Here is a 57671-nt window from a genome sequence, read left to right on the forward strand (position 1 = left end):
TAGCCCAATGAACTTCTTCACTTCCACCTGCAAAAACAACATCTTGTTTTCCCATTTGAATTAATTCCATTGAATTACCAATACAGTGGCCACTTGTTGCGCAAGCAGAACTCATTGTGTAGTTGGTTCCTTTAATTTTAAATGGAACAGCAAGCGTTGCAGAAGCTGTACTTGCCATTGTTCTTGGAACAATGAACGGTCCCATCAATTTTGGAGTTTTAGCCCTCGTTTTATCCGCAGCCAAAATAACATTTTCAATTGATGGACCACCAGAACCCATAACTATTCCAGTTTTAAAATTGCTAACTTCAGTTTCTTCTAATCCAGAATCCTCAATAGCTTCTTTCATCGCAATATAATTATAAGCTGAACCTGAACCCATAAATCTAATTGTTTTTCGATCGATATAATCTTCTAATTTTATATTTGGTTTGCCATGAACATGGCTTTTAAGATTATGTTCTTTATATTCCTCAGCATAAGTAATTCCTGATTTTGAATTAATTAATGATTGATGAACTTCCTCTTGGTTGTTTCCCAAACAAGAGACAATTCCTAATCCTGTAATTACTACTCTTCTCATTATTTAAATAACCCCACTTTCAAACTTTCTGCTGAATATATTTTTTTGTCATCAGCAAGTACAATTCCATTGGCAAGACCAACAGTTGTTCCACCTGGCGACATAATTTTTTTCATATCTATTTCGTACCTTACATTTTTAACATTTTGTAAAACTTCACCAGTAAATTTTACAGTACCAACTCCTAGAGCTCTACCTTTGCCAGGATTTCCTAACCAGCCCAGAAAAAATCCAACTAGTTGCCACATAGCATCTAAACCTAGACACCCAGGCATGACTGGATCCTCTTTAAAATGACAGTCAAAAAACCATAGATCGTTTTTTATATCTAATTCAGCCTTTAAAGAGCCTTTATTGAAAGCTCCATTATTCTCGTTGATTTCAGTTATTCTATCAAACATCAACATTGGAGGAAGTGGTAATTTTGCATTACCTGGTCCAAAAAGATCACCATTTCCACAACTTATTAGATCGTCATATGAGTAGGAATTTTTTTTCATATTTTTTGAGAAACCTTATTACTTGATTTAATGCCAATATAATATAATAAAACAGTATATTTTTATTGATACATTAGAATAATTATAAAATACAATGGTAAAAAACTGTAATTTTGTTGAAAAATTAAGAGATTTAGGACTTAGACCCACTAAACAAAGGGTTAAAATGTGTGAAGTTCTATTTAATAGAGAAAAAACTTTTCATTTTACAATCAATGATCTCGTAAAAATGATTTCTGAGGAGATGAATGAAAAAATTTCTTTAGCAACAGTTTACAACACTGTTCATGCATTTCAGAAAAAAGGTTATTTAAAAGAAATTTCGATTAACAGCGATAAAAGTTATTTTGATACAAATACATCTGTTCATCATCATTTTTATGATGAAGATACTCATCAGCTAATAGATTGTGATAAAAATGATATAGACCCAGTAAATATTAAAAAAAATATTACAGGAAAAAAAATAAATTCAGTTGAAGTTTTGGTTAAAGTTGCGAGTGATAATCAAACTCAAAAATAATTCAATTAAATCAATTATATATAATCTAGATTATAATAATTCTAAACTATTGACATTAAAGTTTTAGACACTATATGGTCTATAAAGTTAAATTAAGGAGAAAAAAATGTCTTTAAAAGGAAGTAAAACAGAAGAGAACTTAAAAGCAGCATTCGCTGGTGAGAGTCAAGCAAATAGAAGATATCTTTATTTTGCACAAAAAGCTGACATCGAAGGTTATAATGATGTAGCTACAGTATTTAGATCAACAGCAGAAGGTGAAACTGGTCACGCACATGGTCACTTAGAATACCTTGAACAAGTTGGAGATCCAGCTACTGGGAAACCAATCGGTGAAACTAAAGCAAATTTAGCTTCTGCAATTGAGGGAGAAACGCATGAATATACTGACATGTACCCAGGTATGGCTAAAACTGCAAGAGAAGAAGGTTTTGAGGAAATTGCAGATTGGTTTGAGACTTTAGCAAAAGCTGAAAAATCTCATGCTGGTAAATTTCAGAAAACTTTAGAGTCAATTGCCTAAATAATATTCATTAGTGGGCGTTTACCGCCCACTAAATTTAACAAAATTTCTAAAATCAAAAAAAATGAAAGAGCAACTTTTACAATTAATAAAAGATTGGTTTAATGAACCAGTGGTATTAGTTTCTTTATCATTAATTATAATTTCTAATATAATCGTATGAGCAAAGAAGGAAGTCTAGACGCCCCAATTCGTCACCCTATTGATTTTGAGCATCGAGATTTTTTAAATACTGAAAAATTAGATGCAGAAATGCGAAGAGTGTTTGATATTTGCCATGGATGTCGAAGATGTTTTAATCTTTGTGATTCCTTTCCAAAATTGTTCGATATGATTGATGAGTCTGAAAATGAAGACGTAGAAAGTTTAAAAAGTGAGCAATTTGCTCCGGTTGTTGATGCCTGTACTCTTTGCGACATGTGTTTTATGACCAAATGTCCTTATGTACCTCCTCATGATTTTGATCTTGATTTCCCTCATTTAATGTTGAGGTACAGAACGGCACAGAAAAAATTAGGTAAATTACCAAGTGTTCCAATGCAATTAGCCCAAATAGATAGAAACGCAAAAATTGGGGTTTTATTTTCTAAAATAATTAATTGGGCATCAGATATAAAAAATAAGTTGTTCAGAAAAATATTAGAGGTAGTTGCTGGTATCGATAAAAGGGTTCAACTTCCAAAATACAATTCAGAAACTTTTTCTAATTTTTTTAGGAAAAATAATGACAAAATAAACTACGAGACAAAAACTAATGATAGAAAAGTTGTAATTTATTCTACCTGTTTTGTTAACTTTAATAAAAAAAATACGGGTGTTGCAGCTTTAAAAGTTCTAAAGAAAAATGGTGTAGAAGTTCAAGAAGCCTATCCTGGATGTTGTGGAATGCCATTCTTAGAGCAAGCTGATCTTCCTAAAGTTGTGGAACAGGCTAAAAAAGTTTCTAAAGATTTAGTTGAATGGATTAACAAAGGTTACAAAGTTGTTACATTAACTGCTAGTTGTGGTTTAATGTTAAAATTTGAATGGCCATTGCTTTTACCTAATGATGATAAAATAAAAAAATTATCTGCAAACGTTATGGATATTGATGAGTATGTTGTTGATATTGCAAACAATGAGGGATTAGCAGATGGATTACAAGAAATAGATGGTGGAGTGACAGTGCACCATGCGTGTCACGCAAGAGCACAAAACATGGGTATCAAAGCGAGAGATATGCTTAAACTTATCCCTAATGTTAAAATTGATGTTGTAGAGAAATGCGCTGGGCATGGTGGAACTTTTGGTGTGATGAAAGAAACACATGATCTGGCCAACAAAGTAGGAAGACCAACTGCAAGACAAATTAAAACAAAAAATAACAAGTACATGGCTTCTGATTGTCCTTTAGCAGGTAAGCACTTGAAGCAGCTTGAAGTGGATACTAACATCTCCAATGATGAGGCACTACATCCTATCGAATTGATGGCAAAAAGTTATAAATTATGATTATGCCAAGAGAAAAAAGAGAAATACAAAAAGAAGACATAATGCCATTGGATGTCTACACAAAAAATAGAAGAGAACTAAGAAAAAATATTGTTGATTTTAAAAAAAATAGAAGAATTGCATTAGGTCCTTATGCAACTTTTTATTTTGAAAGTTACGAGACAATGTTAGCTCAAGTTCAAGAAATGTTATATATTGAAAAAGGTGGAGATGAACAACTTAAAGATGAGTTGTCAGCATACAATCCTCTAATACCAAATGGTAAAGAATTAACAGCTACTTTAATGTTTGAAATAGACAATCCTATTTCACGTGCAGCTTTCCTAGGAAAAGTGGGTGGAATAGAAGAAACTGTGTTTATGAAAATTAATGGAGAAAAAATAAAAGCTATACCAGAGGAAGATGTTGATAGAACATCAGCTGAAGGTAAAGCTTCTTCAGTTCAATTTATTCATTTTAATTTTTCAGATGACCAAATAGCTAAATTTAAATCTGAAGAAATTGAAGTTGAAATAGGAATAGATCATAAAGAATATTCCCATACTACCAAGCTGTCTTTAGAGAATAAAAAGTCACTTGCTGCTGATTTTAGTTAATTAAATCCCCAGATATTATCTGTTTTAACCCAACCTTGAAATTTTCCAGATGTTATCTGACACCATTCTTGTTCACACTTTTCTAATATTAATAACCTACCTTCCTTAATAAGAGCAATTGGTTTTGCAAAAGATGTAGGGTTTTTAAATAAAATTTTATCTTTTGTTGCTATTGCAGAATTATTTTTTTTTAATTGAGATATATGTATCCACCCACCATTATTTTTAAGGTCTATAATTCTTCTAAAGTTTTCTTTTTTATCTATTTGTTTTAAAGGAAGGTTAATTTTTTTGTAAACATATTTTACATCTGAATCAAAACTTGGACCGTACCTAACGTTTACTTTATTTTTTTTTAAAGAAACAAATATTTCATCAGCTGAACTTATTGAAATTGATAAGATAAAAATTAATATTATTCTTATAATTAATTGCATAGACAGTTTTTTCTTTTTTTAATTTTTGCTTTTCTAAAATTTAAATTTAATAAATCAATAATTAAAATATATTTATTTAAACTTTGGCCTATATTTAAAATATTTTTTAAAATTTCATTAGCTTGCATTGTGCCAACTATTCCCGCTACAGTTCCCAGGATTCCTTCATATTCACAATTGAGTATTTCATCTGATATTTTTTCCTCTTGATAAAAACATCGAAGGCATGGTTCTTTTTTATTTTTGAAATTAAATGTAAAGATATGACCATCAAATTTACTTATAGCACCAGTTACCAAAAACTTTTTATACTTTAAACTTAAATCATTAATTAGAAATTTACTTTCAAAATTATCAGTTCCATCAACAATATAATCGTAATCTTTAATAATTTTTTGAAAATTAGATTTATTTAATTTGTAATTAAAAATTTTTATATTTGTTAAAGAATTAATGTTGTTTAATTTTTTTTTAGCTATTTTGACTTTTAGTTGATTTAAATCTTTCTGATTGAATAAACTCTGCCTATGAATATTTGAAAGACTTATTCGATCATGATCCACAATTCCTAATGAGCCAACCCCTGACCTAGTCAAGAATTCTGCTACTGGGCACCCTAGACCACCCATACCTATTATTAACACTTTTGCATTTGTAATTTTATTTTGACCTAAAATACCAATATTTTTTAATATGATCTGTCTTGAAAAACGTTCAATTTGTTTTTTGTTTAATTTTTTGCTCATTTTCCTGTTGAGCCAAATCCGCCTTCGCCTCTAATTGTTTCTGGAAGCTCATCTGTTTCTTCAAAATTCATTTTTATCACTGGTGCAAGAACCATTTGAGCTATTCTGTCTTTATTGTTTATTAAAAAATCTTCTTTTCCGTGATTGTAAAGTATTACTTTTATCTCACCCCTGTAATCACTATCTATTGTTCCTGGTGTATTTAAAACACTAATACTATTTTTTGCTGCTAAACCTGATCTAGGTCGTATTTGAATTTCAAATTCATTTGAAAAAGCAACGGCAATTCCAGTTGGAACTAAACAAGAATTTTGGGATTTAAGTATAATAGGTTCTTTTATAAATGCCATAAGATCCATTCCCGAAGCCCCTTCTGTTTTGTAGGCAGGTAGCTCTATTGAAGGATCTAATTTTTTAACAAGGATTTTTGCCATTAATTTAATTGATCAATTATTCTATCAACTATTTCTTCAGAAATTTCAGATTTTCTTTTGTATGGTAGGACTTCACTTTTTAAAGATTTATTTTTGTAGTGGATTACAACTTCATTATAATCAGAGTTAAATCCAATATTTTTTTTAGAAACATCATTAGCAATTATCCAATCACAATTCTTTTTATTTAATTTTTCTTCTGCATTTTTTAAAACTTCGTTTGTTTCTGCTGCAAAACCAATCACAATTTCAGGTCTCATAGAATTATGATTTGATATGTAATTTAAAATATCAATATTTTTTTCTAAATTTAAATTTAATGTTTCCTCTTTTTTTATTTTTGTTTGAGATTTTTTTTTCACTTTAAAGTCTGATACTGCTGCTGAAAAAATTGCTACATCTACAGGTAAATTCTCTTGTGTAGCAGCAAACATTTCATCCGCTGTTTCAACTTTAATGAGTTTAATATCTTTTTCTACTTCTAGATTAGTTGGTCCTGAAATCAGTGTTGTATCAAAACCTTTTTTCGATAGACATTTAGCTAGTTCATATCCTTGTTTGCCACTTGATTTATTTGTTATAAAACGCACAGGGTCGATATACTCATTTGTTGGACCCGCAGTAACTAAAGCTTTAAATTTTTTAATTTGACTTTGTTTTAAAAAAAATTGGTTTAACTCATCCGCAATTTTTAATGGTTCCGACATCTTTCCTTCTCCGTATTCCCCGCATGCCATATCTCCTATTTCTGGACCAATAAACTTATAACCAAAATCTTTTAATTTTTTTAAATTAGTTTTTGTAGATTTATGTTCCCACATTCTAACATTCATAGCTGGTGCTAAATAAATTTGTTTATTTGAAGCAAGTATTACGGTAGAAGCCAAATCATTCGTAGTACCTTGTGCTAATTTTGAAATTGTATTTGCTGTAGTTGGTGCAACGATAACTACGTCTGCCCATCTAGAAAGTGAAATGTGATCCATTTCAGTTTCGTTTTCTAAGCTAAACAAATCACTATAAACTTTACCTTGAGATAATGATGCTACCGATAATGGAGTTACAAATTCTTTAGCACTAGAAGTAAGTATAGTTTTTATTTCTGCACCATTTTTTTTTAATAATCTAATCGTTTCAAGACTTTTATAAGCTGAAATACCAGCACAAATAATAAAAAGAATTTTTTTGTTATTAAGATTTTTCATTTGCAGAATTAAAATACTATAAGACCAAAAATTACAAGAAGTAATAAACCAATAATAGATTGGTTTCTAAATGCTATCATTTCAGATTTTTTATCGTTTAAAGCTGTATAAGAATTGGAGTTTTGAGGAATTTGTCCGCTAGCTAAAAATGTTAGAGCTTGATTTGCTTTGTCCATGATTTCAGGTAACTCAGGTAATCTTTTAATTACTTCTGTACTATTTTTAAGTGTTTCGTTAAAATTATTTATAGGATCTTTTGTTTCCCTTAACCAATTTTCAAGAACTGGTTTAGAAGTTGTCCAAATATTAGTGTTAGGATTTAATTTTCTTGCAACACCCTCAACTACAACCATTGTTTTTTGTAACATCAACAATTGAGGTTGAGTTTGCATATTGAATTTTTCTGTAACATCAAAAAGCTGTTTTAATAATTTTCCACCTGAAATATCTTTAACCTCTTGACCAAATATTGGCTCTCCTATTGACCTTAATGCTTGTGCAAGATCATCTATTGGCACATTTTTGGGGACTAATCCTGCTACCAAGTGAACCTCAGCAACTTTTTTATAATCTCTTTGTATAAATCCAAATAAAATTTCAGCTAAAAAACGTTTACTCATTTTGTCTAATCTACCCATTATGCCAAAATCTATTGGAGCTATTTGACCATTCTCATCAATAAATATATTTCCTTGGTGCATATCAGCATGAAAAAAACCATCCCTTACAGCATGTCTTAAAAAATGCTGGATAATATCCTCAGCAATTTTATTAGTATTTAAATTTCTTTTTTTCAGCTCTTCTGTTTCACGAATAGATACCCCATCTATCCAATCTAATGTCATTACATTCTCACTAGTAAAGTTCCAATAAATTTCAGGAACTTTGAATCCAGCATCATTTTTTGTATTTTCTGCATATTCATTTGCGGCTGCTGCCTCAAACCTTAAATCCATTTCTAGGTTGGTTATTTCTTTCAACAAAAAAACAACTTCCACAAGTTTTAATCTTTTAGTTTTTTTTAAAAATGACTCAATGATAAATGCAAATAGCATCATCGCATCAATTTCTTCATTAAATATTTTTTTTATGTCTGGTCTTATAATTTTTATTGCTACATCTTTAATTGTACCATTGTCATTTATTTTAGCTTTATGAACTTGTGCTATTGATGCAGCAGCAACTGGCTCACTTAAATCAATAATAGAATTGTAAGCATCATTGCCTAAATCATTTTTAATTATTTCTTTTGCCTGATTAATAGAGAATGGTGGTACACGATCTTGTAATTTTTCCAGCTTTGTAGAGAGCTCTTCTCCTATAATATCAGGTCTAGTAGCTAAAAATTGACCTAATTTTATAAAAGTTGTACCCATCGACTCTAATGATTTTGAAAGTCTTTCACCATCATCTAGCGCATGATGACTCAATTCTTTTTTTTCAAAAGATATTGCTAATAGCTGAAATAAAATTGTAATCGCGACCGGCGGTTTTTTAAATTTAGAGGCAATATCTAAAATATCAGATTTTGCAATTTTTCTTCCTAATTTAAATAAAGTAATTAATTTTCTTAGCATTATATTTTCCAACCACTATGGATAGAAACTATACCACCTGAAAAGTTCCTATAATTACATTTCGTAAAATTATGCTTTTTCATTAAGTCAATTAATTCTTCCTGATTAATAAATTCTTCAATACTTTTTACTAGATATTCATATGGTTTTTTATCGCCAACAATAAATTGACCAATATGAGGAATTATTTTTGAATAGTTTTTATAAACAAAATCTAGGTTAGAGTTTTGAATTTTTGAAAATTCTAAACATAAAAATCTTCCACCTGGTTTTAATACCCTATAAGCTTCGGATAGAGCTTTATCTAAATTCTTTGTATTTCTAAGACCAAAACTTATTGTGTAATAATCAAATTCGTTGTCTTGAAGTGGAAGCTTCTCAGCAGCTGCATTGATCCATTTTATATTTTTATAATTAGATAATTTTTGTTTGCCTTGATTAATCATACCTTTATTTGGGTCTACACAAGTGACCTCTGACATTTGATTTGTACTATTCAAAAATAATTTACCAATATCTCCAGTTCCACAAGCAACATCTATTAACTTTCTATTTGGAGATGGTTTCATTATATTGATTAGACTTTTTTTCCAAAATCTATGAATCCCCAGTGACATGAAATCATTCATCAAGTCGTATTTACTATAAACTTGATCGAAAACACCTTCCACAAGGCCTTTTTTATTTTGAAGATATTGTTGCATAAAAAAATATATATTGAATATAGTGAGAAATGCCAGAATTACCAGAAGTAGAAATTGTTAGACAATCTTTAGACAAAAAAATTAAACAAAAAAGTATTAAAAAAGTAATTATTAGAAATAAAAATCTTAGGTTTCCACTTCCAAAAAATTTTAGCTCTTTTTTAATGAATAAAAAAATTATTAAAGTAGATAGATTTTCCAAGTATTTAATATTGAATTTTAAAAGTGGAGAGTTTTGTTTGATACATTTGGGTATGTCTGGAACCATACACATCATTGATAGTAAAAAAAAATTAAAATTTACTAATGCTAGTTTTTATCATTCTCCTATATTACCAAAAAAACATAATCATATTGAATTAATATTTAATTCTTTGAAAGTAATTTATAATGACCCAAGAAGATTTGGTTTTTTTGAGTTAGTAGAAAATAGTGAAAAATTAGAAAATAGATTTAAATATTTGGGACCAGAACCATTCAATTTAAATTTTAATTTGAATTATGTTTTTAATTACTTCAAAGGAAAGAATAAAAATATTAAAACATTTTTATTAGATCAAAAATTTGTTTCTGGAATTGGGAATATTTATGCAAGTGAAATTTTATTTCTAAGTAAGATTTATCCATTTAAAAAAGCAAATTTGTTAACTAGAGATGAATGTAAAAAAATTATTTACTATTCAAAAAAAATTTTATTAAGAGCAATTAAAAAAGGTGGTTCAAGTATTAGAGATTTTAAGGATACCTTGGGATCTTCTGGAAACTATCAAAAAGAATTTAAAGTATATCAGCAAGAAGGATTAAGATGTAAAACTATAGGATGTACCGATACTATACAGAAAAAAATTGTATCAAATAGATCTACTTTTTTTTGTAATTCCTGCCAAAATTAGCCAAATATTTAGTTGACCGTTTTCAGTTCTCAAGCTATACCCCTGCGCATGGCAAATACAAAATCAGCTATTAAACGTATAAGACGTATTTCTAAGCAAACAGCAGTTAATAAAGCTAGAAAAAGTAGATTTAGAAATGCATTAAAGAAAATGAACGCTTTAATTGATACTAAAAAGAAAGATGAAGCGTTAAAATTCTTACCTAAATTAAACTCTGAGTTGATGAAAATTGCAAAGACTGGTGTAATTAAAAAACAAAATGCATCAAGAAACGTTTCAAGAATAACTAAAAAGATTGCAGCAATTTAAAAACCTTAAGTTGTTTCGAAGATAAATTTCACACACACATTATATAAGATCTAAATATTTTCAAATTACCATATTTAGATTTAGTAAATCTTTGATCTTACACAATACAATCAATGTTTGATTCAATCTGTATTTGATTCAATCAAAAATTTTATTTTTAAGAAAATTTAAAACTAATTTAAAAATTTGTGTCCATAAAAAAAAATGATTGTGACAATAAATTCTACAATTGCAGATTTAATTTTTTTTTAATTTTAAATTTAATACTTGTTGCAAAATTTTTTAAATCGTTCTAACTGAGATCTTCCCTTAAGTTATGAATAAATCTTTTACAAATAAAAATATTAATAATTTTGCTTCAGAAGAGATTGATTGGCAACAAATTCAATCTGAAATGAAGAATAAATTAGGTTTGGAAATTTATGAAAGTTGGTTAAAAAAAATATCATTTCTTGAGGAGCATAATAATTATTTACTTTTATCTGTTCCAACTAGATTTATCAGAGACTGGATTACTTCGAGGTATTTAGACCAAATTCTGAAAATAATTAAATTGTATAAAAAGGATATAATTAGAATTGAATTTAAAATTATTGATCAAAAAGTTGATGAGGATTTAAAAGACACAACAAATATTGAAAATACTCAAAATGAAAATGTTTCATTTATAAAAGACTCGTACCTTCAGTATAACCGAATAGATCCAAACAAACGATTTGATAACTTTATAACTGGATCAAGCAATAAACTTGCATATGAAGCTTCTTTAAAGGTTACAGAAACTATCTCACATTATAATCCACTCTATATTTATGGTGGTGTAGGAATGGGGAAAACTCACTTATTAAATTCTATTGGTTTTGAGATGAAGAAAAAAAATAAAGTGATGTTCATTTCAGCTGAACGTTTCATGTATCAGTTTGTAAAATCAATTAAATCAAATGATATGGTTAAGTTTAAAGAATATTTTAGAAATACTGATATTTTATTAATAGATGACATCCAGTTTATTAGCGGCAAAGAAGCAATGCAGGAAGAATTTTTTCATACATTCAATGCTTTGTTAGATAAAGGATCACAAATTATAGTATCAGCTGATAGAGCACCTAATAAATTAATGCGTATTCAAGAGAGAATTAAATCCAGATTTTCAGGTGGATTGGTTGTTGACATTCAAAAACCTGATTTAGAATTACGAAAAAAAATAGTTCAAAAAAAAACAGAAGAATTAAACAATTTATATTCAGATCAGCTTCAAGTATCAAAAGATATACAAGATTTTATCAGTAATGAGATCTCAGGAAGTGTTAGAGAATTAGTTGGAGCAGTTAATAGAATAGTATCCTTTTCAAGAATTTATAACAAAGTTCCAAATCTACCTGAAACTAAAGTGGTATTAAAAGATCTTTTAAATATCTCAGAAAATAAAGTAACAATTGACTTAATACAGACTATTGTGTGTAAGTTTTTTAAGATAAGCAAAAATGAAATGCTTTCTTCAAGAAGATCAAGATATCTTGTAAGACCTAGACAGACAGCAATTTACTTAACTAAAATTTTAACTTCAAAATCATTACCAGAAATAGGTAGAGAATTCTCGAATAGAGATCACACAACAATTATCCATTCTGTTAAAACAATTGAGAAAATCAAAGAAAAAGATCCAGAAATGGTAGATAATATCAATAAACTTAAAAATCAGATATTATACAATAACAAAGAAAATGAAATTTAACGTCAACCAACAAGACCTTCAGCAAGCACTAAATTATTGTCAGGGTGTAATTGAAAAGAGAAGCACGTTACCAATTTTATCTAATATATTATTAGATGCTAGTAATTCTAAATTAACAATTACTGCTACAGATCTTGATTTAATTTTTATACACCAGCTAAATAATGTTGAAATTCTTGAAGAAGGAAAAACAACAACAACCTCATCAATTATGTATGACATAATCAGAAAATTAACATCAGGAAAAAAAATTAACCTTACTCTTACCGATGTAAGTAAATTACAAGTAGAATCGGAAAAATCTATTTTTAATTTGAATTGTATTAGTGCTACCGAGTTCCCATTAACTGATGAAAATTTTAATGAAAATGAATTTATTATAAAATCAAAACAATTATTGAAGCTTCTAAATAAATGTAAGTTTTCTGTTTCAAATGATGAAACTCGACATTATTTAAGTGGTATTTATTTTCACCAAACCGAAGTTGAAGATAAAAATTATTTAACAGCTGTTGCTACTGACAGTCATAGAATGTCGATTTCAAAAATCAGGCTAGATGAAAAAATTGAATTTGACCCTATTATACTTCCTAAAAAAACAATTTTTCAACTTTGTTCACTGTTAGATAGTTATGATGGTGATGTAAAAGTATCAAATCTAAAGTCAAAAATTAAGTTTGAACTGAATAATAGTATTTTAATTTCAAAACTTATCGACGGAAAATTTCCGAATTATATTCAAGTAATACCTAAAAATAATCAAAAAAAATTAGAAATTGATTTAAAACTTTTCTTAAACTCAGTTGATAGAGTAGCTTCTGTATCTCTGGATAAAAAAGATGGTGTAAAATTTAATTTATCAAATGATACTCTAGATCTTTCGGTAAATAATACTAATAGTGGAGACGGAAAAGAAACATTAAATGTTAAATTTGATCATGACTTAGAAATAAGTTTTAACTCCAGATATTTGATTGATGTAGCTTCACAATTAGATGGTGATAGAGTCGAAATCTTTTTTAATGATACGGGTTCACCAGCTTTAATAAAAGATCCAGGCGATTTTGATAGTATCTACGTTGTGATGCCAATGAAGGGTTAATTTATTAAATCTAATTCTTGATAGATATTTTTTTCTAGAGTTTTTAAAAATTCATTTTTTTCTAGGCCAGCTGAAATAGGTTTTAATATTGATATAGTAATTGTTCTATTACTATTTTTTCCACCTTTTTTTGGCCATACGTAACCAGAGTTTATGGCTACTGGTAAACAATTTATTTTTAATTCTTCATATATCCTTGAGGCTCCTTTTTTAAATGGAGTTCTATCATCAGGTAATACCCTGGTACCTTGAGGAAAAATAATTAATGGACGATTTGATTGTGATATTGTTTTTGAAATATCATTAAAAAAACCCAAATTATCTTTAGTTGTTTTATTTCTATTTATTGAAATTGATCCTATTTTTTTTAAATACCAACCAAATATTGGAATTTGGAGAAGCTCTTTTTTTAAAATAAAAACTGGTGAATTAAAAATAGTTTGCAAATAAAAAGTTTCAAACATTGATTGATGAGATGCAGCAATAAAAAATTTATCCTCTTTGATTATATTTTCTTCACCTTTGATAAGGATTTTTACTGAAAGGATAAACCTTAAGCAAACACCAGTCCAATAGCCCATTAATTTGCCACCAATTAAAACTATTTTTCTTGGTAGGAAAAAAGAAGGTAAAAAAATTATAGAAATAAAAATAATTCCAGTAAAAAAAATTATTGAAAATAAAATGTTTCTTATCATTGTCTCAAAAGCTAAATTAAATCTTTATGCTTTTGTCTTTTTCTAATTATTTTTATTTTGTTGTTTTTAATTAATATTTCTAATGGTTTTGTTCTTAAGTTATAATTTGAACTTAGTGACATTCCGTAAGCACCAACATCACATATCGCAACGAAGTCCTTTTCTTGAAGTTCCTGAAAGTTTTTAATAGTTACAAACTTGTCTGTAGTTTCACATATAGGTCCTACAAATTCATAAGTTTTTTTGGAAACTTTTCCAGATTTAATAACAGGTAAAGTTTTGTGAATTGCACCATATAATGCTGGTCTCATTAAATCATTCATTGCTGCATCTAATATAATGAATTTTTTACTTTCACTGTCTTTTATATAAATTACTTTTGTAATCAATGTTCCAGAATTTCCTATTATAGATCTTCCTGGTTCAAATATAATTTTACATTTTTTATTTTTTAAAAATTTTTTAATAGCTAAATTATATTTTTTATAATTAAGTTTTTTATTTTTATCTGCATAAGAAATTCCCATACCACCACCTAAATCGATGTATTCAAATTCATGAGATGTTTTCTTTAAAATATTATCGACTACTTTAAGCATCTTTTCATAAGGCTTATGATCTAAAATTTGGCTTCCAATATGAACACTTAAGCAATTAAGATCTATATTTTTTGAACTTTTGCAATATTCAATTATTTCATAAAATGTTTTTTCATTTACACCAAACTTATTCTCTTTTTTACCAGTCGAAATTTGGCTTAATGTTTTTGCATCAGTATTAGGATTTAATCTTAAACCAATTTTCACAATTTTATTTTTTTGTCTAGCCACTCTATTTATTTCTACTACTTCACTTTTCGATTCTGCGTTTATTAGTAAAATTTTTTTATCTATTGCGTATCTTATTTCATTTGTAGTTTTACCAACTCCTGAAAAGACAATTTTATTTGGACTAACACCTGCTTTAAGAGCCATCATCATTTCACCAACAGATACTACATCAGCTCCAAAACCAAATTTTGATATCTCATTTATTAAATTTACATTGGTATTTGATTTAACTGCAAAACATATCAGTGGTGATATTGATTTAAAATTTTTTTTAAAATTTAAAATATTTTCTTTTAACCTTGAGTAAGAATAGCAATATGTTGGAGTACCATATTTTTTTGCAATTTTTAAAAAGTTTACTTTATCAATAGATAATTTTTTATTTATGTATTTCATTACACTCTATTTTTAGAGAATAGATTTAAATAAACTTGTTTTTTGTCCTCTTTGTATACAGGGTCACCTTTCTTGCCACATGAAAATAACAGTAGCAACATAACTAACGTAAATGTGATTTTTTTTATCATTTTAATTTTTTATATTTAGTTATCATTTTTTTTATATTTTCAAAAGAAGTTCCCCCAAATGATTTTTTTGAATTTATAGAGTTTTTTAAATTGAAAATTTCTAAAACCTTTTCTGTCAATTTTGGCTCAATTTTTTTAAGTTCATTTAAACTTAATTCGTTTAAATTTTTCTTTCTTTTTTCAGCCATGTTAACAATAGCAGCTGTTTTTTGATATGCCTTTCTAAATGACATGTTGTGTTCTCTAACTAAATAATCAGCTAGATCTGTTGCTGTAATATGGCCTATATTTGCAAGTTCAAGCATCTTCTTTTTATTTGCACTACAATTTTTTAAAACTTCATCAAATATTTTTAAGCAATTTATTAAAGTATCATTAGAATTAAAAACCAATTCCTTATCATCCTGTAAATCTTTAAAATAAGAAAGTGGCAAGCCTTTTAGTATCGTTAACATAGAAAAAAAATTTCCGTAAGAAGTACCGGTTTTTCCTCTTAGATATTCTAAGAGATCAGGATTCTTTTTTTGAGGCATAATCGAAGAGCCTGTAACAACTTTATCTGACAAGTTGATTAAGTTAAATCCATCTGAATTCCATATAATTAATTCCTCTGCAATTCTAGAAATATGCATTGAACAAACTGAAACAGCATAAAGAAAATCCAGCACAAAGTCTCTATCTGAAACTGTATCTATTGAATTATTAGTTGGTCCTTTAAATCCAAGTTTTTTAGATGTAAAATTTCTATCTATATTAAACGAAGTGCCTGATAGAGCTGCTACACCTAATGGACTTTCACTTAAACTATTTAAATTGTTTAAAAATCTTTTTTTATCTCTAGTAAACATTTCCACATAAGCCATTAAATAATGGCCAAATGATATAGCTTGAGCATTTTTAAGATGAGTAAAACCTGGCATGATAGTCTCTATATTTTTTTCAGCCAGTTTAATTGTGCTTTTGATTACTTTATCTATATTATTATTAATATCTTTTGTTGCAGTTTTAATCCAAATTTTAAAATCAGTTATTACCTGATCATTTCTTGATCGAGCTGTATGAATGTATCCAGCTTCATCACCAATTATTTGAAATAATCTTTTCTCTATATTCATATGGATGTCTTCATATTTTTTATTAAATTCAAATTTATTGTAAGTTATTTCTTTATAAATTTTATTTAGACCATAAATAATTTTATTTTTTATTTTAAAGGAAATTATCTTTTGTCTAAAAAGCATTTCAACGTGCGCAATGGATCCTTGGATATCTTCTTTGTAAAGTCTTTTATCTATATCGATAGAATTACCAACTTTTTGAAATAGGTTTGATGCCTTTTTTTGTATTCGCGTGTTCCATATTGCTTGGTTGTTTTTATTTTTTGCCATGATAATTAGTTATACCTAATTAATATGAGAATTTTAGCATTATTTATTTTTTTAATTACAACAGCAGAAGCTAGTGATTTACCGAACATTAAAAATATTGTTATTCATAAAGTTCCAAAAACGTATGAAAATGTATTTTTTTTAAATAAGAAAAATGAAAAAATTAAAATTAATGATTTCAAAGGAAAATTGTTAGTTTTAAATTTTTGGGCTACTTGGTGTCCTCCGTGCAAAGAAGAGATGCCTTCATTAGACAATATGCAAGCAAATTCATTACTTAATAATTTAAAAGTTTTTCCTATTAATATTGGTAAAGAAAAACTAAATAAAGTTGAAGAATTTTTTATAAAATTAGAATTAAAAAATTTGGAACCTTTTTTTGATCCAGAAGTAACTTTAGCTAAAACATTTTCTCTAAGAGGAGTTCCAACATCAATATTTATAAATAAAGAAGGTGAGGAATTTGCAAGGGTTCTTGGTGATATAGACTTTAATGACAAAGATTTTTTAAAGTGGATTGAGAAATATAATTAGTTTTTAAAAAAATATGCGAAAGCTACTAAAACAAGTATAGCCACAAATTGCAGTAGAACTCTAAGCTGCATTAGTTTATTTGAATATTTTTTACTTGTTTCTCCACCTTTAAATAAAGTTCCAATACCCAAAACTAAAACTATTCCAACAGCTATTAAAAGAGCGATAGATAAAATTTTAACTAATATTCCAGAAAACATATTATTATTGTAGTGTGTTTTTAAAAATAAAAAACATAATAAATCATCTATGACATTTTGCCTTAATTCAATCATCATCAAGCCAGAAGAAGGAATAGAAATTAAGAATGCGATAATTTTACTTCATGGGTATGGTGGAGATGGAAAAGACATAAGTATGTTAACTTTAAATTGGAAAAGACATCTGCCAAACACTATTTTTATTTGTCCTAATGGACATGAAAAGTGTGCAATTAATCCATCAGGATATCAATGGTTTGATTTAACCAAAGAAGATCCATCTTATATTCTTGAAGAGTCAATTAAAGCTGAAAATGTTATTAAAAAATTTATTGAGGAAGTTAAAACTGAATACAACTTATCAAATCAACAAATTTGTTTATCAGGCTTTAGCCAGGGCTGCATGATGTCTTTGAATGTTGGTCTTACCTCAAATGAAAAATTTTTATGTGTCGTAGGATTTTCAGGGAAAATAATAGATCAAATTAATTTGAAAGATAGAATCAAAAATAGCACAGATACATTACTCATACATGGTGATGTCGACCAAATTGTTCCATCAACACATTTACTTGAAGCTAAAGATTTTTTAATTCGAAATAATATTCCTGTTGAAACGTTATTAATAAAAAATTGTGACCATCACATTCCTATCGAGGCATCAAGTACAGCATTAAATTATATTTTAAAAAAAATTTAATATCTGATCATATTGATTATAATGCTAAACTAAGTTAATGTTTTAATGTGAACTTTATTGAACAAGATGTGTCATTAGAAAAATGTCCTGCATTAGTTCTTAATGCTGATTACAGACCCCTAAGCTATTACCCTCTATCATTATGGTCATGGCAAGACACTGTGAAATCAGTTTTTCTTGATAGAGTTATAATTGTAAGTCATTACGATAGAACTATCAGAAGCCCTTCATTTAATATGAAGCTACCAAGTGTTATAGCTTTAAAAGACTATATTGTTCCTCAAACGAAACCAAGTTTTACTAGATTTAACGTTTTTTTAAGAGATAAATTCTCTTGTCAATACTGTGGAAGTAATGAGGAACTTACTTTTGATCATTTGCTTCCAAGATCTAAAGGTGGAGAAACAAATTGGGACAATGTTGTTACAGCTTGTTCAGCTTGTAATGTAAAAAAAGGTGGAAAATTATTAAAACATTCAGGAATGAAATTAAATCAATATCCATTCAGACCTTCAACAGAAGATTTACATAAAAATGGCAAGAACTTTCCTCCTAACTTTTTACATAAAAGTTGGATGGATTATTTGTATTGGGATGTTGAATTAGAAACTTAAATTTTTTCAGAAATATTAATTGCAATTTTAGAACCAGTTTTAATTATTTTATCTAAAATACTATAAGGTCCTTTTTTAGTTGCACCTTTTTCATAAGCGATATCTTTATGATTAAGCTCATCTTCTCTAAATTTTGTAATTTTGTTTTTGAGAAATTTTTCATCTTCATCTAATTGATTAATTTGATTTAAGTAGTGTTCATCAATTACTTCCTCTACAGATGCTGTGCATAGCATGGCTGCTTTTTTCCCTAACAAAGTAGAACCAAATCCCAAACCAACACCTAGCAAATCCCACAGTGGTAAAAGTTTTGTAGGAGCAATGTTTCTTTTTTTAATTTCATTTTCAAAGAATTCACTATGTTCCTTTTCATGAATTTTCATATCTTCTATGATTTTTTTCAAATTTTCATCTTTGACAAATGTATTTAAAGCTAACAATTGACCTTCATATATTTTAACTGCTCCACGCTCACCAGCATGATCTACCCTTATAAATTCTTCAATTTTTTTTTTACTCACTTTTGGCATAGTTTAAATAAATTTTTAATGCATTGATTGTAATTAGTATAGAAATTACAATATTGTAAGTTGTAAGTGATAATCCAAAAATTTTAAATGTTACATCTTTGCAGCTCACTTTTTGTTCCTGCAATTGTTTTAAAATTTCTTCTTTGGATGTTGCCTCAGAGCCATTTTTTAGGTCACAAACTAGAGATTCCTCGATAAATCCTTGTTCAATACCAAAATGATAAACTGATAAGATAGTAGCCGTTAAAAAAACAATTACTAATAAAACCAAAAATATTTTTTCAAACTGAGAAAATTTATAATTCAAGAGTATAATTACTATTGCAATTACATATGGAATTCTCTCTAAGATACAAAGATTGCATGGTTGATGACCCAAAATATATTCAATAAAGAACGCTGAAAATAAAGCAACGAAACTGACAAATAAAATCAGGTTAAGAAACAATGATTTATTTTTAAGCATTAAATTTAAAAATTAAAAATATAATTCCTAATACTATAACTATTAAAATTCCAATTATAGTGAACCATTTTGAACCATGCTTCTCCATGAATTCAGTAAATAAGTCACCAAATTTATAAGATAAATAAGCAACAATAAAAAATCTAAGACTTCTCGAGATTAAACTTACAACAATAAATACAGGTAAACTAAAACCAACAACACCGCTAGCAATAGTGAATGCTTTATAGGGAAGTGGAGTAAATCCTGCTAGAAAAAGAATACTTAGCCAGGCAAAAAAACCTGATCCTTGAGACAAACTTGTCTTCAAATTTTCTACTTTATTTTCATAACCATAAAATTCAATTACATGAATAGCTAAATCATAGAACAAATAACCTAGTAAATATCCAAAAATTCCACCTAAAACTGAAAATAAAGATGCGATTAAAAATATTTTAAAATATTCTTTTTTTTTAGCAATCACCATAGGAATAATCATTACATCTGGAGGTATAGGAAAAAACGAACTTTCAGTGAAGGAAACAATTCCTAAGTACAAATTTGAACTTTTGTGAGCAGCTAAATTTAAACACTTTTTATAAAGACTTTGGAACATTTTTTGGTTTTAATATAATTTTAGTTCTTATACTATTTAATTATAATTTAATTTAATGGGCGAATGGCGGAACTGGTAGACGCGCACGACTCAAAATCGTGTTTCGCAAGAAGTGAGAGTTCGATTCTCTCTTCGCCCACCAAAGTTTATGAATATAAAAAACTATAATAATCTTTTAGAACTATTTTATAATCAGTATACAAAAGAAAAAGCAGATCAAATTTTTCTAAAATCATTAAAAAATCCAAACGATAAATTTTCTTGGAGAGATACTTAATTTGAATATTTTAAAATTAAGCGACGAGCTTAAATCTTTAATTCAAAAAAAAGATAGATGTTTATTAATTTCAGAAAATAGACCTGAATGGATGATATCTGATTTAGCGATAATGTTAGCAGGTGGAATTACCGTGCCAGCTTATACCACTTATACCGAAAGAGATTATGAATATTTAATTGATGATTGTAATCCATCAGTAATAATTGTCTCAGATCAAGTTCAATATAATAAAATTAAAAATATAATTTCTACAAAGCCATTTATAAAAAAGGCTATCACCTTTGATCAAATTGACAGTCAATCAGATACTATATGTATTAAAGATATTTTTCTAAAGAACGATTGTGAAGAGATCGATTTTTTAAAATTAGAAATTTCAAGAAAAGATGTAGCTTGTATTATTTATACATCAGGAACCCAAGGTAACCCCAAGGGAGTAATGCTTAGTCATGGGGGGATTTTAAATAATTGTGAAGGTTCTATTTCACTTTTGAAAGAGATAATATCTTACAAACCTAAATTCTTAACTTGGTTACCATTATCTCATTCTTATGAACACACCGTTCAGTTTGTCCAAATAGCAATAGGTGCCGAAGTTTACTACGCAGAAAGTATAGATAAGTTAATTAAAAATATGGGGGAGTGTAGTCCAGATATTATGACAGCTGTTCCAAGATTTTATCAGAATCTGTATCAAAAAATTAATTCAACTTTTAATAAAGCTACTGGTTTTAAAAAATCTCTAATAAACAAAATGCTATATCTAGGAGAAAAAGTACTAACAAATCAAAAACTTACTTTTTTTGAAAAAGTGCAAAATACAATTTGTGAAAAAATAGTTAGAAAAAAAATAAAAGCTCAGTTTGGAGGTTCTTTAAAAGCATTCATTTCTGGAGGAGGTGCGCTAGATAAAGAAGTGGGTGTTTTTTTAAATTCGATAGGTTTACCGACTTTGCAAGGATATGGGTTAACTGAAACTTCTCCAGTTGTAAGTTGTAACCCAATAAAAGATATAAGGATAGATACAGTAGGTCCTGCTTTTAGTGGTAATGAGGTGAAAATTGCTGATGATGGTGAAATTCTGGTTAAAGGTGAAAATGTTATGTTAGGTTATTGGAATAAAAAGGAAGAGACTGAAAAAGTTTTAAAGGATGGCTGGTTATATACTGGAGATATAGGACATTTTGAAAATGGATACTTAAAAATTACTGATAGAAAAAAAGATATTTTAATTACACCAGGTGGTGACAATATTTCACCTGTAAAAATTGAAAATGACTTACTGAAGATTGAATATGTAGAGCAAGCATTAGTTTATGGAGATAACAAACCATATTTAATAGCTATTTTAGTTTTAAATAATAATGAAAGCAATGTGTCAGATGAAAACATTTCAAAAGAAATAGAAACAATAAATAAAAACTTATCTAAGATAGAAAAAATTAAAAAGTTTTTTGTAATTAAAGATCAATTTACAATTGAAAATGGATTAATGACACCAACTTTAAAGTTAAAAAGATATAAAATTATTGAAAAGTATAAAAGTGAAATAGAAAAACTTTATTAAATTTCTTTAAATTAAGAGTTTATTTACCGCATAAACATTAACTAAATTAATAAAAAAATTTTTTATAAAAAATAAAAAATAAAAAATATTTTTTTTAAAATTCGCTTTTAATTAATGATTTGACATAAGTTGTATAAAAAAATAAAAATAAGTTAACAGCGAATCAATTTGATTCGTTAAACTAAAAAGGGAGCTAAAGATGCCTAAGAAAAGAAAAAAAGCGGCAAAGAAAACTAAGAAAAAAGCTAAGAAAAAAGCTAAGAAAAAAGCTAAAAAGGCTAAGAAAAGAAGAAAATAATAACTTAGTATTCTTTACAAAAAACGCTTCTCATAACTTTTTGTGTGAGAGGCGTTTTTTTTTATTCGTCTAAAGGTTCGTCAGTTTCAGAAATAGGCTCTTCGACAGGTAAATCAGCAGTTGGAGTTTTAGGAGTAGCGCTAATAGCTTGTGCTTGTCCACCAACATTTCTCTTTAATGCTTTATCTAATTTTTTTTGAGTGTCTTCTGGTGATAAATTTAAAATTATCTGAAATTCTGATTGCATTCTTTCATAAGCTTTTTCAAAAAGTTGTCTTTCACTATAAGATTGATCAACCATAAGATCATCACCTTTATTTAGATCTCTTACAACTTCAGCTAATTCATAAATTTTACCTGATGAAATTTTTGCCTCATATTCTTGTGCTCTTCTACTCCACATTGATCTTTTGATTTTTGGCTTACTTTTTAATATAGAAATACATTTGTTTACTTGATTAATTGTTGCTAAAGGCCTTAGGTGAGACTGTTTGTTAACGGGTACCATACCATTAGCTTTATCTTTTTCAAATTTGATAACGTATGTTTCAACATCAATACCACCGATATTTATTTTTTTAAATTCTGTAATTTGACCAACGCCATGTTTTGGATAAACAACATAATCTTTAATTTTAAATTCTCTTTTTTCAGTTTCTTGTTTTTTAACTTTTTTTATCTCAGGTTTAACCTCATTAGTTTTTGATATTCTTAAATTATCAACTTTCGGTTCATCTGGCGTTTCAGTAGTTTTTGAAACTTTTTTTATTTTAGGAGATTTATTTGGAATTTTTTTTAATACTTTTTTAGCTTTTTTTACTACTACTTTTTTGACTTTTTTAGTTTTAGTTTTTACAACTTTTTTAACTTTAGTTACTTTTTTCTTTTTAACTTTTTTTGTCATTTTTTTATCTGATTTACTTTTAAAGATTTTCTTTAAAATACTTTTCGTACTTATTTTGCTCATTTTTAAATTTTTCGTGATCCGCTGGGGGATCTTTTTTCTCACTTATGTTTGGCCAGATTTCTGAATATTTTTTATTGATCTCTAACCATTTTTCGCTTCCAGGTTCTGTATCTGCTTTTATAGCATCAACGGGGCACTCTGGCTCACAAACGCCACAATCTATACACTCATCCGGTTTAATTACAAGCATATTTTTACCTTCATAAAAACAATCAACCGGACAAACGTCTACACAATCAGTAAGCTTACACTTAATACAATTGTCGTTTACAATATAAGTCACTCTTTACTTTCCTCTTTTAATCTATGCTTAATATCCCCCATAGTTTTACTGTCAATGTATAAAAGTCCCGCTAATCTTCTCATAAGATTTGTTTCATACATATCCGCATCTTCATTAGAATAAATAATTGACCAAAGAGCTTCCACTATTTTAATTTTATCTTTTTCAGGTAAATTTTTAATTTCTCTTGTGAAGTCTAAAATTTGGTTTGAATTTTCCTCAATAATTTTTGCATCTTGTATAGTTTTTGTGATTTTTTCACTTTCAAGGCCCAACTCTAGAAGTGTTTTTTTAATTATTTCCTCCTCTTTGTCAGTATAATTTTCATCTATTTTTGCAGCATGGATTAATAAAGCACAAACTTTTACTATAAAATTATTCTCTTCTTTTTTATCTGTCTTTTTAAAAAACATAAAATTAACCTAGCTTGAGATTTTTAAGAACTTTAAATGGATTTTCATTTGAAACTTTTTTGTTCTGTATTTTTTTAAATTTTTTAACAGGATTATATTTAAAAAACATGTCTTGTTCTTTCTCATAAGTTTTATAACCCATTTTTTGTAATAATTTTTTAAAGTTCTCTTTGCTGCACCCTAAAAGATTTAACATTTCAGGTATCATTTTTATTTCATTATTTTCTTTTGAAGTAGCATTAATAATTTGTACAAAGAGTCTTTCAAGAATATCTATTCTTACAAAAAGATTATCAAATTTTTCAAATCCACAGAGAAGCATAAAGTTTTTATTTTGAGAATCTTTATCTTCTAAAAAATTCAATCCAAAAGTTGGTGGTTTTAAATTATAGAATTTTTGATGAAAATTTTTCCACAATAAGGTTCTTAAAGATACAGCATCTGGTTTTATAAGCTGATAAAGGAATACATGGTATCTTCCAAATTTTACACCCAATTCTCTAAGTACTTTTCTATCTATTTGTTCAAGATTTTTTAAATAATCAGAAACTTGTTCTCTTTTTAAAACACCATTATTTTCATAAAGCTGATAAGCTAAAGCTTTAATCGAAGACTTATCTTCTTTAATGTTTTTTAAATCTATTAAACTTTTCAAGACATCGCTTATTTTAGAGTTTAACCATTTTTGAATAAAATCATTTAGTTTTTGTTTTGGATTTTGTTCAATAATGTCATCAACAACTAAAGTAAAATTAGGACTTAAATAATCATTTCCTGGTAACAGTCTAGCAATTGGAAATTCATTCCAATATATTTTAAAATCCTCTTTTAAATCTATTAATCCTGTATCTACAATTGACTGAATTCTTTTATCAAACTCAGGTCCAATTGATTGTCTAGCAGCTTTTTTTAATGACTTGATATCAGTTTCAAGAGAGCCTTTTTTTAAATCTAATTCTAATTTCAAACCTTTGATTTTACCAATAAACTGATCATCTATTTTAACGTCATTGTTCTGTAATATTTCAGTTTTGAATTCCATGTCTTGTTTTAAACCTCTTGCAAGTATACTTGCTCTTTTGTCGATAAAAGTCTTGGTAAGTTCTTCATGAAGTCTGTCAGAAAGTCTATCTTCTAAATGTTTTGTTTTTTCTATCCAATAATTTTGATTTTCTACCCAATTATTTTTATTTGAAACATAAGACCAAGTTCTTACATTTGCAATTCTATTTGATAAAGAATCTACATTTCCCTCTAATTTATCAAGTTTCATGAGCTGTAATCTCATGTAATCTTCTGAAATTAGACCTTTTTCACTGTTTAAAAATTTAAAAACATTTCTGATCACTTCATAATGATTGCCGTAGGTTTTTTTAACAAAATCAGGTATCTGACAACATTCCCATAATAATTTGAGAGTTCTTTCGTTAAATTCTAGATTATTTTTTTCATCTTTTATAAAATATTTTAGCGCTCTTTCATCCTCACATTCGTGAACTTTTCTTAACCATTCCATCTGGGGTCTTTCTTCAAGACTTTTAATCAGTGAATTTGGGTTATTGAAATTAAGATCAGAATTTCTCCAGAATAAAGTTCTTATTTCTTCAAATTTATGTCCTTCAATTAATTCCACTTCTTCAGGTGAAATTTCTTTACAATCACCAGTTATTCCAAAACCACCATCATTCAAATATCTTCCAGCTCTTCCAGCTATTTGACCTATTTCAGATAAATTTAATTTTCTTAATTTTTTTCCATCAAATTTTTTAAGATTTGAAAAATATACATAATCTAGATCCATATTTATTCCCATTCCAATAGCGTCAGTGGCTACTAAAAAATCGACATCTCCAGATTGGTAAAGTTCTACTTGAGCATTTCTCGTTTTAGGACTTAATGAACCCATAACTATAGCTGCCCCACCCTTTTGTCTTCTTATTAATTCTGCTATTGCATAAACTTCCTCCGCTGAAAAAGCTATGATTGCAGTTTTTCTATTTATTCTTGATATCTTTTTATGTCCGGCATAAGTGAGTTTTGATAATCTATCTCTATTAATAAATTCTAAATCCTCATTTAATTTAGATATGATGTTTTTAATAGTACTAGAACCCATTAGCATTGTAAGTTTTTCACCTCTTAAATTTAATAATCTATCTGTGAATATGTGACCTCTTTCATGATCTGCACACATTTGAATTTCATCTATGCCCACAAATTCTAAATGTTTTTCAATAGGCATTGATTCTACTGTGCATAAATAATATTTTGCGTTTGTAGGAATTATTTTTTCTTCACCAGTAATTAAAGCAACTTTGTCTATACTAATTTTTTTTATTACTTTATCGTAAACCTCTCTTGCTAATAATCTTAATGGGAACCCAATCATTCCGCTGTCAAAAGATAGCATTGTGTCAATTGCAAGATGAGTTTTACCTGTGTTTGTTGGACCAAGAACAGCTGTAATTTTATTTTTAGGCATTTCTATCTTTGGTGTATAATTTTTTTTACCTACCAGATATTGTTAGTGCTAAAGAACAAAAATAGACTAAAACATGACCGAATCGGAGGGTAAAAAGTTCTCATTTTTATATTAATATTAATGAGAATATCATAATTGAGATTAATTCTATAATAGTAATTTAAAAAAATAAAAATGACCAATAAACTTTGGGAAGCATCTTTTAAAGAGAAAAAAAATTCAAATCTTTATGCTTTTGAGAAATTTATTTCAAAAAAAATCAAAAAAAAATTTAATTTAAATTACAAAACTTTTTTAAATTGGACTATTAAAAATTCTCCTGAGTTTTGGAATTATTTTTGGGAATTTTCAAAAATTAAAGGATTGAAAAGTAAAAAAAAAATTAAAAAATCTAAAATATTTTATAAAAATTTATTCTTACCAGGTAGTAAGTTAAATTTTGGTGAGAATTTATTGTCAAAAAATAATGATGATAAGGCGATTACTTTTATAAGCGAAAATGGCTTTAGAGAAGAAAAATCTTGGAGAGAATTAAATTTAAGTACAGGCAAAATTGTAAAGTTTTTAAAGGAAATTAAAATTAAAAAAGGAGATAGAGTTGCAGCTTATATGCCTAATACTATCGAGACAGTTGAGGCGTTTATAGCAGCGAGCACTATAGGAAGCATTTGGTCATCATGCAGTCCTGATTTTGGTATTAAAGGTGTTGTTGAGAGATTTTCTCAAATTAATCCAAAAGTTTTGTTCATTACAGACCAGTATTTTTACAATGGGAAAAAAATTAATGTATTAGAGAGATTGTCTGAAATTTTAAAATCTATTCCGTCAATTAAAAATGTTGTGATTGTTAATTATCCTGGAAAAAAATATGTCACTAATAAAAGTAAATATAAGAAAATAAATTTAATTAAATGGCGTGAGATTATTCATAATCAATTTGAAAAAATAAATTTTAAAAAGTATGATTTCGAAAGTGAGTTGACTATTTTATATTCAAGTGGAACAACTGGAAAACCAAAATGTATTTGCCACAGAACTGGTGGAGTTCTTCTTCAACATAAGAAAGAACACCAATTACATTGCGATATAAAAGAAAATGATAACGTGTTTTATTTTACTACTTGTGGTTGGATGATGTGGAATTGGTTAGTAAGCTCGTTAGCTTCAAAGGCATCAATAGTACTTTTTGATGGTTCTCCAATGTATAAATCAAGTGATTTACTTTTAAAAATAGCACAAAGAGAAAAAATTACTCTGTTTGGAATTAGTGCTAAATATGTTGATGCTCTAAGAAAATTAGAACCTAATCTTAAATTTAAATATAAACTTCAAAAACTAAAAACAATATGTTCAACAGGTTCTCCTTTATCAAGTGAAGGTTTTAAATATGTTTACAAAAATATTAAAAAGAAAGTTCATCTCTCATCTATTTCGGGTGGTACAGATATTGTATCGTGTTTTGTTTTAGGAAATGTATATCAGCCAGTAAATATTGGTGAAATACAAAATTCTGGCTTAGGTTTAGATGTTGATGTCTTTAATGATAGTGGCAAATCTTTAAAAAATTCTAAAGGTGAACTTGTTTGTAAAAATCCATTTCCATCAATGCCTCTTAAATTTTGGAATGATAAAAATGACGTAAAATATAAAAAAGCTTACTTCAATAGATATAAAAATATTTGGCATCATGGTGATTATGCTGAAAAAAGAAATACCGATGGTTTTATTATACATGGAAGATCTGACACTACCCTTAATCCAGGAGGTGTAAGACTTGGTACTGCTGAAATATATTCTGAGGTTGAAAAGTTTAAAGAAATTAAAGAAGCACTAGTAGTTGGTCAATCTTGGGATAATGATATAAGAATAATTCTTTTTGTTGTAATGAGTAATGAATACATACTTAATGATTCTTTACTTAATAGAATAAAAACTCAAATAAGAATAAATGCATCACCAAGACATGTCCCTAGTAAAGTAATTGTTGTAAAAGATATTCCAAGAACCAAAAGTGGTAAAATTGTTGAGCTTGCAGTTAAAAGCACTATAGAAGGAAGTGTTGTTAAAAATAAAGAAGCTTTAGCAAACCCAGAAGTTTTAAAACAATACAAAAATTTGAAACAGTTAAGTTATTAAATGTTAAAAAATATAGTTAAAGATTTAAAACCATCTTCTACGCTAGCAATTAATGAAGCTTCAAAAAAACTTGAAGATGAAGGAAAAAAAATATTTAAATTTGGTTTTGGACAATCACCCTTTAAAGTTCCACAAGACTTAGTAGAAGAGCTTAAAAATAATGCGTATCAAAACAAATATTTGCCCATGCAAGGTCTTTCAGAGCTAAGACAGTCTGTTGCAAAATACACATCAAAGAAAAAAAATTATGAATATAATTCTGAAAATGTCATCATAGGACCAGGCTCTAAAGAGTTGATGTTTTTACTTCATGTAATATTCGATGGTGAAATTATATTACCTGCACCAAGTTGGGTTTCTTACGCGCCACAAGCAATATTAGGAAGAAACAAAGTTCAAATTTTACAAACAAAAAGAGAAAATAATTGGTTCCCTACAGCTCAAGAAATAGAGGAAGTAATATTAAAAGATAAAAATAAAAATTATTTATTATTTTTAAATTCCCCCAATAATCCTTCAGGACAAGTTTGTGAAAATTTGGAAGAGATTTCTAATGTTGCAAATAAACATAATCTTATAATTTTATCTGATGAGATATATTCAGAACTGACTTTTACAAAAAATTATAAGTCTATTTCAAATTTTTGTCCTGAAAAAACAATTATCAGTACCGGCCTAAGTAAATGGTGTGGAGCTGGTGGTTGGAGATTGGGATATTTTATTGTTCCAGAGAGCTTAAATGACATAAAAAATATGATTAATGTTTTAGCCAGTGAAACCTTTTCAGCAGTAAGTGCGCCTATCCAATATGCTGCAATAAAAGCATATGAAAACAATCATAGTAAATACATTAATAAATCTAGAAACATTTTAAAGGCTGTTGGCAATTATGTTTATCAAAATTTAAAATCAAACAAAATTTTAATTAATGAACCCCAAGGAGGTTTCTATTTAATGCCTGAATTTTTAAATTCTAAATTTAAAACTTCATCAGAAATGTGTGAAAATATTTTAAAAGAAACAGGTGTTGCATTATTACCTGGATCAGATTTTGGATTTAATGAAAGTAAAATGCTTGCAAGATTAAGCTTTACTGATTTTGATGGAGAAAAATTCATGAATAGTATTAAGGTAGATCAATCTATTGATTTTAATATAATCGAAAAGTTGGCACCAAAGGTTGTAGAAGGTGTTGATAATTTAAAAAAATGGTCAGAAAATCTTTAAAATCAGCCTATACATCTATTATAATTTTTTGGTAAGATTAATTTATAAAAAATAACGACATACAATTATAGAGAGGGAAAAATAATGAAAAAAATAATAACATCCCTATCAAGTGCTTTACTGATTTTATTTGCATCACTGTCCTTAACTACAGTTGCTAAATCAGCTGAGTTCTTCACGATAGGAACTGGTGGACCTACTGGAGTATATTTCCAAACAGGTAACGCTATATGTAAAATGCTTCATAAATCAGCAATTAGTGCTGAGCACGGTAGAAAAAAGGGCACAGCTAAAGCGTATAGATGTACTGCTCCATCGACAGGTGGTTCAAACTACAATATTGGGCAAATAGCAGCTGGAGAATTTCAATTTGGTGTAGCTCAATCTGACTGGCAATATCACGCAGTGAATGGTTCAAGCAAATGGGAAGGAAAACAATTTAGTGATTTGAGAGCTGTGTTTTCAGTTCACAACGAACCTTTTCAAATTTGGGCTAGAAAAAAAGCAAGAATTAAAGATTTTGCAGACCTAGAAGGTAAAGTAGTAAACATTGGTAACCCTGGTTCAGGTCAGAGAGGAACTATGGAAGAACTAATGAAAGCTATGGGTGTTGATAATAGTTTCTTTAAATCAACGACAGAGTTAACTTCTTCAGAGCAAGTGAAAGCTTTATGTGATGGTAAAATTGATGCATTTGGTTATTCGGTTGGATTTCCAAATGGTGCAATGGAACAAGCAGCAACTTGTGCCGCTAAAGCATCTCCAATCAATTTGACTGGACCAGAAGTTCAAGGCTTAATTGATGGTGCTGATTATTATGCGCAGGCTGTAATTCCTAAAGGCACTTATACAAAACAGAAAAAAGATGCTACTACATTTGGTGTTAAAGCAACTGTGGTAACTTCGGCTGATGTTTCTGAAGAATTAGTGTACTTAGTTACAAAAGCAGTTTTTGAAAACTTCGATGATTTCAAAAAACAACATCCAGCATTTGGATTTTTGGAAAAGAAAAACATGATTAAAGATGGTTTATCTGCTCCACTACATCCTGGTGCAATTAAGTATTATAAAGAAACTGGATTAATGTAATCTAAGTTTTTTACTTTTTAAAAGGCCTGGTAATTTTTACCGGGCCTTTTTTTTATGGTATGAATATTTCTTATGAGTGATTCAATTAGCGCCAATATAAAAAATAAAATAAGCGAGGATTTATCACCAACTAGAAACATTACCGGATTTCATTTAAAGGTAGTATCTGCAATAGCTATCATTTGGTCCTTATTTCAACTTTGGTACGCGTCGCCATTTCCATTTATGTTGAATTTTGGAATGTTCAAAGGTTTGCCTGCTAGAGCAATACATTTAGGATTTGCATTAACTTTAGCATTTTTAATTTACCCGGTAGCAAAAGGAAAAAAAATTTCATTTTTTGACATTATTATAAGTTTTGTAGGTGCTTTTTCTTGTCTCTATATTTATTTTTTTTATGATCAACTAGTAGAGAGGGGTGGTGTCCTTTTAAGTTTGGAAATCACTGATACATTTAATTTTCCAGTAGAATTAATTTTAGGAGGATGTGGTATTTTAATTCTTTTAGAGGCCACAAGAAGAGCAATTGGATTACCTTTGGTAATCATTGCAACTTGTTTTTTATTATTTTCATATTTTGGAAGGTATGCACCAGAAATAATATCTCATGGAGGCTTGTCTTTAAATAGATTGGTAGGATTTCAATGGTTAGATCAAGAGGCAATATTTGGAATCCCTATTGGGGTTTCCGTAGATTTTATTTTTCTGTTCGTTTTATTTGGTGCCTTACTTGAAACGGCAGGTGGTGGTAAATATTTTTTAGATTTAGCTTTTGCGATGGTTGGTAAAATGAGAGGTGGACCAGCCAAAGCCGCAATTCTAGGTTCAGGAATGACTGGCTTAATTTCAGGATCATCAATTGCTAATACCGTAACTACTGGAACATTTACTATTCCAATAATGAAAAAAACAGGTTTCTCTAAAGAAAAGGCAGGTGCAATTGAGGTTTCATCATCTGTAAATGGACAAATAATGCCGCCTGTGATGGGTGCCGCAGCATTTGTAATGGCAAGTTTTATTGGGGTTACTTATTTTGAAATAGTTAAACATGCTTTTTTACCTGCAATTATTTCCTATATTGCTCTATTTTATATATCTCACCTAGAAGCTTTAAAATTAAATCTTAAAGGAATGGACGATGCGGACGTTCCAAATTTGAAAAAGACATTTTTATCTGGAATTCACTTTTTAATTCCTATTTTTGTTTTAATTTATACTCTTGTTTATTTAAGGTTTACTGCCTCGTATTCAATTTTTTATGCAACAATTACTTTAATTTTAGTCAATCTAATCAACTTAATAATTAAAAATAATTATTCTAAAGACTCTTTTAAAGAATGGTTTAATCAAACAATCGTTGGTTTTGAAAAAGGAGCATTAAATATGGTTGCAGTTGGCATTGCAATTGCTACAGCTGGTATCATAGTAGGTGCAGTTGGCTCAACAGGCTTAAGTACAAACTTAATTATTGTTATTGAATCTATTGCTAAAGATAATGTCACAATACTATTATTTTTAACTATAATTTTGTGTTTATTATTAGGAATGGGTTTACCAACTACAGCAAACTATGTTGTGGTTGCATCTTTGATGGCAACTGTTTTAGTTGATGTTGGAAATGCATCTGGGTTTATTTTTCCACTGATAGCAGTTCATTTATTTGTTTTTTACTTTGGACTGATGGCAGATGTAACACCGCCAGTAGGACTAGCTTCTTATGCAGCTGCGGGAATATCAGGAGGAGATCCATTAAGAACTGGAGTTCAAGCTTTCTGGTATAGTTTAAGAACAGGAATATTGCCGATAGTCTTTTTATTTAATCATGAACTTTTACTTATTGGTATTGAAAATATCTGGCATGGACTAGTTGTTATTATAACTTCATTAATTGGAATTTTAGTTTTTACATCAGCGACACAAGGATGGTTTGTAAATAAGCTTAAATGGTACGAAATTATTATTTTTTTAATCATTTCTATTTCTTTGTTGTCTCCAGATTTTGTTTTAAATAAATTTTATCCAAAATATAATTACGAAGAAATTAGTAAAATAAATTCATTAAAATTAGATTCAGAAAAAGAAATTCAAATTAAAATAACGAGACCTAGTTTATACGGAGAAAGATATAAGCTTTTTGTAATATCAAAAAATACATTTGAGGATCATTTTACTCTAGAGGATTATGGGATTACTTTATTAGAGCAGGATGAAAAAATAATAGTTGATAATTTAAAATGGAATGGAGAAGCAAAAAAAAATGGTTTTGAAATGGGAGATTATATCAGTGAATTCAAAATTGAAAATTCTGATAGACCATCGAAAAATATAGTTTATCCAATTGCTTTAATTTTATTAGTTATTTGTGGATATTTTAATATCAGAAGAAAGGAATGAATTAACCACCTGGACCCAAGTTTGAAGGTTTAACTTTTAAAATTTTCCAAACTCCAGTTGCTGATGTTATAATTTTATTGTTACATATAAGCTCACAAAATAAAAATATTAATGTATTTGTTTTTTTTAATATTTTTGTGTGCCCAATAATTTCATCACCAACTTTTGAGGCACCAATAAATTTAATATCTAACGAAATAGTTACACATGGAGCATTATCAGCAGATCTGTGAGCTGCGGTTCCAGCACCAGCATCTATTAATGCTGATAGATAGCCTCCATGAGTTATTCCTGCAGCATTTAAGTGATTTTCATTTATAGTAGATTTAAATTCATATTCAGTTTCAGAGATGTTTCTAAACAAAACACCTCCATTATGTTTCATGAACCCTGGGGTTAGACTTATTTGTTCAAACTCATTACTCATAAAATTTACAATACAATTGTTAATAGCAATAATAACAATGTAATAATTATAAAAAAGTAAATTACTGATTTTTGTAAAGAAGCTTTTAATAGCCAATCAATCATTTTTTTCCTTTTTGGTGGACCGCCCAGAACTCGAATCTGGAATCTCCCGGTTCGTAGCCGAGCGCCTTATCCAATTTGGCCAGCGGTCCAAAATTAATTTTATTAAAGATACTGTATTTTATGGTTTTATTAACAAATTTTGTTCAATTAAAACACAGCTTTGCATAAAAAGATTAATTAATGTGATAAAATAACATAAAAATATATTTTATTTGAGTGTATAAGCCTTTTAAATAATGAGCGAAAAACTACTTGTTCCTGACATCGGTGATTTTGAGAATGTTGAGGTAATAGAATTACTTGTAAAGCCAGGAGACACGATCAAGGAAAATGATCCAATAGTCACAATTGAAAGTGATAAATCTAGTGTTGAAATTCCATCAACTATTTCAGGAAAAATTGATACTATTAATGTCAAAGTAGGTGATAAAGTTTCAAAAGGTGATTTACTTTTAAGTTTAAGCAATTCAACCAAAAGTCTCCCAGAGAGTGATCTTCCTAAAGATACAGAAAATATTATTAAACAAGCTGAAGAAGCTATGGCTGTAAATAAAGAGGAGCTGGTGAATGTTCCAGAGCCAGCTAAAGAAAAAAAACAATCTATAATTCAAGTTACAAATGGATTAGATACAGATCCTTTAGAAACTCAAGATTGGCTAGAGTCTTTATCTGCAGTAATTTCAAAAGATGGAAATCAAAGAGCTCATTTTTTAATTAAGGAATTAATTAACAAAGCCTATCGTGAAGGAGCAAATATTCCTTACACCCAAAATACTCCGTATATAAATACCATTCCTCCTGAGGCTGAAATAAAATCAAATGGAGACCAAAATATTGAGAGAAGAATAAGATCTCTGATCAGATGGAATGCAGCTGCAATGGTAGTAAGAGCTAACAAAAAATTTCCAGAATTAGGTGGACACATAGGAACCTTTGCATCTGCTGCAACTTTATATGATGTTGGAATCAATCATTTTTGGAGAGCAAAAAACAATAAATTTGGAGGTGATCTAGTATATTTCCAAGGACACAGTGCACCTGGAATGTATGCTAGAGCATTTTTAGAGGGTAGATTAACTGAGAAACAATTAGATAGTTTTAGACAGGAAGTAAAACCTGGAGGATTATCTTCATACCCTCACCCTTGGCTAATGCCAAATTTTTGGCAATTTCCCACTGTTTCGATGGGGTTAGGACCAATGCTTGCAATTTATCAAGCAAGATACATGAAATATTTAATCAATAGAGGATTGATTAAAGATGAGGGACGAAAGGTCTGGGCTTTTTTAGGAGATGGTGAAATGGATGAACCAGAGTCCATGGGTGCAATTGGATTAGCAGCTAGAGAAAAATTGGATAATTTAATTTTTGTAATTAATTGTAATCTTCAAAGACTTGATGGACCTGTAAGAGGAAATGGAAAAATTATACAAGAACTTGAAGGTAGCTTCAGAGGCGCTGGATGGAATGTAATAAAAGTTATTTGGGGTTCATATTGGGACTCATTATTAGCTAATGACAAAACTGGTCAATTAGTAAAAATTATGAATGAAACTGTAGATGGTGAATACCAAGCTATGAAAGCAAGAGATGGTGCATATGTACGAGAAAAGTTTTTTGGAAAAAATCCAGATACTTTGGAGATGGTTTCATCTATGTCAGATAAAGATATTTGGAGATTAAATCGAGGAGGGCACGATCCCCATAAGGTATACGCAGCTTATGATAAAGCAATTAAAAACGAAGGAAGTCCAACAGTTATTATTGCAAAAACAATCAAGGGATATGGAATGGGAAAAACAGGTGAAAGTGTAAACACTACTCACCAAACTAAAAAATTAGATGTGGATGATCTTATGTATTATAGAGATCGCTTTGATGTTCCTCTAACTGATGAACAAGTTAGAAACATAGAATACTTTAGGCCTGATGAGAAATCTCCAGAGATTAGATACATAAAGGAGAGAAGACTTAAATTGGGAGGTTATTTGCCAGAGAGATCAACCTTTGCAAAATCTATTAAAGCACCATCAAAAGATATTTTTGATTTTATGAAAGTTTCAACTGGTGAAAAAGAAATGTCTACCACAATGGCGCTGGTAAGAATGTTAACAAATTTGTTAAGAGATAAAAATATTTCACCTAGATTAGTTCCAATTATCCCAGATGAAGCAAGAACATTTGGTATGGAAGGATTTTTTCAAAAAATTGGAATATACGCTCATGAAGGACAGAAATATGAGCCCGAAGATGCCGCACAACTAAGTTCTTATAGAGAAGACAAAAGTGGACAGGTACTTGAAGAAGGAATTAATGAGGCAGGAGCGATGTCTTCTTGGATAGCAGCTGCAACTGCTTACACAAATCATGATATTGAAATGATTCCGATATACATTTTTTATTCTATGTTTGGATTTCAAAGAATTGGAGATTTAGCTTGGGCTGCTGGTGATAGCCAGGCTAGAGGTTTTTTAGTTGGTGCAACAGCCGGAAGAACAACATTAGCAGGTGAAGGATTACAACATCAAGATGGACATAGTCATTTGATTGCATCAACAATTCCTAATTGTATAACTTATGATCCTACATTTCATTATGAATTAGCAACTATTTTTAGAGATGGTCTAAGAAGAATGCATGAGAAGAAAGAAAATGTTTTTTATTATATTACAACTATGAACGAAAATTATTCACATCCTGAAATGCCTAAGGATAAAAATTGTGAAGAGGGAATTCTTAAAGGAATGTATAAGATAAAGGAATTTAACAAATATAAAAAAACAAAACTTCAACTTTTAGGCTCAGGAACGATATTAAGAGAGATGATGTCAGCAGCTGAAATTTTACAAAACGACTATCAAATTGATAGTGAAATATGGAGTGTTACAAGTTTTAATGAGTTAAGAAAAGATGGGATGGAAGTTGAAAGATACAACCTTCTAAATCCGGACAAAACTCCTAAAAAATCATATGTAGAGCAATGTCTTGGAAGTACTGAAGGACCAATTATGGCAGCATCTGATTATATGAGAATGAACTCTGATCAAATAAGACCTTACACAAACAATAAGAGCTTTTATTCGCTAGGCGCAGATGGTTTTGGAAGAAGTGATACTAGAAAAAATTTAAGAAAATTCTTTGAGGTAGATAAAGAACATTTAGTAGCTTATGGATTAAGCATTTTAGCAAAAGAACAATTGATAGCTTCAAAATATGCAAAAGATGCTATGAAAAAATACAAAATTGATGGCGATAAACCTATGCCAACAAAATTATAATGTCAGATATTGAAATTAAGGTACCAAATATTGGAGATTTCAAAGATGTTGAGGTTATTGAGGTATTAGTAAAAAAAGGCCAATCAATTAAAAAAAATGACCCCTTAATTACAATAGAAAGTGATAAGTCTAGCGTAGAAATACCATCTAGTTTTGAGGGTAAAATTTCTAACTTAAATATAAAAGTTGGAGATAAAGTATCTGAAGGAGATTTAATTTTAACTTTAGAAAAGTCATCACAGATAAATCAAAAAGTTGAACAGAAGCCAATAATAGAAAAAGATTTTAAAAAAATTGAAGTAATAGAACCTGAAGTTCAACAAGAAACTAAAGTTTTAAATAATGTATCTAACATTTCATCAGCAAGCCCAAAAGCTAGAAAATTTGCTAGAGAACTCGGTATAGATATAAATAAAGTTTTAGGAAGTGAGAGAGATGGAAGAGTTGTTGAAGAAGATATCAAAAAATTTGTAGCATTAAGATCAAACAATAAAGCTGAAGTTGTTGAGGAAAAAAAATCAAACAAAATTAAAAATGAATTTGAGCATTCAGATTTTGGTGAAATAGAGACCAAAGATATACCAAGAGTAAAAAAATTATCATCAAAGTATTTAACAAATTCATGGACCACCATACCTCATGTTACAAATCATGATGAGGCTGATATTACAGAAATGGAAAGCTTCAGAAATTCTTTGACTGATATTTATACGGGAGAAAAAATTAAAATTACTCCTTTAGCATTTATTGTAAAAGCTTTAGTTGCTTCGTTAAAAAAATTTCCAAGTTTTAATTCTTCAATTGATGAAATTGAAACAGGTAAAATGACAATGAAAAAATATTACCATATAGGTATAGCTGTAGACACTCCAAATGGACTAATGGTTCCAAAAATTAGAAATGCTAATAATAAAAAAATTTCTCATATTAGTAGAGAGTTGAGAGAGGTAAGCGAGCTTTGTAGAAATTTAAAAATAGACAAAAAAGAATTGTTTGGTGGTTCGATGACCATTACTAGTTTGGGGGGAATAGGTGGATCATTTTTTACACCAATAATAAATTATCCTGAAGTAGCAATTTTAGGATTAGGAAGATCAGAGAAAAAACAAATTTATATAAATGGAAAGTTTCAAACTAGAACAATGCTACCGTTATCTTTGTCTTATGATCATAGAATTATTGATGGTGCTGAGGCAGCAAGATTTAACAATGATCTTAAAGAAAACTTAGGCAAAAATTTTGCTTATAAGCTAGCTGTATAATCTAAAATGTCCAAACCCATTTCCCTATTTAGTGCCTTGTTATGTACTTTTATATGGGGCACAACTTTTATTGCTCAAGATACTGGCATGGACAATATTGGTCCTTTCACATTTAATGCTGTTAGATTTTTTGTTGGTTTTTTAGCTATTACCCCACTTGTAATTTTATTTGAATTAAAAAATTTTAAACCAGAATTAAAAACAGATAAAAAAACATTTGTAATTTATGTGTCTTTAATAGGATTATCCTTATTTTTAGGTTCTGCATTACAACAGGTTGCTTTGCTCTATACAGATGTTGCAAATGCAGCCTTTTTTACGATTTTTTATGTACCTATGGTGCCTATCATAATTTATTTGTTTGGAAAAAAATCAATTCATTGGAGTGTATGGCCTTCAGTAATTTTATGTTTAATTGGAGGATATTTATTAACAAATTTTTACGATGTAACTGTTAGGTTGGGAGATACTTTGGTTGTACTAGGAGCTTTATTTTGGAGCACACATATTATATTTACTGGAATTATTATTTCTAAATACAATCTTCCACTGACAATTGGAGCAATTCAAACTTTAATCGTAGCTATTTTATCTTTTTTCATTGGAATTCTTTATGAAGAATTTGTTTGGAACAACATTCTAATGGAAATATATTCTATACTATATGCTGGAATATTATCTGGAGGATTTGCATTTGTATTACAGATTTATGCACAAAAAAATATCACACCTGCACCAGCAGCAATTATTTTCTCCCTTGAGGGTGTATTTGCAACTGTAGCTGCATGGTTTATTTTAAATCAAGTATTAGATATAAATAATATACTTGGATGTTTTTTCATTTTGTGTGGAGTTTTATTATCACAATTACTCCCACTTATAAAAAGAAAAAAAATTTAATAAATTAAACTAAACAATACTAAAGCAATTATTATTCTATAAATTACAAATGCATTCATAGAAAATTTATTTATAAATATTAAAAAATATTTAACTGTTAAAAAAGAAAAAATAAAAGAAGATATAATTGCAATTATTACCAAATAATTAAATTCTGTTGGTTGATTAAAAATATCTTTTAAACTAAGTACACTTGCAGCAACTAATGCTGGGATAGATAGTAAAAAAGATATTTTACTCGAATCCACTCTATTAAACTTTAAAATCCTTGCAGCTGTTATTGTAACGCCTGCTCTGCTTACTCCAGGTATCAATGATAAAATTTGCATTACCCCTATAAATAGAATTGATTGAATATTTAAATTTGTAGAAATTTTTTTATCAAAACGACTTTTGTCAGAAATGTATAAAACAATTGCAAATATTAAAGTTGTCCATGCAATAGTTTCAATGTTTCGTAAACTATAAATTAGTCCTGTAGTGTATAAAATATATCCAAAGATTATTAATGGAATAGACCCAATAATAATTAAACTTATTAGTCTTTTATTTTTATTAATGTTTAATAACTCTTCTTTAAAATAATACACTATTGCAACAAGAGATCCTAGATGAAGGCTAATATCAATTAGTAATGAGCTAGATTTAAATTCATATAAACTTGAAACTAAAATTAAATGTGCAGAAGAACTTATTGGAAGAAATTCCGAGATCCCTTGAATTGCTGAAAGGATTAAAACTTCTATAATATTTTGAAACATAATTTCTTCGTAGCTCATAAAGCTTATATTTCAAACAATACGATTTGATCATAGTAGCTATGCATTTATTAGAAACCTGTTTATTTATAACAAAAATGAGAGATTAAAGGTCAATAAATTTGACCTATTTAATGCTTTATTTAATAAAATCATTATATAATTTGCCGAAAATTATATTTTTTATGACTGACAAAATGCTAAAATTTGTAAAAATAGGTCAGCAAACTCCACCTAAAAGGGAAGTTGATCAAAGAAAAAAGGATTTTAACGAGATATATGACGAATATATCAACGAAAAAGCTAAAGAACAATCAAGTAGATGTTCTCAGTGCGGAGTTCCTTTCTGTCAGGTTCATTGTCCTTTAAGTAATAATATTCCTGATTGGCTAAAGTTAACTGCTGAAGGAAGATTAAAAGAAGCATATGAGCTTTCCCAAAGCACTAACAATATGCCTGAGGTTTGTGGAAGAATCTGTCCGCAAGATAGATTATGCGAGGGGAATTGTGTAATTGAACAGTCTGGTCATGGAACAGTTACAATTGGTTCCGTTGAAAAATATATAACAGATAACGCTTGGGAACAAGGTTGGGTTAAACCAATCGAAGTTACAAATGAAAAAAATCAAAGTGTCGGAATTATAGGAGCTGGTCCTGCGGGATTAGCAGCGGCAGAACAGTTAAGAAAAAATGGGTATAAAATTACAGTTTACGATCGTTATGATAGAGCTGGAGGATTATTAATATATGGAATTCCAAATTTTAAATTAGAAAAAGAAATAGTTGAAAGACGAACAAAGCTTTTAAGAGATGGTGGAATAGAATTCATACAAAATTTCGAAGTTGGCAAGGATGCAAGTTTAGAGCAATTAAGAAAAAAACATGATGCAGTATTAATTGCAACAGGAGTTTACAAAGCTAGAGAAGTTAATTTACCAGGTAATGATTTAGACAATATTTTTCCAGCAATGGATTTTCTTACAGCATCAAATAAAAAAGGATTGGGTGATGAGGTTGAATTATTTGATAAGGGAATTCTAAATGCAGAGGGAAAAGATGTTGTTGTAATTGGTGGAGGTGATACTGCAATGGATTGTGTGAGAACTTCAGTAAGACAAAAAGCAAAATCAGTAAAATGCTTATACAGAAGAGATAAAGAAAATATGCCTGGTTCAGCAAGAGAAGTTGCAAATGCTGAAGAGGAAGGTGTTGAATTTGTATGGCTATCTAGTCCTAAAGAATTTAAAGGAACTAATAAGGTAGAAAATTTACTTGTAGATCAAATAAAGTTAGGTGAACCAGATGAAACTGGTAGAAGAAAACCCGAAGTACAAGAAGGATCAAGTTATGAAATAAAAGCAGATATGGTTATTAAAGCTCTTGGATTTGATCCAGAGGATTTACCTAATTTATTCGATAGCAATGAACTTCAAGTTACAAAATGGGGAACAATAAAAACTGATTTTGATACTATGGAAACTAATCTAAGTGGCGTTTTTGCTGCTGGGGATATAGTTAGAGGAGCTTCATTAGTTGTTTGGGCAATTAAAGATGGTAGAGACGCAGCAGATTCCATAAAAAATTATTTAGAAACAAAATCTAAAAATGAGAAAAAAGTTGCTTAATGAAAACTTATAAAAAAAATTTTGATCTACTTAAGAAAAATAATGTCTATTCTGAGGATATGGAGCATGATGCTTGTGGAGTAGGTTTAATAGCTTCCACTGAGGGAAAAAAATCGAGGAATGTAGTTGAATATGGAATTGAAGCTTTAAAAGCTGTTTGGCATAGAGGTGCGGTAGATGCTGATGGGAAAACAGGAGATGGAGCTGGAATTCACGTAGAAATTCCAAAAGATTTTTTTATTGAAAAAATTGAGGTTACTGGACACACGCACGATAATTCTGAAATCTGCGTAGGAATGATTTTTCTTCCACGTAATGACTATGCAGCACAAGAGAGCTGTAAAACAATTGTTGAAAGCGAACTAACGAAAAATGATTTTAATATTTATGGATGGAGACAAGTTCCCGTTAATCCAAAGGTTTTAGGTGAAAAAGCTTTTCAAACTATGCCTGAAATTATTCAGGTACTTTTCAAACCTCATAATAAAGAACTTACAAATAAAGATTTGGAGAGAAAAATTTATGAGACAAGAAGAAAAATCGAAAACGAAGCTTTCAAAAAATCATTAAATAATTTTTATATTTGTTCCTTAAGTTCAAAGTCAATTATTTACAAAGGAATGTTCTTAGCCGAAGCAATTTCAGAATTTTATCTAGATTTAAATGATGAAAGGTTTGTATCAAGATATGCAATATTTCATCAGCGGTTTTCAACCAACACAGCTCCAAGTTGGAATCTTGCTCAACCATTCAGAGCAATTGCACATAATGGAGAAATTAATACTTATAGAGGAAATAAAAATTGGATGAAAGTTCATGAACAAGAAATGAATAGTCCATTATTTGATGATATAGAAAATCTTAAGCCAGTTATTCAACAAGGAGCCTCAGATTCTGCGGCTTTAGATAATGTTTTCGAATTATTAAACATTTCAGGTCAACCTGCACCATTAGCTAAATTAATGTTAGTTCCTGATGCATGGTCTAAGAAGAATAAGACTTTACCAAAAGATCATCAGCAATTATTCAATTTTTTAAATAGCACAATGGAACCTTGGGATGGACCTGCCGCTATAGCTGGAACTGACAATGAGTGGGTTATTGCAGCAAACGATAGAAATGGATTAAGACCTCTAAGATATGCAATCACTAAGGATAAGTTATTGTTTGCAGGCTCAGAAACTGGGATGATCGAGCTAAATGAAAAAAGAATTTTATCAAAAGGAAGATTAGGTCCTGGAGAAATTATAGGAGTAAGAATAGAAAAAGGTAAAGTATTTACTAATAAACAAATTAAGGATTACTTAGCAAAAGAGTATAAACATTTTAATTCACAAATTATTGATTTAGATGACAAACTAACGATTGAAGATGAGAAAAATTCTTTTTCAGGGGATGATTTAAGAAGAAGACAATATACTTTTGGAATTAGTTTAGAGGATCTTGAATTAATTTTACACCCTATGGCTGAGGATGCAAAAGAGGCTACAGGATCAATGGGCGATGACACCCCTTTAGCTGTGCTATCAGATAAATATAGACCTCTGTATCATTTTTTTAGACAAAATTTTAGCCAAGTTACAAATCCACCAATAGATTCTTTAAGAGAAAACAAAGTGATGAGTTTAAAAACAAGATTTGGAAATCTAGGCAATATTCTAGATTTTGATAATTTAACAAAACAGAATATTTATGTTCTTAATAGCCCAATTTTATCTAATTCTCAGTTTGAAAAATTCATCAATTTTTTTGGAAATAATTCAACAATAATTGATTGTACTTTTGAAGAAAGTAACAGTTTGTACGAAGCTATTAAAAAAATTCAAAAAGATGCAGAAATTGCTGTTAGACAAGGTGTTACACAATTAATTCTTAGCGATAAAGATTTATCAATTTCAAAACTTCCAATTCCAATGCTGCTTGCAGTTGGTGCAATTAACTCTTTTTTAATTGAGAAAAAATTAAGAGGGTATGTGTCAATCAATGTCCAATCTGGAGAAGCATTAGATACACACTCTTTTGCAACTTTAATTGGTGTTGGAGCAACAACAGTAAATCCTTATTTGGCGTTCGACAGTTTATATCAAAGATTTGAAAAAAAATTATTTGGAAAGTTTAGCTTTGAAGAATGTGTTGAAAGATACATTAAATCTGTCAATGCAGGTTTATTAAAAATTATGTCTAAGATGGGTATCTCTGTTTTAAGTTCTTACAGAGGTGGATGCAATTTTGAGACTGTTGGATTAAGTAGAACTATTGTTTCAGATTATTTTCCAGGAGTTGTATCTAAAATTTCTGGTATTGGACTTACTGGAATCGAAAAAAAAATAAGAGCAATTCACAAAGAAGCATTTGAAAGCACTGATACAATTCTTCCTATTGGAGGGATTTATAGATATAGAAAAAATGGAGAAACACACCAATATCAAGGCAAACTAATACATTTACTTCAAAGTGCAGTTGGTTCTAATTCTTATGACGCTTATAAAAGATATGCAGAGGGTATTTATAATTTACCACCAATAAATTTGAGGGACTTAATTGATTTTAGAGAAAAAAAATTAAAGGGAGCTATAGATATTTCAGAAGTAGAACCAATAGAAAATATTTTAAAAAGATTTGGAAGTGGAAGCATGTCTCATGGTGCTTTATCTAAAGAGGCACATGAAACTTTGGCTACAGGCATGAATAGAATTAAAGGTGCTTCTTGTAGTGGTGAAGGTGGTGAAGATGAAAAAAGATTTAAAGTGTTAGATAATGGAGATAGTGCAAACTCAAGAGTAAAACAAATAGCTTCAGCAAGATTTGGTGTAACAGTTAATTATTTAAACAATTGCAATGAGATTGAAATAAAAATTGCACAAGGTGCAAAGCCAGGAGAAGGTGGACAACTCCCAGGTTTCAAAGTTACCGATGAAATAGCAAAGTTAAGACACTCAACGCCTGGAGTAACACTAATTTCTCCTCCACCACACCACGATATTTATTCAATTGAAGATCTTGCGCAGCTTATTTATGATTTAAAACAGATTAATCCAAAAGCAAGAATTGGAGTAAAACTAGTTGCTTCCTCAGGAGTTGGGACTATTGCTGCAGGAGTTGCCAAAGCAAAAGCAGACATAATATTAATTTCAGGACATAACGGTGGAACTGGAGCTACTCCGCAAACAAGTGTAAAATACGTAGGTATTCCATGGGAGATGGGATTAACAGAGGCTAATCAGGTTTTAACATTAAATAATCTTAGACACACAGTTACACTTAGAACTGATGGAGGGATTAAAACAGGTAGAGATGTTGTTATAGCAGCCATGATGGGTGCAGAAGAGTATGGAGTTGCAACAACTGCTCTAGTTGCAATGGGATGCATAATGGTAAGACAATGTCATTCGAATACATGCCCCGTTGGTGTCTGTACTCAAGATGAAAAATTAAGAGAAAAATTTACTGGAACACCAGATAAGGTTGTTAATCTATTTACGTTTATAGCAACTGAGGTTAGAGAAATTTTAGCTAAATTAGGTTTTAAATCATTAAATGATATTATTGGTAGAACTGACTTACTTAGACAAGTTAGCAAGGGTTCAGATAATTTAGATGATTTAGATTTAAATCCTTTATTTGTTCAAGCAGATACTGGGAACAATACTAGATATTGTGAAAACCAAGAAATTAATTCAGTGCCAGATACTCTAGACCAAGAAATATGGCCGGAGATTGAAAAGGCTTTAGATAATTCTGAAAAAATTGAAAAAGAATATTTAATTAAAAATACACATAGAGCAGTTGGGACAAGAATTTCTCATCATTTATATAAAAAATATGGTTATGAAAAACTTGATGATAATTTTTTAGTATTAAACTTTAAAGGATCAGCTGGTCAATCTTTTGGAGCCTTTTCATCCAAAGGTTTGAAGTTAGTATTAAAAGGTGATGCAAATGATTATGTCGGCAAAGGTCTTTCAGGAGCTACAATTTCTATAAGACTACCAGAGGAAAGTAACTTAGTTTCAAATGAAAATACTATCTTAGGAAATACAGTTCTATACGGAGCAACATCTGGAAAACTTTTTGCAGCCGGTCAAGCTGGTGAAAGATTCTCTGTAAGAAATTCAGGTGCAGTTACAGTTATTGAGGGATGTGACTCGAATGGATGTGAGTATATGACTGGTGGAACTGTAGTAATTCTAGGAGATGTTGGAGATAACTTTGCTGCTGGTATGACAGGTGGTATGGCATTTATCTATGACAAATCAAAAGAATTTGAAAAAAAAGTAAACCCAGAGTCAGTAGTTTGGCAGAATGTTGAAACAGATTATTGGAAAGAAAGTTTAAAAAATTTAATCAAAGAACACCATGAAGAGACAGGATCTTTGTTATCTAAAGAAATAATTGAAAATTATTATAATGAAATTAATAATTTCATTCAGGTTTGTCCTAAAGAAATGTTAGATAAACTGAAAAACCCTATCAGCTTAAAAAAAGTTATAAAAGAAGTTAGTTAATTAATAATTTTAATTCTTTTAAGATTATATTAAGCCATTTCTTATTTGATAAGCTATGGTCACCTTTTTTTACAATGATCAATTTCTTTTTTGCTTTTGGAAATAGTTTTAAAACTTTTCTAGAATAACTTACCGGTACAGCTTCATCATACTCACCATGCACCATAGTAACATTAATTTTTGAATTTATTTTTTTATTTAAAACTCTATTTTTTCTTCCATCTTTTATAAGCTGATAAGTGATTGGATACTCATAATTCCCATGTTTTAGGTGATATATACCTTTTTGGATTGTTTCTTGCTTTATTTTTTTGGAGAATTTTTTCCACATCAAATTTTCTAAAAACTCAGGTGCCGAGCCAATTCCCAAAAATCCAATAATTTGTTTTTTAAATATTTTAAATTGTCTTAAAGCAATCCAAGCGCCCATACTTGAACCAATGACATAAAAATTATTATTTTTTATATATTTATTTATCAATATAGAAGTTTCTTTAGTCCATTTTGAAATATTTCCATTTGTGAATTTACCTGTAGATTTTCCATGACCTGAATATTCTAAAGCAAGAAAACCTATTTTATTTTTTCTTGCAAATTTTAAAAAAGCTTCTGGCTTTTTTCCCTCAAGATCTGACATAAATCCATGCAAGAAAACTATGAATGGAGAATTTTTATAAATTTTACAAATATGTCTAATTTTCTTAGTCTTTGAAATTTTGTGGAATCTGAAATTTGCCATAATCGTTTATAAGAATTGCTAATTAATATATAATCATATCAAATGTCATCTAATTTAAAAGTTTTGCAAGTAATACCAAAACTTGGATATGGTGGTGCAGAGACCGGCTGTTATGATATTGCTCACTATTTGCCAGAAAACGGTTGTAAGTCATTTATAGTTACTAGTGGTGGTGAGTTACTTAAATTTGTAGATAAAAATAAAGTAAAAGTTTTTAGACTTCCAGTTCAGAGTAAAAATCCAATATTAATTTTAATTAATGCAATAATTTTAACTTTTATTATTTTAATTAATAATATTTCGATCATACACGCCAGAAGTAGAGCGCCTGCATGGTCTTGTTTAATAGCCTCCAAGATAACAAGCAGAAAGTTTGTAACTACATTTCATGGAACTTATAATTTTAAAAGTAATTTGAAAAAATTATATAATTCAGTAATGGTTCGATCTGATTTAATTATTGCAGGATCAAATTTTATTTTTTCACACATCAAAGAAAATTATTCAAATTATTTAAATCAAAAAAAAAAATTATTAGTAGTATTTAGGGGAATTAATGTTGATTATTTTGATCCTACTACAAAACTTGAAACTGAAGAAAAAAAATTATTAAAACAATGGGAAATAGAAAAAGATAAAAAGATTATACTTTTGCCTGGTAGATTAACTACCTGGAAGGGACAAGAGGTATTTATTGAAGCAATTAATCTGGCAAATATTGAATTAGGTTATGAGGCATTTTATGCTGTTATCCTTGGAAGTGATCAGGGAAGAGACTTGTATAAAAAAAAACTAATAAGACTTTCAGAACAATATAGGTTAACTAAACAGCTAAGATTTATCGATCACTGCAAAGATATGGCATTAGCTTACAAAGTGTCTGATATAATTGTTTCAGCTTCTATTGAACCAGAAGCTTTTGGTAGAGTTTCTGTAGAGGCTCAATCTATGGAGAAACCAATTATTGCGAGTAATATTGGTGGCTCTAATGAGACTGTCATTGATGAAAAAACAGGTTATTTATTTAAAGCGGGTGATGCAAAGTCTTTAAGTCAGAAAATTTTAAAAACACTGACAATTGACGAAACTCAATTAAAATTAATTGGTGTTGAAGGAAGAAAAAATATAGTTCAAAAATTTAATGTTGAAAAAATGTGCTTTTCTACTTATTCAGAGTATAAAAGATTAATAAATTAAATGCCTATAATTACATTACCTGATGGAAATAATATTGATTTCCCAAATAAAGTTACTGGATTAGAAGTAGCAGAAAAAATTAGCAAATCATTAGCTAAACAAGCAATGGTGATAAGTGTAGATGGTGAGTTAAAAGACTTAGAACATCTAATTGAGAAAGACTGTTCAGTAAAAATTTTTACATCTAAAAATCCTGAGGGTCTAGAAACCATTAGACACGATACTGCTCACATATTAGCAATGGCAGTACAAGAATTGTTTCCAGGAACACAAGTTACGATTGGCCCTGTAATTGAAAACGGATTTTATTATGATTTTGCTAGAAAAGATCCGTTTACAGAAGATGATTTAGCAAAGATTGAAAATAAAATGAAAGAAATTGTTGATCGAGACGAGATTACCAAAAGAGAAGTTTGGGATAGAAATAAAGCCATAGATCATTTTAAAAAAAAAGGTGAAATCTATAAAGCCGAGTTAATTGAGGCAATACCAGAGAATGAGGATGTTTCAATTTATTTTCATGGAGATTGGCATGATCTTTGTAGAGGACCTCATCTTTCTTCAACAGGTAAAATAGGTAAATACTTTAAATTAATGAAAGTTTCAGGAGCTTATTGGAGGGGTGATTCAAACAATGAAATGCTTCAAAGAATTTATGGTACAAGCTGGGCTTCTCAAAAAGATTTAGATGAGCATCTAAAAAGAATAGAAGAAGCAGAAAAAAGAGATCATAGAAAATTAGGAAAAGAAATGGACTTGTTTCATTTTAGAGAAGAAAGTCCAGGCTCAGTTTTTTGGCATGAGAGAGGGTGGGCATTATTTCAAAAATTAATTAATTATATGAGAAGCAGACAGGATGCTGCTGGATACAAAGAGGTAAATACACCTGAAATTTTAGACCGACAATTGTGGGAAAAATCTGGTCACTGGGAAAAGTATGGAGAAAATATGTACACATCAGAAACTCCTGATGAAAAAGTCTTTGCGATAAAACCAATGAATTGTCCAGGTCATATACAAGTATTTAATCAAGGATTGAAAAGTTATAGAGATCTTCCATTACGTATCACAGAATTTGGTAAGGTTCATCGTTACGAACCATCAGGTGCTTTACATGGTTTGCTTAGAGTAAGAGCTTTTACACAAGATGATGCGCATATTTTTTGTGCAGAAGATCAAATTACGAGTGAGTGTTTAAATGTAACAAATTTAATATTAGATATTTATAAAGATCTTGGTTTTGAAAATGTGATTTTAAAATATGCTGATCGACCGGAGGTTAGAGTTGGAGATGATGAGGTTTGGGATAAGGCAGAAGCTTCACTTCTTGAAGCAGTTAAAGCTTCTAAGTTAGAATATAGTATTAATAAAGGTGAAGGTGCCTTTTATGGGCCAAAAATTGAATTTGTTTTAAGAGATGCTATCGGAAGAGATTGGCAATGTGGAACTTTACAAGTTGATTTAAATTTACCTGGAAGATTAGATGCATCATATGTTGATAAGGACGGAACAAAAAAAGTTCCTGTTATGCTTCATAGAGCTCTATTCGGTTCTCTAGAAAGATTTATTGGAATATTGATTGAAAATTATGCTGGTAAATTTCCTTTTTGGATTTCACCTTTACAAACAATGGTAATTCCAATTTCAGAAGAATTTAATGATTACGCAATAGAAGTATCTAAAAAAATTAAAGATGCGGGCATAAGTTCTGCAGTTGATATTAAAAATAATAATTTAAACTATAAAATTAGAGATCATTCTTTAGCAAAAATACCTCTTTTATTAATTTGTGGTAAAAAAGAAGTTGACTCCAATTCAGTAACGATTAGAAGGTTAGACTCTAATAAACAAGAAAATATGGATATAGATTCATTTTTAAAAACTTTCTCTGCTTTAAATAAAGCATCATCAAACTAAGTGGCAGATTTCAAACAAAATTACTTTCAAAGAAGAACAAAGGATAGAGGTCCAAGATCTAATAACCGAATATCTTCACCGGATGTTCAAGTAATTGCGAGTGATGGTGAAAATCTTGGAGTGATCAGTACTAACGAAGCTATATCAATGGCAAAAAACCAAGGATTAGATTTAATTGAAATCGCACCCAATGCTAACCCACCAGTATGTAAAATCATGGATATGGGTAAGTATAAATATGATGCTCAAAAAAAAGCAAATCTTGCAAAAAAGAAACAAAAAATAATTTCATTAAAAGAAATTAAAATGAGACCTGTAACAGAAACTCATGATTACGAATTTAAGGTCAAAAATGCAAAAAAATTTATCTCTAAAGGAGATAAAGTTAAATTTACTATCAGATTTAAAGGGCGAGAGCTCCAACACTCTCATTTAGGCAATGAACTGATGGGTAAAATTAAAGAGGATATGAAGGATATTGGTAGAGTAGAGTTGCAACCCAAATTTGATGGGAAGCAAATGATTATGGTAATTCAACCTTTATAAGCCTTAATAGAGGTTGTAAAATTTAAACATTCTTTGTATAAGTCCGCAGAATTATGCCAAAATTAAAAACAAAAAGCTCTGCAAAAAAAAGATTTAAAATATCAGCTAAGGGTAAAGTTATATCTGCTCAAGCAGGTAAAAGACACGGTATGATTAAACGAACGAATTCACAAATTAGAAAATTAAGAGGCACTACAACTTTGTCTAAACAAGATGGCAAAATTGTTAAATCATACATGCCTTACAGTTTAAGAGGGTAACAATGGCAAGAGTTAAAAGAGGCGTAACAAGTAAAGCAAAACATAAGAAAGTTTTGAAAGCCGTAAAAGGTCAGTGGGGCAGAAGGAAAAATACTATCAGAGTTGCTAAACAAGCTATGGAGAAATCCATGCAGTATGCTTACAGAGATAGAAGAAATAAAAAAAGAGATTTCAAATCATTATGGATACAGAGAATTAATGCTGGTGTAAGAGCAGAGGGTATGACTTATTCAAAATTTATTAATGGTTTAAGTAAATGTGGCGTTACAATAGATAGAAAAATTTTAGCTGAAATTGCCTACGATAGTCCAGAAGCATTTAAAACAATTGTACAAAAAGCTCAATCCGCTTTAAATTAATCTCTATTGTTTTTATTTCTTAAGGAAATAATCTACTAATATGTCAGACATAAAAAATATTAGAGATCAATTTTTATCAAAGCTCAAGAATGAGCTAAGTTTAGATGAAATCAATTCAATCAAAACAGAGTTATTTGGAAAAAATGGTCAAATTTCATCTTTATTCAAAACTGTAGGATCAATACCAGAGTCTGACAGAAAAACTTTTGCAGCAGACTTGAATAAAATAAAAGATGAACTGCAATCTTTAATTTCAGAAAAGATTAAAGAAATAGAAACAAAAGAAGTTAATCAAAAACTTGAAAAAGAAAAAGTTGATATAACTTTACCTGGAAGACCTTTTGTTAGAGGAAAAATTCATCCTGTATCTCAAACTATAGATGAAATTTCATCTATATTTTCAGAAATAGGTTTTAGTGTTGAAGAAGGACCAGATGTAGAAAATGAATATAATAATTTTACTGCACTAAATACTCCAGATAATCATCCAGCTCGTGATATGCACGATACTTTTTATTTAGACGAAAATAAGGAAGTTCTATTAAGAACGCATACATCACCAGTTCAAATTAGAACTATGTTAAAAGACAAGCCACCGTTTAAAATTATTGCTCCAGGTAGAACATATAGATCAGATAGTGATCAAACACATGCGCCAATGTTCCATCAGGTTGAGGGCCTTCATATAGATAAAGATATTAACATGGGTCATTTAAAGGGATGTTTAAATTATTTTATTAAAGAGTTTTTTGAAGTGGAAAAAATCAAAATGAGATTTAGACCAAGTCATTTCCCTTTTACAGAACCATCTGCAGAAGTAGATATTGGTTACGAAATTAAAGATGGTAAAATTATTATAGGAGAAGGGGATCAGTGGCTTGAAATTTTAGGATGTGGAATGGTTCATCCAAATGTTTTAAAAAATGTTAAAGTTGATCCTGCTAAATACCAAGGATATGCATTTGGCATAGGTATAGACAGGTTAGCTATGCTAAAATATGGTATTAATGATTTAAGAGCTTTTTTTGACTGTGATTACAGATGGTTAAATCATTTTGGATTTGATCCTCTTGATGTTCCCACAAATTATAGAGGTCTGAGTCGATGAAGATAACATTTGATTGGTTAAAAGATCATTTATCTGTAAATGCCAAGGAAGAAAAGTTACTTGAGAAATTAACTGATATTGGACTTGAAGTTGAAAGTGTTGAAAATTTGTCTGATGGCTTAGATTTATTTAAAGTAGCAAAAATTTTAAAAACTGAAAAACATCCTAATGCAGACCGTTTAAAAGTTTGTGATGTTGATGTAGGTGAAAAAGAGATTAAGAAGGTCGTATGTGGTGCACCAAATGCTAGAGAAGGTTTAATTACTGTTTATGCTCCTCCTGGTGCGGTTATTCCAAAAAATAAAACTAAATTAGTTATAGCAAAAATCAGAGATGTTACATCTTATGGTATGCTTTGTTCTGAATCTGAACTCAATTTGTCTGAGGAAAGTGATGGAATTACTGAGCTTTCATCCTTGAAATACAACAATAGTATTGGAAAAAGTTTTTTTATTCAATCTAGTTCTAATTTGATTGATTTATCAATCACACCCAACAGACCGGACTGTCTTGGTGTTAGAGGAATAGCTAGAGATTTAGCAGCTGCAGGTTTTGGTAAATTAAAACAAATTAAAGAAAAAAAAATAAATTCGAAAAAATCTCAAACAGTTAAAGTAAAAATTACAAATGAAAAAAATCAAGGATGTTTTTCTTTTGGGAGCTGTTTGGTAACAAATGTAAAAAATACTGAAAGCCCAAAATGGTTAAAGGATAAATTAATTTCTATAGGTCAAAAACCTATTTCAGCAATCGTTGATATTACAAATTATGTAATGATTGATATTAATCGTCCATTACACGCATATGATGCGGATAAAATTGAAAAAGGTATAATTGTTAGAAACTCAAAATCTGGTGAAGAGTTCACAGCTTTAGATAACAAAACCTATAAACTTGAAGATGATATGTGTGTAATTAGTGATGATAAAGGTGTATTAGGACTTGGTGGTATAATCGGAGGCACAAGATCTGGAACAGAAATGGATACACAAAATGTTTTAATTGAGTCAGCTTATTTTGATCCAAGATCAATTAGAAGAACAGCAAAAAGATTAAATATTGATACAGATGCAAAATTTAGATTTGAAAGAGGAATAGACCAATTATCAATTGAAGAAGGTTTAAATAAAGCTGCTTTTTTAATTAAAGAAATTTGTGGTGGTGAAATTAGTAAGATTGATATCCAAAAAATTAGTGCATTTAAAAATCAAATAATTAAATTTGATCCAAATTCGTTTGAAAAAGTTACAGGTTTTAAAATTTTAACAAAAGATATGTTAAAAATTTTAGATAACTTAGGTTTTACATGTAAAAAAGATAAAAAAGGTTTTAAACTAAGTATCCCATCCTGGAGACCAGATATTACCCAGGAAATAGATGTTGTTGAGGAATTGGTAAGAATAGTTGGTTATGATAAAATAAAGATAGAAGAACCTATCAAAGAGAGAAAAAAATCTACTTTAACACAAACTCAAAAATTGTTTCATTTCCTTCAAAGATCTGTTGCTTCAAAAGGTTATTTGGAGGCAATTACTTGGTCTTTCACAGATGCAAAATATAATAATCATTTCAAAGGACAAAATGATGAATTAAAAATTGTGAACCCTATAAGTTCTGAATTAGGAGTTTTAAGAAATTCAATATTTTCAAATTTAATTATGTATATGAGCAAAAATATAGATAGAGGTTTTAAAGATTTATCTATTTTTGAAATAGGACCAACATTTTTTGGAAAACAACCTGGTGAACAAAATATAGTAGTCTGTGGTTTATCTGCTGGAAAAAAATCTCGTCTTTCTTGGTTAGAAAAAGAGAGAAATGTTGATGTTTTTGATATTAAAAAAGATGTAGTTCAAACCTTAGTTGAAGCAGGTTACGATGCAGAGAAATTTTTTATTGATGATGAAACACCTGATTATTATCATCCAGGTAAATCAGGAAGATTATTTTTGAATAGAGGTAAAGAAAGTGTGGCTGCATACTTTGGTGAAATTCATCCAAATATTATTAAGCAAATAGATATGAAAACTGAGTCTTTAGTAGGTTTTGAAATATTTCTTGATAATTTAAAATTACCAAAAAAATCATTAAAAGATCAAAAAACAAAATATTCTGTTTCAGATTATCAAAAGTCAGAAAGGGATTTTGCTTTTATAGTTGATAAGAAAATTAAAGTTCAAGATTTGGTAAATGTTGTGTCAAATGTTGATAAAAATTTGATTTCTAACATTAAAGTTTTTGATGTTTATGAGGGCGAAAATATTCCAGAAAATCAAAAATCAATTGCGATCAGTGTTACAATTCAATCTCAAGAAAAAACCCTTAAAGATGCTGATTTGGATCAAATCAATAAATCTATTATAGAAACAGTCGAAAACAAAACTGGCGCTAAAATTCGATCCTAAGCCAATGAGTTCAATCGATAATATAAGAAATTTTGCAATCATTGCACACATTGATCATGGAAAATCTACTATTGCAGACAGAATAATTCATAGTTGTGGTGGTCTGACTGAAAGAGAGATGAAAGCTCAAGTTTTAGACTCAATGGATATTGAACGAGAGAGAGGCATCACTATTAAAGCTCAAACAGTAAAGTTAAATTATAAAGCTAAAGATGGAAAAGAATATATTTTAAATATCATAGATACCCCGGGCCATGTAGACTTTAGTTACGAGGTAAGTAGATCATTATATGCATGTGAAGGTTCAATTTTGATCGTGGATAGCACACAAGGTGTTGAGGCTCAAACTTTAGCAAATGTTTATCAAGCACTAGATACAAACCATGAAATTGTCCCAGTTTTAAATAAAGTAGATTTACCAGCTTCTGATCTTGATAGAACAAAAAAGCAAATCGAGGAAGTTATTGGGATTGATACTGAGAATGCTATTCCTTGTTCGGGAAAAACTGGCGAGGGAATAGGAGATATTTTAGAGCAAATCATAACAACTTTACCAGCACCAAAAGGAGAGAGTTCATCAGATTTAAAATGTCTATTAGTCGATAGTTGGTACGATACTTACTTAGGTGTTGTAATATTAGTTAGAGTTATAGATGGGAAACTTTCTAAACACATGAAGATCAAAATGATGTCTACAAATCAAGAATATATCGTTGAAAAAGTTGGTGTTTTTACACCAAAGCCAGTTGATATTACTGAATTAAAAACAGGAGAAATAGGATTTATCACAACAGGAATAAAAGTGTTATCAGAGACAAAAGTTGGAGATACAATTTGTGATGCAACAAAACCATTGAAAGAAGCTTTACCAGGTTTTAAACCAAGTAAACCCGTAGTATTTTGTGGATTGTTTCCTGTAGATAGCTCAGAGTTTCAAAAATTAAAAGATGGTTTAGCAAAGTTACAATTAAATGATGCAAGCTTTTCTTTTGAACCAGAGTCATCTTCAGCTTTAGGTTTAGGATTTAGATGTGGGTTTTTAGGTTTGCTTCATCTAGAAATTGTAACAGAAAGACTCGAAAGAGAATTTGATGTTAATTTATTAACTACAACTCCTGGGGTAGTTTATAAAGTTCATTTGAATAATGGTGATACGATAGATTTACAAAATCCATCAAGTTTACCTGATCCTACATTAATAAAATATATTGAAGAACCTTGGATAAAGGCAACTATCATTACTCCAGATCAGTACTTAGGTTCAATAATTAAAATGTGCCAGGACAAAAGAGGAGTACAAACCAACCTTAGTTATTCTGGCAGTAGAGCAGTGGTAAATTATGAACTTCCACTAAATGAGGTTGTGTTTGATTTTAACGATAGACTTAAGTCTATGACAAGTGGATATGCGAGTTTTGATTATGAGATAATTGAGCATAGAGAAGGCGATCTAGTAAAACTCGGTATATTAGTAAATGGTGAACCAGTTGATGCTTTAGCAATGATGATACATAAAGATTTTGCTCAAAAAACAGGGAGAGAAGTTTGTGAAAAACTTAAAGATCTTATTCCAAGACATAATTTTATGATTCCTGTTCAAGCTGCAATCGGAGGAAAAATTATTGCTAGAGAAACAATTAAAGGATTTAAAAAAGATGTTTTAACAAAAATTCATGGTGGTGGAGCCACAGATAGAAAAAGAAAATTATTAGAAAAACAAAAAAAGGGTAAGGCAAGATCAAAACAATTTGGAAGAGTAGAAATACCTCAAGAGGCATTTATTGGTGTTCTTAAAATTTCAAAAGAAAAATAACTGGAGAGGTGGCCGAGTGGTTGAAGGCGCACGCTTGGAAAGCGTGTAAAGGAGCAATTCTTTCATGGGTTCGAATCCCATTCTCTCCGCCATAATTAAAAGTTTTTGTAAAAAAAATTAGATCTTTTTTTAATATCAAAAATTTTTTTGTAGTTTAGAGATAATAAATAATTATTTACTAACTCAAAATTTTTATCAAAAATTTCAACTTGTAAAATACATTTATTATTGATGAGAGTTTTGTTTATACCTTTTAAAACATTCAATTCATGTCCCTCTACATCAATTTTTAAAGATAGTTTTTTATTTTTTAATTTTAAATACTCATCACCTATTTTAAAGTCTGCAAAAAAAGTAGTATGATCTTTTAAACTATTGTCATTATTTGTTACACCTGCGCCACCAGTTTGTTTATATCCAAATTTTACCATCGTTATCATTTTCAATTTTTTTGAAACATCAGATAATCCAAAATTATATAAATTAATTTTTTTTGATAAATCAGGATTTATTTCCAGTGATTTTGAAAATTTAAAAAAAGCCTCTTTATTAGGTTCAAAAGCTTTAATAAAAATATTTTTGACTTTTTTTCCAACTGTTAAAGAATAATATCCACAATTAGCACCAACATCTAAAAAATAATTTATTTTGTAGATTTTAATTTTTTCAATTAAATAATTGATTTCTAAATTTTCAAATTCTTTAAATAATATTATTTGTCTATCTATTGGATCTAAAAAATCTAGAAACATTCTAGTGTCTTTGATTTGAAAATAGCCTCTATTTTTTTTTATAATTTTTAATAACCTAATTAATAAACTTGGTATTACTCTTTTTAAAATAGGAAGTTTGAGAAGTTGTCTTAGTATCATTAAAATATTCACTTTTT

At 29.2% G+C, this 57671-nt stretch carries 53 protein-coding genes and 3 tRNA genes (2 of these 56 only partly in view); 32 read left to right on the plus strand and 24 right to left on the minus strand.

From position 1 onward, the window contains the following. Both fabB and fabA read right to left on the minus strand, forming a co-directional pair. Window positions 1-583, minus strand: the beginning of a protein-coding gene (fabB, locus tag ACTTA6_RS06630; protein ID WP_440613547.1) for a beta-ketoacyl-ACP synthase I. The gene continues 629 nt to the left of window position 1, outside the view; the window shows 583 of its 1212 coding nt (coding positions 1-583); it begins with the start codon at window positions 581-583; its stop codon lies off the left edge, out of view. Continuing rightward, window positions 583-1083, minus strand: coding sequence for a bifunctional 3-hydroxydecanoyl-ACP dehydratase/trans-2-decenoyl-ACP isomerase (gene fabA / locus ACTTA6_RS06635; protein WP_428079165.1), 501 nt, complete (start codon window positions 1081-1083; stop codon window positions 583-585). Before fabA ends, fabB begins: the two co-directional genes overlap by 1 nt. Before the next feature lie 94 nt (window positions 1084-1177). On the opposite strand from fabA, the gene ACTTA6_RS06640 reads away from it, so the two are divergent. From ACTTA6_RS06640 to ACTTA6_RS06655, 4 genes are all read left to right on the plus strand, one after another. Then, entirely contained in the window at window positions 1178-1606 is a 429-nt protein-coding gene (locus ACTTA6_RS06640; RefSeq protein ID WP_440613546.1) for a Fur family transcriptional regulator, read from the plus strand. A 106-nt stretch (window positions 1607-1712) separates the two neighbouring features. Beyond that, on the plus strand, window positions 1713-2129 hold the full coding sequence (locus tag ACTTA6_RS06645; RefSeq protein ID WP_262590070.1) for a rubrerythrin family protein: 417 nt from the start codon (window positions 1713-1715) through the stop codon (window positions 2127-2129). 159 nt (window positions 2130-2288) lie between these two features. Further along, window positions 2289-3620 carry a (Fe-S)-binding protein gene (locus tag ACTTA6_RS06650; protein ID WP_440613545.1) on the plus strand — a complete coding sequence of 444 codons (1332 nt, stop codon included), beginning with the start codon at window positions 2289-2291 and terminating at the stop codon, window positions 3618-3620. A 2-nt stretch (window positions 3621-3622) separates the two neighbouring features. Beyond that, complete coding sequence (locus tag ACTTA6_RS06655) at window positions 3623-4216, plus strand: DUF3501 family protein (RefSeq protein ID WP_440613544.1); 594 nt, start codon at window positions 3623-3625, stop codon at window positions 4214-4216. Here the strand turns inward: ACTTA6_RS06655 and ACTTA6_RS06660 are convergent. From ACTTA6_RS06660 to ubiE, 6 genes are read right to left on the minus strand one after another with little or no spacing between them, the layout of a single operon-like run. Beyond that, entirely contained in the window at window positions 4213-4653 is a 441-nt protein-coding gene (locus ACTTA6_RS06660; RefSeq protein WP_440613543.1) for an SH3 domain-containing protein, read from the minus strand. The genes ACTTA6_RS06655 and ACTTA6_RS06660 overlap by 4 nt on opposite strands. Then, window positions 4644-5399 (minus strand): HesA/MoeB/ThiF family protein, encoded by a 756-nt coding sequence (locus ACTTA6_RS06665; protein WP_440613542.1) that lies wholly within the window; start codon window positions 5397-5399, stop codon window positions 4644-4646. The genes ACTTA6_RS06660 and ACTTA6_RS06665 overlap by 10 nt, the downstream gene beginning before the upstream one ends. Further along, a complete protein-coding gene (gene dut, locus ACTTA6_RS06670) occupies window positions 5396-5833 on the minus strand; it encodes a dUTP diphosphatase (protein WP_440613541.1) in 438 nt (145 codons plus the stop codon). The genes ACTTA6_RS06665 and dut overlap by 4 nt, the downstream gene beginning before the upstream one ends. Next, complete coding sequence (gene coaBC, locus ACTTA6_RS06675) at window positions 5833-7038, minus strand: bifunctional phosphopantothenoylcysteine decarboxylase/phosphopantothenate--cysteine ligase CoaBC (RefSeq protein ID WP_440613540.1); 1206 nt, start codon at window positions 7036-7038, stop codon at window positions 5833-5835. The genes dut and coaBC overlap by 1 nt, the downstream gene beginning before the upstream one ends. An 8-nt stretch (window positions 7039-7046) precedes the next feature. Continuing rightward, window positions 7047-8615: a 2-polyprenylphenol 6-hydroxylase gene (ubiB, locus tag ACTTA6_RS06680; protein ID WP_440613539.1), complete on the minus strand. Its 1569-nt coding sequence runs from the start codon at window positions 8613-8615 to the stop codon at window positions 7047-7049. Continuing rightward, window positions 8615-9319 carry a bifunctional demethylmenaquinone methyltransferase/2-methoxy-6-polyprenyl-1,4-benzoquinol methylase UbiE gene (gene ubiE / locus ACTTA6_RS06685; protein WP_440613538.1) on the minus strand — a complete coding sequence of 235 codons (705 nt, stop codon included), beginning with the start codon at window positions 9317-9319 and terminating at the stop codon, window positions 8615-8617. The genes ubiB and ubiE overlap by 1 nt, the downstream gene beginning before the upstream one ends. 29 nt (window positions 9320-9348) lie before the next feature. On the opposite strand from ubiE, the gene mutM reads away from it, so the two are divergent. The 4 genes from mutM (at window position 9349) to dnaN (ending at window position 13358) form a co-directional block, all read left to right on the plus strand. Continuing rightward, complete coding sequence (gene mutM / locus ACTTA6_RS06690; protein WP_440613537.1) at window positions 9349-10212, plus strand: bifunctional DNA-formamidopyrimidine glycosylase/DNA-(apurinic or apyrimidinic site) lyase; 864 nt, start codon at window positions 9349-9351, stop codon at window positions 10210-10212. 48 nt (window positions 10213-10260) lie between these two features. Then, a complete protein-coding gene (gene rpsT / locus ACTTA6_RS06695; protein ID WP_262590084.1) occupies window positions 10261-10521 on the plus strand; it encodes a 30S ribosomal protein S20 in 261 nt (86 codons plus the stop codon). Between the two features lie 316 nt (window positions 10522-10837). Then, window positions 10838-12256 (plus strand): chromosomal replication initiator protein DnaA, encoded by a 1419-nt coding sequence (dnaA, locus tag ACTTA6_RS06700; protein WP_440613536.1) that lies wholly within the window; start codon window positions 10838-10840, stop codon window positions 12254-12256. Then, window positions 12246-13358, plus strand: coding sequence for a DNA polymerase III subunit beta (gene dnaN / locus ACTTA6_RS06705; protein WP_440613535.1), 1113 nt, complete (start codon window positions 12246-12248; stop codon window positions 13356-13358). The genes dnaA and dnaN overlap by 11 nt, the downstream gene beginning before the upstream one ends. Here the strand turns inward: dnaN and ACTTA6_RS06710 are convergent. The 3 genes from ACTTA6_RS06710 to argH all read right to left on the minus strand — a co-directional run bounded on the left by ACTTA6_RS06710 (window position 13355) and on the right by argH (window position 16801). Next, window positions 13355-14056 (minus strand): lysophospholipid acyltransferase family protein, encoded by a 702-nt coding sequence (locus tag ACTTA6_RS06710; RefSeq protein WP_440613534.1) that lies wholly within the window; start codon window positions 14054-14056, stop codon window positions 13355-13357. The genes dnaN and ACTTA6_RS06710 overlap by 4 nt on opposite strands. 11 nt (window positions 14057-14067) lie before the next feature. Then, entirely contained in the window at window positions 14068-15282 is a 1215-nt protein-coding gene (lysA, locus tag ACTTA6_RS06715; RefSeq protein ID WP_440613533.1) for a diaminopimelate decarboxylase, read from the minus strand. A gap of 127 nt (window positions 15283-15409) precedes the next feature. Continuing rightward, complete coding sequence (argH, locus tag ACTTA6_RS06720; RefSeq protein WP_440613531.1) at window positions 15410-16801, minus strand: argininosuccinate lyase; 1392 nt, start codon at window positions 16799-16801, stop codon at window positions 15410-15412. 24 nt (window positions 16802-16825) lie between these two features. Here argH and ACTTA6_RS06725 point away from each other — a divergent pair, with 24 nt between their 5' ends. Then, a complete protein-coding gene (locus ACTTA6_RS06725; RefSeq protein WP_440613530.1) occupies window positions 16826-17335 on the plus strand; it encodes a TlpA family protein disulfide reductase in 510 nt (169 codons plus the stop codon). Here ACTTA6_RS06725 and ACTTA6_RS06730 read toward each other — a convergent pair. Further along, window positions 17332-17535 (minus strand): twin transmembrane helix small protein, encoded by a 204-nt coding sequence (locus ACTTA6_RS06730; protein WP_262590092.1) that lies wholly within the window; start codon window positions 17533-17535, stop codon window positions 17332-17334. The two genes, ACTTA6_RS06725 and ACTTA6_RS06730, sit on opposite strands and share 4 nt — an antisense overlap. 49 nt (window positions 17536-17584) lie before the next feature. On the opposite strand from ACTTA6_RS06730, the gene ACTTA6_RS06735 reads away from it, so the two are divergent. Beyond that, window positions 17585-18235: an alpha/beta hydrolase gene (locus ACTTA6_RS06735; protein WP_440613529.1), complete on the plus strand. Its 651-nt coding sequence runs from the start codon at window positions 17585-17587 to the stop codon at window positions 18233-18235. Between the two features lie 47 nt (window positions 18236-18282). Beyond that, window positions 18283-18849, plus strand: a complete 567-nt coding sequence (locus ACTTA6_RS06740; RefSeq protein ID WP_440613528.1) for an HNH endonuclease — start codon at window positions 18283-18285, stop codon at window positions 18847-18849. Here ACTTA6_RS06740 and ACTTA6_RS06745 read toward each other — a convergent pair. From ACTTA6_RS06745 to ACTTA6_RS06755, 3 genes are read right to left on the minus strand one after another with little or no spacing between them, the layout of a single operon-like run. Continuing rightward, entirely contained in the window at window positions 18846-19379 is a 534-nt protein-coding gene (locus tag ACTTA6_RS06745) for a demethoxyubiquinone hydroxylase family protein (RefSeq protein WP_262590095.1), read from the minus strand. The two genes, ACTTA6_RS06740 and ACTTA6_RS06745, sit on opposite strands and share 4 nt — an antisense overlap. After that, window positions 19363-19845, minus strand: a complete 483-nt coding sequence (locus tag ACTTA6_RS06750; protein ID WP_440613527.1) for a disulfide bond formation protein B — start codon at window positions 19843-19845, stop codon at window positions 19363-19365. The genes ACTTA6_RS06745 and ACTTA6_RS06750 overlap by 17 nt, the downstream gene beginning before the upstream one ends. Continuing rightward, window positions 19838-20443, minus strand: a complete 606-nt coding sequence (locus ACTTA6_RS06755; RefSeq protein ID WP_428079200.1) for a YqaA family protein — start codon at window positions 20441-20443, stop codon at window positions 19838-19840. The genes ACTTA6_RS06750 and ACTTA6_RS06755 overlap by 8 nt, the downstream gene beginning before the upstream one ends. A 57-nt stretch (window positions 20444-20500) precedes the next feature. On the opposite strand from ACTTA6_RS06755, the gene ACTTA6_RS06760 reads away from it, so the two are divergent. From ACTTA6_RS06760 to ACTTA6_RS06770, 3 genes are all read left to right on the plus strand, one after another. After that, window positions 20501-20585, plus strand: a tRNA-Leu gene (locus ACTTA6_RS06760). Window positions 20586-20591: 6 nt separating this feature from the next. Next, window positions 20592-20720, plus strand: coding sequence for a hypothetical protein (locus ACTTA6_RS06765; protein WP_440680394.1), 129 nt, complete (start codon window positions 20592-20594; stop codon window positions 20718-20720). 1 nt (window position 20721) lies between these two features. After that, a complete protein-coding gene (locus tag ACTTA6_RS06770) occupies window positions 20722-22290 on the plus strand; it encodes an AMP-dependent synthetase/ligase (protein WP_440680395.1) in 1569 nt (522 codons plus the stop codon). Window positions 22291-22649: 359 nt separating this feature from the next. Here ACTTA6_RS06770 and ACTTA6_RS06775 read toward each other — a convergent pair whose 3' ends face one another. Genes ACTTA6_RS06775 through ACTTA6_RS06790 form a run of 4 tightly spaced genes read right to left on the minus strand, consistent with a single transcriptional unit; the run spans window position 22650 to window position 26733 of the window. Next, window positions 22650-23555, minus strand: coding sequence for a CarD family transcriptional regulator (locus ACTTA6_RS06775; RefSeq protein WP_440613525.1), 906 nt, complete (start codon window positions 23553-23555; stop codon window positions 22650-22652). After that, entirely contained in the window at window positions 23512-23838 is a 327-nt protein-coding gene (gene fdxA / locus ACTTA6_RS06780; protein WP_075484280.1) for a ferredoxin FdxA, read from the minus strand. Before fdxA ends, ACTTA6_RS06775 begins: the two co-directional genes overlap by 44 nt. After that, window positions 23835-24251, minus strand: a complete 417-nt coding sequence (locus ACTTA6_RS06785) for a TerB family tellurite resistance protein (protein WP_440613524.1) — start codon at window positions 24249-24251, stop codon at window positions 23835-23837. Before ACTTA6_RS06785 ends, fdxA begins: the two co-directional genes overlap by 4 nt. A gap of 4 nt (window positions 24252-24255) precedes the next feature. Further along, a complete protein-coding gene (locus ACTTA6_RS06790) occupies window positions 24256-26733 on the minus strand; it encodes a helicase-related protein (RefSeq protein WP_440613523.1) in 2478 nt (825 codons plus the stop codon). 174 nt (window positions 26734-26907) lie between these two features. On the opposite strand from ACTTA6_RS06790, the gene ACTTA6_RS06795 reads away from it, so the two are divergent. From ACTTA6_RS06795 to ACTTA6_RS06810, 4 genes are all read left to right on the plus strand, one after another. Continuing rightward, the gene (locus tag ACTTA6_RS06795) at window positions 26908-28869 is read left to right on the plus strand and encodes an acetoacetate--CoA ligase (RefSeq protein ID WP_440613522.1); all 1962 of its coding nucleotides are present in this window, start codon (window positions 26908-26910) and stop codon (window positions 28867-28869) included. Continuing rightward, on the plus strand, window positions 28870-30096 hold the full coding sequence (locus tag ACTTA6_RS06800; RefSeq protein ID WP_440613521.1) for a pyridoxal phosphate-dependent aminotransferase: 1227 nt from the start codon (window positions 28870-28872) through the stop codon (window positions 30094-30096). An 84-nt stretch (window positions 30097-30180) separates the two neighbouring features. Next, a complete protein-coding gene (locus ACTTA6_RS06805) occupies window positions 30181-31185 on the plus strand; it encodes a TAXI family TRAP transporter solute-binding subunit (protein WP_440613520.1) in 1005 nt (334 codons plus the stop codon). Window positions 31186-31257: 72 nt separating this feature from the next. Continuing rightward, window positions 31258-33579 carry a TRAP transporter permease gene (locus ACTTA6_RS06810; protein ID WP_440613519.1) on the plus strand — a complete coding sequence of 774 codons (2322 nt, stop codon included), beginning with the start codon at window positions 31258-31260 and terminating at the stop codon, window positions 33577-33579. Window position 33580: 1 nt separating this feature from the next. Here ACTTA6_RS06810 and ACTTA6_RS06815 read toward each other — a convergent pair whose 3' ends face one another. Together ACTTA6_RS06815 and ACTTA6_RS06820 are read right to left on the minus strand one after the other, a co-directional pair. After that, window positions 33581-34006 (minus strand): PaaI family thioesterase, encoded by a 426-nt coding sequence (locus tag ACTTA6_RS06815; RefSeq protein ID WP_440613518.1) that lies wholly within the window; start codon window positions 34004-34006, stop codon window positions 33581-33583. Between the two features lie 116 nt (window positions 34007-34122). Then, window positions 34123-34199 (minus strand) — tRNA-Arg (locus tag ACTTA6_RS06820). A gap of 147 nt (window positions 34200-34346) precedes the next feature. On the opposite strand from ACTTA6_RS06820, the gene aceE reads away from it, so the two are divergent. Genes aceE through ACTTA6_RS06835 form a run of 3 tightly spaced genes read left to right on the plus strand, consistent with a single transcriptional unit; the run spans window position 34347 to window position 39550 of the window. After that, a complete protein-coding gene (gene aceE, locus ACTTA6_RS06825; RefSeq protein WP_440613517.1) occupies window positions 34347-37388 on the plus strand; it encodes a pyruvate dehydrogenase (acetyl-transferring), homodimeric type in 3042 nt (1013 codons plus the stop codon). Continuing rightward, window positions 37388-38650 (plus strand): 2-oxo acid dehydrogenase subunit E2, encoded by a 1263-nt coding sequence (locus ACTTA6_RS06830; RefSeq protein ID WP_440613516.1) that lies wholly within the window; start codon window positions 37388-37390, stop codon window positions 38648-38650. Before aceE ends, ACTTA6_RS06830 begins: the two co-directional genes overlap by 1 nt. 6 nt (window positions 38651-38656) lie before the next feature. Then, window positions 38657-39550, plus strand: a complete 894-nt coding sequence (locus ACTTA6_RS06835; RefSeq protein WP_440613515.1) for a DMT family transporter — start codon at window positions 38657-38659, stop codon at window positions 39548-39550. Here ACTTA6_RS06835 and ACTTA6_RS06840 read toward each other — a convergent pair. Then, a complete protein-coding gene (locus tag ACTTA6_RS06840) occupies window positions 39547-40329 on the minus strand; it encodes an undecaprenyl-diphosphate phosphatase (RefSeq protein WP_440613514.1) in 783 nt (260 codons plus the stop codon). The two genes, ACTTA6_RS06835 and ACTTA6_RS06840, sit on opposite strands and share 4 nt — an antisense overlap. 164 nt (window positions 40330-40493) lie before the next feature. Here ACTTA6_RS06840 and ACTTA6_RS06845 point away from each other — a divergent pair, with 164 nt between their 5' ends. Together ACTTA6_RS06845 and gltB are read left to right on the plus strand one after the other, a co-directional pair. Further along, the gene (locus ACTTA6_RS06845) at window positions 40494-41933 is read left to right on the plus strand and encodes an NAD(P)-dependent oxidoreductase (RefSeq protein ID WP_075506061.1); all 1440 of its coding nucleotides are present in this window, start codon (window positions 40494-40496) and stop codon (window positions 41931-41933) included. Further along, entirely contained in the window at window positions 41933-46438 is a 4506-nt protein-coding gene (gltB, locus tag ACTTA6_RS06850) for a glutamate synthase large subunit (RefSeq protein ID WP_440613513.1), read from the plus strand. Before ACTTA6_RS06845 ends, gltB begins: the two co-directional genes overlap by 1 nt. On the opposite strand, the gene ACTTA6_RS06855 is transcribed toward gltB, so the two are convergent. Next, complete coding sequence (locus tag ACTTA6_RS06855) at window positions 46431-47177, minus strand: alpha/beta hydrolase (RefSeq protein WP_440613512.1); 747 nt, start codon at window positions 47175-47177, stop codon at window positions 46431-46433. The two genes, gltB and ACTTA6_RS06855, sit on opposite strands and share 8 nt — an antisense overlap. A 42-nt stretch (window positions 47178-47219) precedes the next feature. On the opposite strand from ACTTA6_RS06855, the gene ACTTA6_RS06860 reads away from it, so the two are divergent. The 9 genes from ACTTA6_RS06860 to ACTTA6_RS06900 all read left to right on the plus strand — a co-directional run bounded on the left by ACTTA6_RS06860 (window position 47220) and on the right by ACTTA6_RS06900 (window position 56874). Beyond that, the gene (locus ACTTA6_RS06860; RefSeq protein WP_262590113.1) at window positions 47220-48374 is read left to right on the plus strand and encodes a glycosyltransferase family 4 protein; all 1155 of its coding nucleotides are present in this window, start codon (window positions 47220-47222) and stop codon (window positions 48372-48374) included. Continuing rightward, a complete protein-coding gene (thrS, locus tag ACTTA6_RS06865; RefSeq protein WP_262590114.1) occupies window positions 48375-50291 on the plus strand; it encodes a threonine--tRNA ligase in 1917 nt (638 codons plus the stop codon). After that, on the plus strand, window positions 50292-50837 hold the full coding sequence (gene infC / locus ACTTA6_RS06870) for a translation initiation factor IF-3 (RefSeq protein WP_075505925.1): 546 nt from the start codon (window positions 50292-50294) through the stop codon (window positions 50835-50837). It begins immediately after the preceding gene. A gap of 53 nt (window positions 50838-50890) precedes the next feature. Next, window positions 50891-51097 (plus strand): 50S ribosomal protein L35, encoded by a 207-nt coding sequence (gene rpmI, locus ACTTA6_RS06875; protein ID WP_023854436.1) that lies wholly within the window; start codon window positions 50891-50893, stop codon window positions 51095-51097. Window positions 51098-51099: 2 nt separating this feature from the next. Next, window positions 51100-51456, plus strand: coding sequence for a 50S ribosomal protein L20 (gene rplT / locus ACTTA6_RS06880; protein ID WP_440613511.1), 357 nt, complete (start codon window positions 51100-51102; stop codon window positions 51454-51456). A gap of 40 nt (window positions 51457-51496) precedes the next feature. Continuing rightward, window positions 51497-52564 carry a phenylalanine--tRNA ligase subunit alpha gene (gene pheS / locus ACTTA6_RS06885; RefSeq protein ID WP_440613510.1) on the plus strand — a complete coding sequence of 356 codons (1068 nt, stop codon included), beginning with the start codon at window positions 51497-51499 and terminating at the stop codon, window positions 52562-52564. Beyond that, complete coding sequence (pheT, locus tag ACTTA6_RS06890; protein ID WP_440613509.1) at window positions 52561-54969, plus strand: phenylalanine--tRNA ligase subunit beta; 2409 nt, start codon at window positions 52561-52563, stop codon at window positions 54967-54969. Before pheS ends, pheT begins: the two co-directional genes overlap by 4 nt. 4 nt (window positions 54970-54973) lie before the next feature. Continuing rightward, window positions 54974-56782 (plus strand): translation elongation factor 4, encoded by a 1809-nt coding sequence (gene lepA / locus ACTTA6_RS06895; RefSeq protein ID WP_440613508.1) that lies wholly within the window; start codon window positions 54974-54976, stop codon window positions 56780-56782. A gap of 2 nt (window positions 56783-56784) precedes the next feature. Next, window positions 56785-56874: transfer RNA gene (locus tag ACTTA6_RS06900), tRNA-Ser, on the plus strand. 3 nt (window positions 56875-56877) lie between these two features. Here ACTTA6_RS06900 and ACTTA6_RS06905 read toward each other — a convergent pair. Then, window positions 56878-57671, minus strand: partial view of an FkbM family methyltransferase gene (locus ACTTA6_RS06905; protein ID WP_440613507.1) — the 3' portion only. Its footprint extends 16 nt past the window's final position; the window shows 794 of its 810 coding nt (coding positions 17-810); the start codon falls outside the window, past its right edge; the stop codon is at window positions 56878-56880.

The sequence above is a fragment of the Candidatus Pelagibacter sp. HIMB1636 genome, assembly GCF_052047675.1.
Classification (GTDB): domain Bacteria; phylum Pseudomonadota; class Alphaproteobacteria; order Pelagibacterales; family Pelagibacteraceae; genus Pelagibacter.

Excerpts from the sequence above, each read along its gene's own strand:
- ACTTA6_RS06845 (WP_075506061.1), top strand. The coding sequence starts at position 40,494 with ATGACTGACAAAATGCTAAAATTTGTAAAAATAGGTCAGCAAACTCCA.
- aceE (WP_440613517.1), top strand. The coding sequence starts at position 34,347 with ATGAGCGAAAAACTACTTGTTCCTGACATCGGTGATTTTGAGAATGTT.
- ACTTA6_RS06815 (WP_440613518.1), bottom strand. The coding sequence starts at position 34,006 with ATGAGTAATGAGTTTGAACAAATAAGTCTAACCCCAGGGTTCATGAAA.
- rpsT (WP_262590084.1), top strand. The coding sequence starts at position 10,261 with ATGGCAAATACAAAATCAGCTATTAAACGTATAAGACGTATTTCTAAG.
- lysA (WP_440613533.1), bottom strand. The coding sequence starts at position 15,282 with ATGAAATACATAAATAAAAAATTATCTATTGATAAAGTAAACTTTTTA.
- pheT (WP_440613509.1), top strand. The coding sequence starts at position 52,561 with ATGAAGATAACATTTGATTGGTTAAAAGATCATTTATCTGTAAATGCC.
- ACTTA6_RS06805 (WP_440613520.1), top strand. The coding sequence starts at position 30,181 with ATGAAAAAAATAATAACATCCCTATCAAGTGCTTTACTGATTTTATTT.
- ACTTA6_RS06775 (WP_440613525.1), bottom strand. The coding sequence starts at position 23,555 with ATGAGCAAAATAAGTACGAAAAGTATTTTAAAGAAAATCTTTAAAAGT.
- ACTTA6_RS06640 (WP_440613546.1), top strand. The coding sequence starts at position 1,178 with ATGGTAAAAAACTGTAATTTTGTTGAAAAATTAAGAGATTTAGGACTT.
- dnaA (WP_440613536.1), top strand. The coding sequence starts at position 10,838 with ATGAATAAATCTTTTACAAATAAAAATATTAATAATTTTGCTTCAGAA.
- ACTTA6_RS06765 (WP_440680394.1), top strand. The coding sequence starts at position 20,592 with ATGAATATAAAAAACTATAATAATCTTTTAGAACTATTTTATAATCAG.
- ACTTA6_RS06730 (WP_262590092.1), bottom strand. The coding sequence starts at position 17,535 with ATGTTTTCTGGAATATTAGTTAAAATTTTATCTATCGCTCTTTTAATA.
- ACTTA6_RS06830 (WP_440613516.1), top strand. The coding sequence starts at position 37,388 with ATGTCAGATATTGAAATTAAGGTACCAAATATTGGAGATTTCAAAGAT.
- ACTTA6_RS06835 (WP_440613515.1), top strand. The coding sequence starts at position 38,657 with ATGTCCAAACCCATTTCCCTATTTAGTGCCTTGTTATGTACTTTTATA.
- pheS (WP_440613510.1), top strand. The coding sequence starts at position 51,497 with ATGTCAGACATAAAAAATATTAGAGATCAATTTTTATCAAAGCTCAAG.
- ACTTA6_RS06650 (WP_440613545.1), top strand. The coding sequence starts at position 2,289 with ATGAGCAAAGAAGGAAGTCTAGACGCCCCAATTCGTCACCCTATTGAT.
- ACTTA6_RS06840 (WP_440613514.1), bottom strand. The coding sequence starts at position 40,329 with ATGAGCTACGAAGAAATTATGTTTCAAAATATTATAGAAGTTTTAATC.
- ACTTA6_RS06800 (WP_440613521.1), top strand. The coding sequence starts at position 28,870 with ATGTTAAAAAATATAGTTAAAGATTTAAAACCATCTTCTACGCTAGCA.
- ACTTA6_RS06810 (WP_440613519.1), top strand. The coding sequence starts at position 31,258 with ATGAGTGATTCAATTAGCGCCAATATAAAAAATAAAATAAGCGAGGAT.
- ACTTA6_RS06855 (WP_440613512.1), bottom strand. The coding sequence starts at position 47,177 with ATGGCAAATTTCAGATTCCACAAAATTTCAAAGACTAAGAAAATTAGA.
- ACTTA6_RS06790 (WP_440613523.1), bottom strand. The coding sequence starts at position 26,733 with ATGCCTAAAAATAAAATTACAGCTGTTCTTGGTCCAACAAACACAGGT.
- ubiE (WP_440613538.1), bottom strand. The coding sequence starts at position 9,319 with ATGCAACAATATCTTCAAAATAAAAAAGGCCTTGTGGAAGGTGTTTTC.
- ACTTA6_RS06755 (WP_428079200.1), bottom strand. The coding sequence starts at position 20,443 with ATGTTCCAAAGTCTTTATAAAAAGTGTTTAAATTTAGCTGCTCACAAA.
- coaBC (WP_440613540.1), bottom strand. The coding sequence starts at position 7,038 with ATGAAAAATCTTAATAACAAAAAAATTCTTTTTATTATTTGTGCTGGT.
- thrS (WP_262590114.1), top strand. The coding sequence starts at position 48,375 with ATGCCTATAATTACATTACCTGATGGAAATAATATTGATTTCCCAAAT.
- ACTTA6_RS06725 (WP_440613530.1), top strand. The coding sequence starts at position 16,826 with ATGAGAATTTTAGCATTATTTATTTTTTTAATTACAACAGCAGAAGCT.
- ACTTA6_RS06795 (WP_440613522.1), top strand. The coding sequence starts at position 26,908 with ATGACCAATAAACTTTGGGAAGCATCTTTTAAAGAGAAAAAAAATTCA.
- dut (WP_440613541.1), bottom strand. The coding sequence starts at position 5,833 with ATGGCAAAAATCCTTGTTAAAAAATTAGATCCTTCAATAGAGCTACCT.
- ACTTA6_RS06750 (WP_440613527.1), bottom strand. The coding sequence starts at position 19,845 with ATGCTTAAAAATAAATCATTGTTTCTTAACCTGATTTTATTTGTCAGT.
- ACTTA6_RS06735 (WP_440613529.1), top strand. The coding sequence starts at position 17,585 with ATGACATTTTGCCTTAATTCAATCATCATCAAGCCAGAAGAAGGAATA.
- argH (WP_440613531.1), bottom strand. The coding sequence starts at position 16,801 with ATGGCAAAAAATAAAAACAACCAAGCAATATGGAACACGCGAATACAA.
- lepA (WP_440613508.1), top strand. The coding sequence starts at position 54,974 with ATGAGTTCAATCGATAATATAAGAAATTTTGCAATCATTGCACACATT.
- ACTTA6_RS06860 (WP_262590113.1), top strand. The coding sequence starts at position 47,220 with ATGTCATCTAATTTAAAAGTTTTGCAAGTAATACCAAAACTTGGATAT.
- gltB (WP_440613513.1), top strand. The coding sequence starts at position 41,933 with ATGAAAACTTATAAAAAAAATTTTGATCTACTTAAGAAAAATAATGTC.
- ubiB (WP_440613539.1), bottom strand. The coding sequence starts at position 8,615 with ATGCTAAGAAAATTAATTACTTTATTTAAATTAGGAAGAAAAATTGCA.
- ACTTA6_RS06745 (WP_262590095.1), bottom strand. The coding sequence starts at position 19,379 with ATGCCAAAAGTGAGTAAAAAAAAAATTGAAGAATTTATAAGGGTAGAT.
- rplT (WP_440613511.1), top strand. The coding sequence starts at position 51,100 with ATGGCAAGAGTTAAAAGAGGCGTAACAAGTAAAGCAAAACATAAGAAA.
- ACTTA6_RS06655 (WP_440613544.1), top strand. The coding sequence starts at position 3,623 with ATGCCAAGAGAAAAAAGAGAAATACAAAAAGAAGACATAATGCCATTG.
- fabA (WP_428079165.1), bottom strand. The coding sequence starts at position 1,083 with ATGAAAAAAAATTCCTACTCATATGACGATCTAATAAGTTGTGGAAAT.
- ACTTA6_RS06645 (WP_262590070.1), top strand. The coding sequence starts at position 1,713 with ATGTCTTTAAAAGGAAGTAAAACAGAAGAGAACTTAAAAGCAGCATTC.
- ACTTA6_RS06660 (WP_440613543.1), bottom strand. The coding sequence starts at position 4,653 with ATGCAATTAATTATAAGAATAATATTAATTTTTATCTTATCAATTTCA.
- ACTTA6_RS06785 (WP_440613524.1), bottom strand. The coding sequence starts at position 24,251 with ATGTTTTTTAAAAAGACAGATAAAAAAGAAGAGAATAATTTTATAGTA.
- rpmI (WP_023854436.1), top strand. The coding sequence starts at position 50,891 with ATGCCAAAATTAAAAACAAAAAGCTCTGCAAAAAAAAGATTTAAAATA.
- dnaN (WP_440613535.1), top strand. The coding sequence starts at position 12,246 with ATGAAATTTAACGTCAACCAACAAGACCTTCAGCAAGCACTAAATTAT.
- mutM (WP_440613537.1), top strand. The coding sequence starts at position 9,349 with ATGCCAGAATTACCAGAAGTAGAAATTGTTAGACAATCTTTAGACAAA.
- ACTTA6_RS06665 (WP_440613542.1), bottom strand. The coding sequence starts at position 5,399 with ATGAGCAAAAAATTAAACAAAAAACAAATTGAACGTTTTTCAAGACAG.
- ACTTA6_RS06710 (WP_440613534.1), bottom strand. The coding sequence starts at position 14,056 with ATGATAAGAAACATTTTATTTTCAATAATTTTTTTTACTGGAATTATT.